Origin of the sequence: Paenibacillus faecis (genome assembly GCF_008084145.1) — a bacterium.
Taxonomy (GTDB): domain Bacteria; phylum Bacillota; class Bacilli; order Paenibacillales; family Paenibacillaceae; genus Fontibacillus; species Fontibacillus faecis.
The window spans coordinates 685,571-738,465 of the sequence record NZ_VSDO01000005.1 but is presented as its reverse complement, the minus strand read 5'-3'; the positions used below and the strand labels follow the sequence as shown (position 1 = coordinate 738,465).

The following is a 52,895-nucleotide window of genomic DNA, read 5'->3' as shown; positions in this document are numbered from 1 at the left end:
GGAGCAAGCTCCCGATTAACTCCGCTCGACTTGCATGTATTAGGCACGCCGCCAGCGTTCGTCCTGAGCCAGGATCAAACTCTCCAATAAAGGTTCGGAAGGAGGCTCATACCCGAAGGTAATGAGGTGTTCCATCCGAGTGATGCTTTATTCGAAAGAGCCTTAGCTCAATCAGTTGCTGACGAGAAAATTAATTCTCATAGGATGGATTTTCAAACGACACAAGGTCGATTTAAATCCCATCATTTTAATACTCACTCGTTGTTCAGTTTTCAAAGATCAACTTCGTTCATTTCGTTATCGCCGTGTTTCAGCGGCGACTTAAATAATATATCATATCGTTTCGTAGAAAGCAAGCACTTTTTCGAGAAAACTTTTAAGTTCTAAAAGCGAGCTTTCTATCCGACAAGTCTGTCCGCTCATCGGGATAATTAATATACCATAAAACAACTTCGGGCTCAAGCAATTAAATGCTAGTATTTATTGGATTTTTTCAAAAATCATTAAAAAAAGCGGAGGGCTTACCTCCGCTTTTAAACATCTATTCTTCTATCACCCGTTAATCCAAGGGTTTCGCAGCTCGGATTTTGCACCGCGAATCTCTGAGTTTGATTTCTTTTTGATAGAACCGGATGCTCTTCTTTTACTTCCATTGGTTTTCCCCGGAATCGTTCTTCCCGATATTTTGGCGTCTTTTTTGGTTTTGGATTTTTCTCTTGTTCGAGTTTTAGCCGTCTCAGAAGAGTCGTTGGCCTGGCTTGTTGTCGCATTAGCCTCCCACGCATGGTCCGTCACCGGATCCGAAGGAGCATTTGCCTCACGATCAAAGTAACCGGGCACCGTTGCGCCAAAGCCTCCAAGAGGAGCTACGGGAACATGCGGCTGATTGGGGATCTCCGGCATACCGTGCAGCCCCGTCATCCCTTTCATCCCGTGCATGTCGTAATTTCCGTGCATTCCTTGGCCCGGCATTTCAGAAATTCCGTAAGGGGGTACCGGATAGTGCGGCTCCGGCATCGGCATCATATGCGGATAGTTCTCTCCAGTGGGGTAATACGCTTGATGGTAAATAGGCTGAGGACCGCAGCACGACGATGGAATGTAAGGAGCCGGCCAACTATAGGGTTGAATCCCTCCGGGCGCTTCATGGGTGAATGGAGCGTTTACCGGCGTAGGATATCCCGACCACGGCTGCTGCCAAGCCGGTTCATGGGTATGGTGCATATTAGGGTGATACATATTATCGTGATGCATATTATTTTCCCATGGTTTCTCCATATTGTCGCCCACAGCGTAACTTCCCACTTCCGGCCCGATATTGTCGGGTGCCATATACATGGGTGCATTGGAAATCCCCGGATATTCCCCACTGTAAACATGCTGGGAAGGCATCAAATGTTCCATGGAATGAGGATAGTCGTAATTTGCAAAAGCTTTTTCCGTTTCCATAGGATATTGATGGAATAAGTGTTCATTTTCATGTTTAGGTACGGAACCGTGACAGCCGCAAGGCGAGCTTGGATAAACTTGAGCCGGAGCTGTGAATGTGGGTTGCTCCAATTGGTAATTGTACGGGGACGGCAGGACGGGATACTCCGGCTTGGGCGGACATGGCGTCTCTTTGGACTGGACGGGCTGGATATTGATATTTTCGTAAAAAATCGGCTCATAAGAGATATGCTCCACGCCAATCTCTACTTGAACGGGTGTCGGCATCGGAACAGGCGGCTTGGGTGGTTCCGCATTGATCGGAGGAGCCGGCACCGTTTCGGAGAGGGCGGAAGGAGCCGGAGCTGGGGCCGGTTCTACATTTGGAGCCGGAGCGGGAATCGGCTTCGTTTCCTCCGCCTTCTGCACGTTTTCAACCTTTTCCTCTTTCTTGACCTCCTTGATGGGAGCGGTGTTTTTCTTACCTGCAGCCCCGGACACAACTGGCGGTTTATTCGAGTTGTCTTGACCCGCGGGCGAAGACGACTGCGAACCGCCGGACGGAATGTTGATAACGTCCCCCACTTTTAAATCATTGGGATCGCCGAGCTGAGGATTAGCCCCGATTAAAGTTTGCAGAGACAGTCCCCAGGCTTTCGCAAGCTTCCACAAACTGTCGCCCGACTTCACCACATGTTTGTATACGTTGAAGCCTTCCCCTTCGACCGGAACCGCGGCCGCCGGAATTTTCACCTTGTCGCCCAGATTCAATTGTTCCGGGTTAACGATTTGCGGATTGGCTTCAATCAGCTTTTGAAGGGGCACATTATACTTCTTGGATAGCTCGAATAAAGTGTCTCCCTTTTTTACAATGTGAATTTTCACGCGCTAAAGACCTCCTAAATATCTTCTCCGGTACGTGATTCTACCGCCCGGGGCCCAATTAATACATCCTATGCAGATGCCCAGGTTTTTGACTCCGGGAAAATAAAAAAATCCTATCCGTCTCTTCCGAGATAGAATAGGATTTCTTCTAAGGTTCAGCGGCTTACCATACTTTAACGCCGTCTTTATCGACGATGCTGCGGAACTCCTCCAGCAACGCCAAGGTAATCGGTCCGGCATGTCCTTCGCCGATGATCCGGCCGTCGACTTCCCGAACCGCAATGACTTCAGCCGCCGTCCCCGTCAGGAACACTTCGTCGGCGACATACACATCATGCAGCGTAAAAGGCTCCTCTTTAATTTTGTAGCCTTTTTGATGACAGATTTCAATGATCGCCTGGCGGGTGATCCCGTCCAGCGCGCCAAGATAGCAAGGCGGCGTTGTGATGACGCCGTTCTTGATAATAAAGATATTGTCCCCGGAGCCTTCCGTAACATACCCTTGGGCATTCAGCATAATGGCTTCGCCCGCACCCGAAAGATTGGATTGGATTTTCACCAGGATATTGTTCAGATAATTCAGCGATTTGATCTTCGGATTGAGCGCATCGGGAACGTTGCGTCTCGTGGACACGGAAACGGTCTTCAGGCCTGTTTTGTAGGCCTCCTCCGAATAAATCGCCAGCTGTTCCACGATAATAATGACCGATGCCTTCGGACAACGGTTCGGGTCGAGTCCCAAGTTGCCCGGCCCGCGCGAAACCACCAAGCGAATGTAACCGTCGCGAAGTTCATTCCGCTTCAGCGTCTCAACAAGAGCCTCTTCCATCTCCTGATAAGTAAGCGGAATATTCAGCATGATCGATTTGGCCGAGTCGTACAGCCGGTCCAGATGCTCCTTACATTTAAAGATATTGCCGTTGTAAATGCGAATTCCCTCAAAGATCCCGTCACCATACAAAAAACCGTGGTCGTATACGGAGACTTTTGCATTTTCCTTTGTCACGAATTGTCCGTCTAGATAGATCCATTGTTCTGCCATGATTGCTGCACCTCCGATTTTAGTCCTTCATAAGTGTAACTGGGATAGCTGCCCAGAATACGCACCTGACAACCAAGCGCCTCAATTTCCCCGATGGCGGAAGGGAGCAGTACCGAGTCCATCGGAGCCAGTACGTCCATATAAAAATAGTAGCTCCCCAACCGTTTCTTGGTGGGCCGCGATTCAATCCGGGACAAGTTCAGCTTGCGCCAGGCAAAAGCCGACAACACCTGGTGAAGCGCCCCCGGAAAATCTTCCGGCAAGGTCACGAGAATGCTCGTTTTTTGCTCGAAGCGGTTTGAGCCGACCTGCAAGCTCTCGGGCCCGATCAGCACGAAACGCGTGTAGTTGTTGTTATGGTCGGTTACCCGGTCGGCCAGAATGTCCAATCGATGCCGCTTCGCTCCCAAGGTGGTCCCGATTGCGGCCCATCCCGCCCCCGGATGCCGGCTGACGATCTCCACCGCCTCGGACGTGCTGCCCACATGCTCCAACTCGGCATACGGCATATGCGAGCGGATAAACTGCATACATTGAGCCATCGCCACCGGGTGCGAGAGCACTTTTTTGACTTTGGAATAATCCATCGTCCCCTCCGCGCCCGTTTGGAATTCTTCCCTTCTTCCGATCAAGTTCTGAATGGAGGGATAGACCCATTCGACTTGCATCGGGATGTCCACTTCATGAACTAGCCAATCCATATGCAGACTTACGGAACCTTCGATCGTGTTCTCGATAGGTATGACACTGTACTGGGTTTTTCCGGCGGCCGTCGCCAAGAACACATCCGAGATTTGCTTAAAATGGTGCAATTGTACGGGCTCATCACCGAACAGATGGAGCACCGCCTCATGTGAAACCGAGCCCTCCGGCAGCAAAGCGATTTGTTTCATGCTGTTACTTCCCCTTTAACGATGTCCAGAAATGAACGTTCTTGTTCCATAGTAATCTCGGCGGCTCCATGCGTGCAAGGTTTTAGCCAAAGAGTTGTGGCGGAAATCCCCTCGCTTTGGAGAACTTCGAGCAGAAAATTCCGCAGTTCCTCCCCCTGCCGGTTGTTGCGGTTCGTCAATGCCAGAATCGTGGGTCCGGCTCCGCTTAACGCCGCTCCAATCGCCCCGTGGCGGGGAGCCTCCTCCAGAATTCTCGCCATGCCGGGAACAAGAGCCGCCCGGTAAGGCTGGTGCAGACGATCGCGCATCGCTTCCGCGACCAGATCCAGCCTTCCGGAAGCCAAAGCGCCCGTCAGCAGCGAGGCTCGGCTGACGTTGTAGACCGCGTCGCCCAGGCTCACTTGCTTGGGCAGCGCCTCTCTCGCCGCGGTAGTCGACAGCTGAAAATCGGGAATCGCGACGAGCACATCCAGCTCCTCCGGCGGTTCAATCCGCAACGCCGTGGCGCGCACACCGTCCCAAACGGCGGTGATGATCCCGCCGTACAATGAGGCGCCTACATTGTCGGGGTGGTGCTCAAGGGCGGTGGCCATGTCGAAAAGTTGTTCGCGCGTCAACGGCGAGCCGATAAGCAGATTGGCGGCATAGAGAGCGCCCACGATGGCCGAGGCGCTGCTCCCCAATCCCCGCGTCAGGGGGATGTCCGAGTACATCGAAATTTCCAGCTCCGGCACGGCGATCCCGGCCGCCGTAAATACGGACTGGGCTACCTTGTAGATCAGATTGCTTTTGTCCTTGGGCAGTCCGTCCAAATTGTCGCCGTATAAATGAAACACCGTAGCGTCCGCCGGTTTGACTTCCAGCCAGGCATAAAGATTAAGCGCCATGCCCAGCGTGTCGAAACCCGGTCCGAGATTGGCGGTGCTGGCCGGCACCTTGACCCGCACCCCTTCCCGCCGGATCATAACCAACCTCGACTATATTCTTTACAAATATGCTGCGTTATAAAGGTATTCAAGGCATTCATGATTGCGAAGCTCCTTTAACATTTGGAATTCCGGGTCCTGAGTCGTCCTCGGCAAGTTACCCTTCCACCCGGTATACGCTTTTGACCCGGCGTATCACTTCCAGTGTTTCAAAATGCTGCAGCACCTGATTCATACTTGCTTTGCTGGCATTATGGGTAACGATCATAATCTCGGCATCCGGCGTGTCCGCGTTAGGCGATTGAACGACCGATTCCAAGCTCACCTCGTACTCTGCGAAGGCCTGGGTGATCTGAGCAAGTACCCCGGCTTTGTCCGCAACCTGAAGCAAGAGGAAATTTTTGAACATAATCTGCTCATCGCTCTTCAGCTTTTTGGGTTTGTAAGGCACGATGGCCTTCAGACCGTTCACGCCCAGCTTTAAGTTCTTCACGACGGCGACCAGGTCGGCTACCACCGAAGTAGCCGTCGGCATCTCACCCGCGCCGGCCCCGTAGAACATCGTTTCGCCAACCGCTTCCCCGTAGACATATACCGCGTTGTAAACACCGTTTACGGCGGCGATCGGATGGCTCTTCTTCACCATGGTCGGCTGAACGCTGATGCTGAATTCGTCATCCTGACGATCCGCGATGCCAAGCAGCTTCATTTCATACCCCAGCCGCTTCGCGTATAAAATGTCTTCCTTGCTTACCGACGAAATTCCGCGGACTTGAACATCCTGCAGCTCCACATTGGTGCGGAAGCCGAGGGTACCGAGAATCGCCATTTTGCGCGCGGCGTCCAGCCCTTCCACATCGGAGGTCGGATCCGCTTCCGCGTAGCCAAGGGCCTGGGCTTCTTGAAGAACATCATCGTAGGAAGCCCCTTCCTCACTCATCTTGGACAAAATATAATTTGTCGTGCCGTTGACGATCCCCATGATTTTTGTGATCCGGTCCGAGGAAAATCCTTCGATCAACGTCCGGATAATCGGTATGCCCCCGGCTACGCTGGCTTCGTAGAACACGTCGCATTGCTTCTCCATAGCTTTGGCCAGAATTTCCGATCCGTATAGCGCCATAAGGTCTTTATTGGCGGTTACGATATGCTTTCCGCGGTCCAACGCCTCAAGAATATATTCCTTCGTCCCGTTGACCCCGCCCATAACCTCGACGATGACATCGATCTCGGGATCGCGGATGACTTCCCATGGATCCTCCGTTAACTTGCTGCGGTCGATTTCGATGCTCCGCTTTTTGTCCATACTTTTGACAGCGACCTTCTCGATGACGATCGGGGAACCGACCTGACTGCTCAAATCCTCCTGGTGTCCCTCCACAATGCGAACCACCCCGGTACCGACCGTACCTAATCCAAGAAGTCCTACTTTAACGGGTTTCACGATATGCCCCCTCCTGTGCTTCATCATATTGTCCGGCAGGAACCTAGCCCCTGTGCCGGTTGTATTTATCCGCCATTAACCCTGTCCGACGATTTGCGTTTTTTTGACTCCCGGAATGCCTTGAAGCATTTCCATCATCGTATCCAAATCCTCGGTCATCCGGGAGGTCTCCACGGAAATGACTACGTTCGCTCTGCCCTGCAGCGGAATGCTCTGATTAATCGTGAGTACGTTTCCGCCCGCTCCGGCAATTTGGGCCAGAACTTTGGATAGAATCCCCGAGCGATGCTCCAGATCGAACGAAATGGTAACGATACTCTCGCGTTCGATCTGATTCAGCAAATGAATTCCATCTTTGTATTTGTAAAAAGCGCTGCGGCTCAGCCCTACCTGCGCCACCGCCTCATGGACCGTCTTCGCGTCCCCCACGGCCAACAACTGCTTGACCTGCAACGTTTTGATGACCGCTTCGGGCAAAATATCCTCACGGACCAAATAATAGCGTTCTTTCACAAACGTCCTCTCCTTAGAGACTCTTGTTTACGTATAGTGGACATTATAACGAAATCACCGGTCCGAGGCAATCCTTATTTGTAAAATTCCGCGCCGATTTATATGTAGCGGCGATTCCCCCGTTTTACCCCGTATGGATGATCGCGGTTTCCGCCGAAATAGGCAGAAACGGCTACAGCATCCCTCTGGGGACGGTACCCGTTTCGTTTCATTCACCTTATATCAACTTTTTAGTAGTAGTAGCTGCTTCCTTCCACAAATTCGAACTCAAAGTCCCCGATGCGAACCAGAGTCCCATCTTTGGCCCCTCGGTTACGCAGCTCATCGTCAACGCCCATATGGCGCAAAGTCCGGGCCAGCTTAAGAATCGCATCATGCGTGTTCAACTGCATCCGCTTCATCATCCGTTCGATTTTCGGGCTCTCGACGATGAACGTTTCGTTCTCCCTGCGGATCGTAAAGCTGTTGTCGTCGGTTTTCTCGAGCTTATAGATCTTTCTTTCCGAAAGTTCGGTCACTTCTTCAATCGCCGGCGCTTCCGGAATTTGATCCAGCATGTCCGCCGCCTTGTACATCAATTCCTGCACCCCTTGGCGGGTTAACGAGGAAATCGGCAGGATCTCCAGATCCGGTCGAACTTCCCGAATTTGCGCCGTGAACCGCTCCAGGTTTTCTTCCGCTTCCGGCATGTCCATTTTATTGGCGGCCACGATTTGCGGGCGGTTCTCCAGGTCGGCATTGTACAGCTTCACTTCATCGTTGATTTTCAGCCAGTCCTCGAAAGGATCGCGGCCTTCCGAACCCGCCATATCCACGACATGGATAATCAGCCGCGTTCGTTCCACATGCCGCAAAAACTCATGGCCCAAGCCGACGCCTTCATGCGCGCCCTCGATCAATCCCGGTAGGTCGGCCATGACGAAGCTGCGTCCTTCGCCCACGTCCACTACCCCGAGGTTCGGCGTAATGGTCGTAAAATGATAGGCCCCGATTTTCGGTTTGGCTGCGGATACTACGGACAGTAAGGTGGATTTTCCGACGCTCGGAAAACCGACCAGCCCCACATCGGCCATCACCTTCAGCTCCAGCACGATCCAGCGCTCTTCCCCTTCCTCCCCGTGTTCGGCCAGCTCGGGAGCGGGATTGTTCGGCGTCGCGAAGCGGATATTGCCGCGGCCGCCGCGGCCCCCGCGGGCGACAACGACCTGCTGCCCGTGCCGGGTCAAGTCCGCCAGCACTTCCTGCGTATCATCGTCGATGATGACGGTTCCCGGAGGAATCCGGACGATCATATTCTCCGCGTTGGCCCCATGCTGGCTTTTGTTCCGCCCCTTCTCTCCGCGCTCAGCCTTGAAATGCCGCTGATAGCGGAAGTCCATCAACGTCCGCAGACCTTCGTCCACGCGAAAAATCACGTCTCCGCCCTTGCCGCCGTCCCCGCCGGCCGGCCCTCCTTCAGGTACGTATTTTTCCCTGCGGAAAGCCACGAGGCCGTCGCCGCCGTCGCCACCTTTAACATATATTTTCGCTTTATCTACAAACATGCCTTCACCTCATTCTAGTTTGCGCAAGCCACCCTCAGTCTTAAAGAGATCAGCTTGGGATCAACCTGCTCGGCCAGCACTCTTTTCCCGGAATTCCACAAATCCAGATGCCTTTTCAAAATATCCGCATTCTCCGCGGAGCCGCCGTCTCTCTCGAAAATCGCGAGCACTTCACCGCCCTCCCGGCACAGGGACAGTTTCAAATGCAAAACCTCTCCCCAGGAAGAGCGCCCGCTAAATTGGTAGGCCCGGATTGTCTCGATAATCGCTTCCGTGAATTCCTCGGCGTCTTCGGCGGTGAGCAGATCGCCAAGCTGCAAATCGTCCGCGATGGAAACTTCAAGCTGGACCGACCGGTTCAGCTCGCGGAACGAATGGAGGAAGAATACGAGCGAGGGAATCCCCAATCTGGAGATCTTGCTGTCCGCAACCATCCGTTCTTTTATTCTGTCCACACATCCGGCCAGTTTATCATACTTGCCCAACTGAATATAACCATACAAAATCTGCAGATCGTTCATCCAATCATGGCGGTGATGTCCCAGCGTGGCCGCCGCCGTTCTCTGCACGGATTCCAGCAATTGTTTGCGCTCGGCTTCCGCCTTCTTGCTTATATACTTTACATACCCGTAAAAAACGCCGAGAAGACATACGCTAAGAAGAAGATAAGCCGCCGGTGAGTGGAGGTAATACATTAGAATCAGACAAGCAATGGATAGCCCGGCAGCCAAAGCCGGTGCCATTAGCCGATGTTTCATGCGTTTCCCCGTTCCTCTAAACAGATTGGGTGTACCTTCCACCCTGACATCAATACCCAGTATATCATAAACCTTGTCAGAAAAATGCACATCCGTATAAGCTTTTGTCGCGGGGCTTTGGAATAAAAAAGCCCCTGGCATCCATATGCCAAGGGCTTCTACACCTCGCTAGTCAGCAAAGCTCTTAAGCTTCTACCGCAGCCGCTACAGGAGCGGTTTCCACTGGGTAGACGCTCACTTTTTTACGGTCGCGACCCCAACGTTCGAATTTCACGACGCCGTCCACTTTGGCAAACAGCGTGTCGTCTTTACCGATTCCCACGTTGGTACCCGGATGAATTTTCGTGCCGCGTTGGCGAACGAGAATGCTTCCGCCGGTAACCGTTTGGCCGTCAGCACGCTTAACGCCCAGGCGTTTCGCGATGCTGTCGCGTCCGTTCTTCGTGGAACCTACGCCCTTCTTCGAAGCGAACAACTGAAGATCCAATTTCAACATTGTCCATCTACCTCCTTCTTCAAGTAATCACGTCTTTTATTTGAATATACTTTCCGTATGATCCTTCGATACTCCGCAGCATAACGACCATGGATGAGAGCAGCAGTTGTACTTGCTGTGCCTGATCCGGACGAACTTCGCGGGGAAGCTTCGCGTTCAGAAAACCGTTCTTCATCTCGGCTTCCATCACGGTTCCCGCAAGCGCCTCAATGGAGTTCACCGTACCTACGGTAACGGCGGAGACACCGGCGCACACAATGTCCTGTCCCGGCTTGGCATAGCCCGCATGACCGGATACTTCAAACCCAGCGATGTCGTTATCCTTGCCACGCAGAATGGAGACGATAATCACCTATCGCACCTTCTTACGCTTGGATTTTCTCGATGGTCACTTTTGTGTAAGGTTGACGATGACCTTGCTTCTTGTGGTAGTTCTTTTTCGGCTTGTATTTGTAAACGATGACCTTTTGGCCTTTGCCGTGCTTCTCGACTTTCGCCGTAACACTCGCGCCGGATACCAATGGAGCTCCCGTTACCAAACCTTCGCCTTTCGATACTGCCAACACGCGGTCGAACGTCACGCTAGCGCCATCCTCAGCGTTCAATTTCTCGATGTAAAGAACATCGCCCTCTTGAACACGGTATTGTTTACCGCCGGTTTCGATAATTGCGTACATTTGCTTGCACCTCCTCATGTCTCAGACTCGCCTGATTCAGGTGCCGCCGTCGACGAAGACAACGGACTTTCCGACCCGATCGGAGCGGTTGCAGCATGTGTACAAGACCAACTCATAACACATACCCTAATATACTATCATGCGATACCTCAAAAATCAATCATTACTTGAAAATTGCGACTGCTCCCTGATCCGCTTGCGCGTCATTTCCAACAAACCCAGCTTGGTCCAGCCCAAAATATGGTGCTGCGTACGGTCTCCGTTCATCGACTTCTCCAACATATCCAGCACGGCGGTGCGGTGACTTTCGCTGCTCATGTCGATAAAGTCGACGATGATGATCCCGCCGGTATCCCGAAGCCGCACCAAGCGGGCAATTTCCCGGGCCGCCTCCAGATTCGTCCGGTAAACGGTATCCTCCAGATTGTCCCCTCCGGTGAATTTTCCCGTATTGACGTCGATCACCGTTAAAGCCTCGGTGGTATCCCACACGAGATAACCGCCTCCCGGCAGCCAAATTTTGCGCTGAAAGTCCTTGTCCAACCGCTGCCTGATGCCATAATGCTCAAAGATCGGGACATCGCCTTTATACACTCGGATGTTCGGCTTCTTCCCCTGCAGCATGGCGGCCAAAAATGCGGAGGCTTCCCCCGCCTGCTCGGAACAGTCCATGACGAGCTCGTCGGTTTCCGGGCTGTATACGTCCCGCAGCAGCCGCTGCACCATACTGAGATCATGATGCAGCACGGAAGGCGCGGGAGCATGCTCCCCTTTTTCGAGAATCTCCTCCCACTGCGTCCGAAGCTGGCTCAAGTCTTCAAGCACCTCCTCCTCGCCGGCATGTTCCGCCACGGTCCGGAGAATAAGCCCTTCCTCGGAGCGGCGAAGCGTCTCCCCGATTTCCTTCAGGCGGTTGCGCTCCTCCTCCCGGCTGATCTTCTTCGATACCGCCACGTAACCGGCCGACGGCATGTATACCAACCACCGTCCCGGGAGCGAATAGTGCGTCGTCACCCTCGCGCCCTTGTTGCCGATCGCCTCTCTGACAACCTGGACGACGAGTTCTTGACCCGGACGAACCAGATCGGTGATCGGCGGTTTCGTCTTCGGCTGCTTTTCCAAGTGGGGATGCAGCAGATCATCAATATAAAGAAACGCGTTTTTCTTATGGCCGATGTCGACAAAAGCCGCCTGCATGCCCGGAACCACGTTCATTACTTTTCCCTTAAAAAAACTGCCCATGAGCCCTCTCTTTTGAGATCGCTCAGCTGCGTATTCCACCAGCTTATCCTCTTCCAGCAGCGCCATCTGGGTGGAATCAGGACCGCAGTGAATCATCAACTGTTTCATTGATTTCACCCTCATTCGTACGTTCTGACCAAAACGCTTTTTTATATTATACCACGGCTTTTACGCATCAGGCGCCCGGGTCCCCCCGCAAATAGGAGGAGATGACCCGTTGTTCCGGCACTACCGCCACAATCCGCCCCTGTGGATTCATGATGTATACGAAATGATACTTCTCTCTCCTGAACAGACGCAAAAGCTGGTCTAAAGGTTTCGATCTATCGGCGATAATGGGCTGGGCCAAACTGCCGTTCATAAGGTGGCGGGTGAAGGCCCCCTCCCGGTTGACGAGAAAACGCACAAACCGATAAGGAATATTCCGGTAATCCACATAGTTGGAATAGAGCAGAAAAACGCCGACGAGCAGCAGATTAAAGTGAAGCGGTCCGGACCCAAGGAGAAGCGGGGTCGCCGAAAATAAAACGACGAGCGCGCTAAAGAACAGACTGATTCGAATCGACCAAACCAGGGTAGGATGAAACGGAAGCACGGTCCCGCAAAGGGTCTGACATATTTTACCTCCATCGAGCGGCAAAATCGGCAGCAAATTGAACAGCGCGATGAGCAAATTACACTCCACAAAATAAGCGTAAAAAGGACCGTCCCAGATTCCGACGGCGTGAAGCAGCCAGGAAATACCGATCAACAGCACATTTTGGAGCGGCCCCGCCAAAGCGATGGCCATTTCGCGGGCCGCACTGAGGCGGCCGGTATCTTCCATGACGGCTACGCCGCCAAAGGGAAGTAACTGGACCGAAATGACGGGGATCCCGAACATTCGGGCCGCCGCGACATGACCCAATTCATGGACGAATACAATAGAAAACAGGGCCGCAAGCTCAATAAAATGCCCGGTAAAAACGGAAGCGAGCATCACCAGCACAAACAAAGGATGAAAGGAAATCCGCATGCCGCCCCATTTATTCAAACGGAATCACATCCGCGGGATCGATATACCGGTTTTGCTTTTTCAGGGCGAAATACAAGGTAGGATGTACACCGTCCGAAGTCGGCGGCAAGGCTCCAAGCGGGTCGCCCCCTTCCAACCAGTCTCCTTTGCTCACGGCAAGTTTCCCTAAATGCCCATACACCGAAACATACCCCTCGCCATGCTGCACCGTTACTGTCGTTCCGGTTAACGCATCGTTCGTTACACTAAGGACACGCCCCGTTTCTATGCTTTTAACCTCGGCTCCGGTAACCGAATCCGCATTCGGGATCACTTCCACCCCCTTGAGATTAAGCACAAAAGGCTCGGCGAGCGTACCCTGAATCGGCGGGACAAATCCGTGCGGCGCATCGACTTTAAGTCCTTGTTCTTCATGATGCTTGAATATCGGAATAAAGCTGGGCGAACCCCCAAAAATTTGCTCGTACCAAGCCTCCATGGCCCCAAAATCCATTTCCTGCGTCAAGGATTGAGCTACAAAAACCCGGACCGGCAAAGCCCAGTCCGGCTGAAAACGTTGAATCCCCCATATTCCCGCGAACAGAGCCGCGCTAAGGATCACACGGATTCCGAGAGACGACCAAAAAGAACGGCGCTTCTTCCCGGGGTCCCCCCGATCGCCTCCGGAAGAAAATAACTCCGTATCGTTCCACCGTCCCTTCCCTCGCTTCCATAGAAGTTCCGGGTCGGGATCCTGTTCTCGGTCCGTATCCGCTATGGCGGGCGACGGATTACCGACCGAAGGGGGTTGCTCCGCTTTCCCCTTTCCGCCGCGGCCCATCCCGTCCGCCAAGGCTTCGTCATAAGCGGAAATCCGGCCGGAATCGGCCAAATCTCCAGCGGTCAATTGCCGGATACGTTCCTCGCGCCGCTTTCGAACATTCGATTTTACGTCCATTACCGCACCCTCCCGGTCGCATCTAGTGCTATATATGTATGAGGAGCTTGACCGAAATATGAACAAGCTGTCGATGCAGGCAGGAAATCGAAAACGCCATAAGAAAAACCGGAACCTCCCGGTTCCGGTTTTTAATCCACTTTATATTTCTCCTGATGCAACTGAATGCTGAACACCAGACCGATACAAAGCATATTGATCAGCAGGGAAGTCCCCCCGTAGCTGATAAACGGCAGGGTGATCCCGGTAATCGGCATCAGTCCGATCATCATCCCGACATTTTCAAAAATTTGAAACAAAAACATCGCCACGATTCCCACGATGATATAAGCGCCCATCCGGTCAAAGCAATGCATCGCAATCAATATCATCCTGTAAATAAAGAGAAAATAGACGAGCAGCAGCGCGGAGGAGCCCAAAAAACCGAATTCCTCGCCGACCACGACAAAAATGGAATCGGAGTAAGGATACGGAACGAATTTTTTGTTCTTCAGTTCGCCCTTCATATAGCCGTCCCCCGTCAAGCCGCCGGAGCCGATCGCGATCTTCGCGTAATTGGACTGGTGCTTGTCGTCGTTGGAAGCCTGATCGGGATTAATAAACGTGTTGATTCGCTGATACCAGTGCAGTTTCTGATGCTTCTCCAGATAATCATGGATTTGGGTATTATAAACGTTGAACAGCGTTACGAATGCGATCAGCGCCGCAATGACCACGGTCAGACCGATCAGCACATGGCTGTATTTCGTATTTCCGATCCACAGCATCGCGATGAGAATAACGAGATATATTATCGCATTCCCCAAATCGGGCTGGATCAGAACGAGCAGGAACGGCAGCATCGTCATAGCCGTGATCGGAACGATATCGCGCCGAAAACGCAGAGGCTGCCCGTTTCGCTGTCCCAGCATATAGGCTACCGTCATAATCAGTATGATCTTCACTAGTTCCGCTGGCTGAAACTGCAGGCCCCCGGGCAGCTCGAACCAACTGCGGGCGCCATTGATTTCCGGAGCCAGCAAATAGACCGCAACGAGCGATACACAGCCCGCCCCGTAAATATACCAGCTGTATTTTAACAGCGTTCTGTAATCCACCAAGGCCATACCGAAAACAACAATAAACCCTGCCACATAAAATGCCAGGGTTTTCAGATCATAGGCCCTGAATTGGGTCTCATAAGGCGCGATTGCGCTGCGGACCAGCATCGTGCTGAATATCATAAACAGGAGCAGGATCCCCACCATGGGCCAGTCCACTTTTTTTAGTTTAAAGAACAACGAAAATCAACCCATTCCAAAAAACTTTTTAAAACGCGTAAACACGCCTTTCTTCTGATCCAGCAGCATCAGCGGGACCGTATCGCCCAGGATCCGGCGGGCGATGTTCCGATAGGCGATGGCGGCTCTGGAGTCCGGATTCATCACCGTGGGTTCGCCCGAATTGGCCGCTTTGATGACCAGTTCGTCATCCGGGACGATCCCGATCAGATCGATATTCAGCACTTGAAGGATATCCTCGATTTCCAGCATGTCCCCGGATTTGACCATATTAGGCCGTATCCGGTTTACGACCAATTTGGGCGAGGCAATATGCGAGCTTTCCAAAAGCCCGATGATCCGGTCCGCATCGCGAACGGCCGCATGCTCCGGCGTGGTCACGACGATGGCCTGATCCGCTCCGGCGACCGCGTTCCTGAATCCCTGTTCGATCCCGGCCGGGCAGTCGATAATTACGTATTCGTGTTCCTTTTTTAACTCCAGGACAATATCCTTGACCTGTTCCGGCGTAATGGCGTTCTTATCCTTCGTTTGCGCCGCTGGCAGCATGTACAGTTCGTCGAAACGCTTGTCTTTTACCAGCGCCTGATTTAACCGGCACCGGCCCTCGGCCACATCGATCAGATCGTAAATAATGCGATTTTCGAGTCCCATCACGACATCGAGGTTGCGCAAACCGATATCCGTATCCACCAGGCATACTTTTTTGCCGAGCAGCGCAAGCGCGGTACCGATATTGGCCGACGTCGTCGTTTTGCCGACGCCTCCTTTTCCCGATGTGACCACAATAGCTTCTCCCATAGATTACACCCCTTTAAACACGTTAAAATCCGGCCGAATCCGAAATAGGTTCCCAATCTTATCGATCTGCATCTTTCCGTCACGCAGAAAGGCAAACTCCATACTTGTCTCCCGGTTCTCCCACTCATCCGGAGGGCGGCTGATCACCTCGGCAATCCGCAACTGAGTCGGCGCCAAAAAAGAGGCCGCAATGACCGCCTCCACATTGCCCTTCAGTCCGGCGTGCGCCATTCCTCTCAAAGCCCCGAGTATATAAATATCCCCCGTGCAAGCCACGGTCCCCCCGGGGTTGACGTCCCCCAGAAACAACAGGTTCCCTTCATGATGAAGCACCTGCCCCGAACGAACGATCCCCGTCAGGGTCGTCAACGTCTTCAGCGGATCTACCGCCGGCATCAGCTCGGGCATCTCGATGGAGCGAACCAGCAGGTTTCCTTTGCGGCTCAATATATCAAGGATCATTTCTTTCTGATCATCGTTCACGATCCGGGTTCCCAATTTCACGTCAACATGTATAATCGGCCCCGTCAATATGTTCTGATGGCTATGTTCCAGTTTATAACGCAATTCCTCCAGCAAAGTTCCGAAGTCACACTTGTCGTCCAGCAGGAAAACCAGGCCATCCTTGATGCCTTTGATTGTAACATGATTCGACTTTACCGTCATAAGCCTGTCCCTCCCCCCTATTCATTTCGTGCAGGAGGCGGAAAGTTCCTGCTAGTTTCGTTGGATGTGACGAAAAGTCAAGCCTTCTCCTCCGGGGAACGGCGCTTCGTAATAATCTCCAACTGCTTCCGCAGCGGTACATAGATCAGCAAAGCAAATAAAAACTGAACGAACACATTGGGAATGATATGATGCATCACGGCCCAGGAGTACGGCTCGTGCACCACGCCGAACAGTGAATAAGTACCGAAAATAATCGAATCGAAGAGCAGGCTCCCGGTGATGACAAAAATCAGCATCAAAGGCAGCGGAGTTTGCTTGCTCCGCGACAACAAGCCGATCAAATAGCCGCAAAGGCCCATAGCAAACGAATAAGTGCCGACCATCGCGCCGTAAAACACAACATCATGCAAAAGGCCGAAACAAAGTCCCAAAATGAGCCCGGTATGACGATCTTCATAGATGGAGAAAAACAAGATAGCGATATACACCAAATGCGGATTAATCCGGGTTTCCCACGCTTCCGGAATGAGCCAGGGGAGGAGGGTGCCCTCCAGAATGAAGAGGACGAACAGGAGCAAAATCAGGATCGTTCTGCGCTTATTCACTGCTCTCAGCCTCCGGGAACACGATAAACAGCTCCTTCCAATCCGTAAAGCTGGCCGCAGGCGTAATCGTCGCCGTATAGGTTAACCCGAATTCGCCCACTTTGACCTCCTTGACCTTACCGATAATCATTCCTCTAGGGAATACGCCGCCGACACCTGAAGATACGATTAGATCCTCCTTGGCCAACGGCTTTGGATCTTCAATCCGGCTCATCAGAAAAGTTCCGCTCTTCTTATCGTAGGACTCGATCACGCCGAACACCGAGTTTTCCTTGCCTTGCGCCGTAACGGCAATGCCGTTGGAATTCGGGTCGCGCGCATCCATCGTCGTAATCAGCTTCACCGTCGACGTCAGCGTACTGACACGGCTGACAATGCCGACCAGACCTTTGGACGAGTGGACCGCCATCCCCTCTTTCACGCCCTCCCGGCTGCCGAGATTGACGACGATGGTCTGATTGACCGGATCATCATTCACGCTGATAACCTGTGCAATCTTCCAATCGTATTTATACAGTTTCTTCTGCTCCTCCGTAAAATGAAGATCGTTTTGCAGCCGGGTATATTCCTGCTCAATCCAGTTAAACCGGGCTTTGTCGCGCGTATAGTGGGAGAGCGCAATTTTGAGCTCCTCGTTCTCTTCCTGCAGGGCATGCAGCTCAGAAATATCTTTAATCAAGCCCGCCACATAGCTGGTGGGCTTGTAAAATACGTATTGCACGAACCCGACCGTGTCCTTGACAAATTTCTCCGGCCAGGACAAGCCGGCTCTCGATCCCAGGGTGAAGCCCATGATCGCAATAAAAAGGATAAGTCCCATCAACAAAATAAACAGTCTTTTGTTGCCCAGCAGCTTAAACAGTTTCAGCACCCTCCAACCTTACTAAATTCTCCCATTTCAAGTTACTCACTATAAAAACAGAGAAAAACGGCTTGGCCGTCCGGGTCGGACGGCGCCGCTTTATCCAAGGGGCATATGCGACCTATCGTCTGGAGCGAAGGGCCGAACTGCTTTTTGACTTAAACAAATGAATGTTGTCCAAGGCTCTGCCCGTTCCGATCGCCACGCAGTCCAGCGGGTTCTCCGCGACGATAACCGGCATACCCGTTTCGCGGGCCAACAGTTTGTCGAGATTGCGGAGAAGCGCGCCTCCGCCGGTCAACACGATCCCGCGATCCATAATATCCGCGGCCAACTCGGGAGGACATTTCTCTAAGGTGACTTTTACCGCTTCAACGATCGCGTTCACCGTATCGCTAAGCGCTTCGGAAATTTCATCCGACGTGATGGTGATCGTCTTAGGCAGGCCGCTCACAAGATCCCGGCCCCGGATTTCCATCGTCTCCACCTTTTCCAAAGCAAGCGCGGAGCCGATATCCATCTTGAGCTGTTCTGCGGTTCTTTCTCCGATCATTAGATTATATTGCCGTTTGATGTATTGGATGATCGATTCATCCATTTCATCCCCGGCCACGCGCACCGATTTGCTGGTAACGATGCCGCCCAGCGAAATCACGGCGACCTCGGTCGTACCGCCGCCGATATCGACGACCATACTGCCCGTCGGTTCCCAGACCGGCAGATCCGCACCGATTGCCGCAGCAAACGGCTCCTCGATCGTATAGGCCTCGCGGGCCCCGGCCTGCTTGGTCGCGTCCTCCACGGCGCGCTGCTCCACGGCCGTAATGCCCGACGGAACACAAACCATCACGTTAGGATGGCGTTGAAACAGGGAACGCTGCTTCTGCGCCTGGCGAATGAAATATTTGATCATCGTAGCCGTCGTGTCGAAATCCGCGATTACGCCGTCCTTCATCGGACGAATCGCCCGGATGTTGCCCGGCGTTCTCCCGATCATTTTCTTGGCCGACTCGCCGACCGCCACGATGTTCTTCGTATCGGTATGAATGGCGACTACCGAAGGTTCCCTTACGATAATGCCTTTTCCACGCGTATAAACCAAAGTATTTGCCGTTCCCAAATCGATTCCCAAATCTTTCGTAAAGCCACCCAACATGCTGTATCTCCCTTTCCTTCTATATCTTATCGATTATATTACATCAAGCCCTGCTCCTTCAAACTGACGAACTTTCCGTCTCCGATCACAATATGGTCCAGCACGTCGATGCCTACGATTTCGCCAGCTTCCAATAACCGCCGGGTCATCCGGATGTCTTCCGGACTTGGCGTCGGATCGCCGCTGGGATGATTATGGGCACAGACGAGGGAGGCGCTGCTGCATTTGATAGCGGCGCGGAACACCTCCCGCGGGTGAACGATCGAGGCGTTAAGACTTCCGATCGACAGTGTTTCTTGAGCAATGATATGATTTTTTGTATTTAAAAACAAACAGACAAAGTGCTCCTTCTGCAAAAAACGGAGCTCTTCCATGAGTAGGTCTGCGGCGTCCCGCGGGCTGCGGATGACCCGCGCCTCGGGCAGCCGGGCTTTGGCAAGCCGCTGACCCAACTCGATGCCGGCTTTAATCTGGACGGCCTTGGCGGGGCCGATCCCTTTCATATTCGTTAATTCCTCCAGACTCAGGTCCATCATGCCGCGAATGCCGCCGATTTCCCCGAGCAGCCGCTGCGCCATATGAAGCGCCGATTCACGATGGGTCCCCGTCCGCAGCAAAATAGCCAGCAGCTCCGTCTGGCTTAAAGCTCCCGCCCCGTAACGCAGCATGCGTTCTCTGGGGCGTTCCTCATCGGGAATGTCACGCAGCATATAGGTTGTTGCATTATCCAATGCGATCCCTCGCTTCCGAATGTATTTGCAAAGCCAAAAGGCCTTACGACAAAGTTACGATTCGGAAGGATATGCTTTATCTCTTCCCTTACAAGTTAAAACACTTGGATTCCGAACGATGCCAGCATTTCCGCAAGCAAGGACAAGGGTAATCCGACTACGTTAAAGTAACATCCTTCAATGCCGGTGACGATCGTCGCGCCCAGGCCTTGAATCGCATAAGCGCCCGCCTTGTCGAGTCCTTCACCCCTCGCGGCATAAGCTTCAATCTCTTCTTCGTGCAAAGCTCTCATCGTCACCACGGTCCTGCGGTAATCCACTTTACTGGCGCCGGTGCGGCTATCGATACAGGCTACACCGGTGTAAACCTCATGGCTTCTGCCCTGCAGAGAACGAAGCATCGAGGCCGCCTCCCGTTGGTCCGCCGGCTTCCCCAAAACGGTGCCGTCCCTGACGACGATCGTATCGCTGCCGACGATCACGCCTTGTCGGTCCCTGTCATCAAGTTGCCGGTATACGGCTTCGGCTTTCCGTTTGGCGAGCTCCGTCACGATTCTGTCCGGCGACCAGCCCTCCGGGGTCGACTCTTCGGCATGGCTGGGAACAATGTCGAACGGAATATGTAAAGAAGCGACAAGCTCGCGGCGTCGCGGGGATGTCGAAGCTAGGATAATGCGTCGAGTTATGGAAGCATCCAAGATGCACTTCTCTCCTTTGTTCGAAGCGGGCTTGTCCGAAGGAAGCCTCTCTTCCTTCTTGCTGCCGACCTCTAAACTCTCTTTGTTGGTGAAAAACGATTACACAGCTTTAAAAGCTGTCCGCTCGCCATTTTTTGACACTTCATTATTATAAGGTTTATTCAGCAGCAATACAAACACAAAAACGGCAGGGGAAGGTATTACCATTCCTGCCGTTTTATATACCCGGAGGTCCTGTACTAAGCTTGACCCCCTACCATTTTTTGTTCCCCCAAAATAAAGCTCATGATTTCATCCTGCACTTCCCAAAGCAGCGTTTTTGCCCCTTTTTTCTGGTACTCGGCCATCGCCTCGACCGCGCTGTTCATCGCTTTCTCCAGATTTCCGGCCTCCAGCGCGAAAGCTTCGGGCTGGTTGGCGCGGACCGCCGCCGCGCTTTCCGTCCATCGCTGATGGCGCTCGCCCAGCTCCGATTGTTCCTCCGCCGACAAAAGCTGAGGCTTGACCTCCACAAGACGGGACGCGGACAATGTACTGAGCCAATCGATCAACTCCGCGCTCCGGGCAAAATATCGTTCCAAGGCGGTTACATCCCCGTTATATAGAATCTCGGCGGAAGAGGGAAGCGCGATTTCGTGAAGAATCAGATGTACTCCCGCTGTTTTGAGTTGGCCGCTCAGCAACTTGGCTTGTTCCCGGTCCGAAGAAACCCCGGCATAAACCCGCTTCTCGTCGACGGTGTCGCGGGCTGCGGCAATCCCCGACGCCTCCAGTTCCCGTTGAGCCAGTTCGACTCCCTCCGCCGTAGAAAATACGCCGTACTGCAAAAAGTGATAGGTCTGTCCCGGCAGCGCGATGTTTACCGGCATCCCCGCATTCCCTTCATCCCCCGGGTCCCCGCCGATTTCCCCAAAAACCGGAACATCCGCAGACTGGCCGGCTGAGGAACGATCGGGCACGGAAACCCCCGGGATGGGAACGCTCACGTCCCCGTTAAACATGGACAAGACCACGAAACCGAACAGAGCGCCCGTAACGATGGCGCCGGTCAAGGAACCCGCCACCTTCCACCACGATGTCCTTGGCTTACGGGTGGTATACGACGGGAGGATCGCCCCCCCGGTCCCGGTATAATCCGTAAACGGGTCGTTCCAGTCGTCGACGATTTCCACCGGGCGGTAGACGGTCTCTCCACCGGACGGCGACTCCCCGCGATGCCGCGGTTCTCCGTCGGATATGGAGGCAACCGGTTCTTCAACCGGCGGCAGCGCCTCCGGCTTCATTTCGGCTGCCGGAACCACACGCGGCGCGCTCTCCTCCATGCCGCGCCGCCGCTGCTGCCCATCGTCAAAACGGAATGTCATTTTGGCCTTATCCACTGTCCGCACGCTCCTTGTCCATTCTTCTAAAGATACCATATGAGCGGGCGGTTCTTTATATGCCAAACCGCAAGAAAAACCTCGCAGTTCAAGTCCGCGAGGTTTTTTCTTTTACATTCGTTTTTTCTCCATATCGTCCTGATCGGTTAAGATCGGGCGGATCCGTTAATCGGTCAAAGTTTTGGCCAGCGTATCTCCGACCTTCCAAATATCGCCGGCGCCCATCGTAAGAACCAGGTCCCCCGGCTGAAGCCGGCCCTGCAAGTCCGCGATGACGTCCTGCTTCGTCGGAAGGTACCGAGCTCCGGCATTGCTGTTCTCCTTGATAAGTTCAACCAGCTTGGAGGAATGGACCCCTTCGATTTGCTGTTCGCCGGCTGGGGAGTATATGTCCGTGATGATCACCTCATCCGCCTCGCCAAAGGCCCGGCTGAACGCATCCAGCAGGAAAAACGTGCGCGTATACCGCTGCGGCTGGAACACGGCGATAATCCGTTTGCCCGTCGCTTTGGCCGCGGCGATCGTCGCCTCGATTTCCGTCGGATGATGGGCGTAATCGTCAATCACAAGAACGCCGCCCTTCTCTCCCAGCACCTGGAACCGGCGCTTTGCACCATGGAAACCGATGATCGCCGACGCGATATCCGCGAAAGGGATGCCCGCCTCCAGACAGACGATGACCGTAGCCATAGCGTTATATACGTTGTGTTTACCCGGTACGGAAAGCTCGATCGTCCCCAATTCCTGCTGTCCCTTTTTCATGAGGAACGTGACATGCCGATCCCCCAGCTTGATGCTGTCGGCCGAATAATCACAGTCCGGTCCCATGCCGTAAGTGATGACGCGGCAGTTGAGATCGGGAAGAAGCTCCTTAATATTAGCGTCGTCTCCGCAAACAACGGCTACTCCATCCGGTTTGATCTGGTTCAGAAACTGGACATAAGCTTCTTTCAGCCGTCCGAAGTCCCCGCCATAATTCTCGAGATGGTCCGCCTCAATGTTGGTGACCACACCCATGGAAGGATGGTATTGGAGGAAAGACCCGTCGCTCTCGTCCGCTTCGGCGACGACAAAACGTCCTTGTCCCGCCTTCGCGTTAGTCCCGATCCCCATAATTTCTCCGCCGATAATGTAAGTCGGATCCGTGCCGCACTGCTCCATGACCAGCGCGATCATCGACGAAGTCGTCGTTTTGCCGTGCGCGCCGGCAACCGCAACGCCCTGCCGTTCATTCAGCAAGCGGGCCAACATCTGCGAACGGTGCAAGATCGGAATTCCTTGCTCCTCCGCTTCAAGCCGTTCCACATTATCCTTCGGAAGGGCCGTGGAATAAACTACAAGGTCCGCACCGTGCACATGCTCCGCGGTATGCCCGATATAAATTTTTGCCCCTTTGGCGGCCAACTTCTCGGTCAGTTCCTGGGAAGCGACATCCGATCCGGTCACGGTATACCCCATCTCCAGCATCACTCGGGCAATAGCGCTCATGCCATAGCCACCGATACCGATAAAATGCACATGTTGTTCAGTTGTATTTAGCAATTTCCATTCACCAGCCTTTTTCAGAATCGGTTTGATGCAAAAGGGTTGCCCGCACATCCGAGATCATATACAACGTGCCGGTGACCACCCCAAGATCCTCCCGTTCCGTCCGTGACTCCAAAAGCGCAAGCGCCTTTTTCCAATCACGCTCCACAACGATTTCCAGATCGGGCTTCGCCACTGAATCCTTCAGCTCAAGTACCAGATCGTATAACGCGCCCGCATCCAGTTTTCGGCGGAAATCGGGCTCGGTCAGTATAAGCGTATCCACTATAGGTAATATATGCTCGAGGTAGGCGCGATGATGCTTATTCGCCAGCATCCCCATCATCAAAATCAGACGCCGATAGCGGAACGTTTCCCGCAAGCTTTTGGCCAGCGACTCCGCTCCTTCGGGATTATGGGCTCCGTCGAGCACGATGCGCGGATTCCCGGACACCTGCTCCAGCCTTCCCGCCCACGTCGTGTTCCGGAACCCGCGAAGAACATCCGCGTCCTCCAAACAGAAGGCCATATACTGCCGCAAAATTTCGAGAACCATCATTACGCCGGCCGCATTTTTGCATTGATGCTCTCCCAACATGGAGAGGTTCAACGAAAAGTCGCGAAACGGTCCACGGAACTGCATATCCTGCCCTTGCTCGCTAATTTGAGAACGTTCATAAAAAAACTGCTCACCAAGCAAGTAAAGGGTGCTCTTTTGCCCGGCGGCCGTCTCCTTTAGTACCGCGATCGCCTCGGGCTGCTCGACACAGCTCACTACCGGAATCCCGGGTTTGATAATCCCCGCTTTCTCCTTGGCGATTTGCTCGATCGTGTCCCCGAGGATGTCCGTATGATCATAACCGATATTCGTGATTAAAGAAACGACAGGCGTTACAATATTTGTAACATCCATCCTTCCCCCAAGCCCGGTCTCCCATACTACCACATCCGGATAACATTCCTCGGCAAAATAAAGGATAGCGATCGCCGTACTGACCTCGAACATCGTCGGTGAGCCCAACTCGCTTTCCGCGATATCTTTGACAAAAGGCAGTACCCGATTGCTTAGTTTAAGCAGCGTCTCCTCGGGAATGTCTTGCCCGTTATACTGAAACCGGTTCGTAAACTTGGTAATGTACGGCGAAGTGAACGTCCCTACGCTATAACCGCATTCCAGGAGGGTACGGGTTAAAAAGGCACAGGAAGAGCCTTTCCCGTTCGTCCCGGCCACATGAATAAATTTCAGGCGTCGATGCGGATTCCCCAGCCGCTCCATCAACTGATGAATCCGATCAAGTCCCGGACGTATTCCAAACGGAATCAAACCGTTGATCCAATCGACGGCCTCGCCGTAGCTTTCGAGCGCTTCGCCGTTATCTCCTTCTATATGAACCCCCATTTGCATTCACCTTCACATCTTTAATGGAATGAACCTGCTTATATCAGCAGATAGCAAGCATCCGGCTGAGCCTCTCCCGATGCCGGGAAGAATTCAGCCGGATTGTCTGCATCCTTTTAGCTTAAGCTTTCAATTCGCTGATCCGTGCCAGAACCTTATCCCGCTTTTCCGCGTAATCCGCCATCTTGGCCTTTTCTTCCTCGATGACCTTGGCCGGGGCTTTGGAAACAAACCCTTCATTCCCCAGCTTTTTCTCCACGCGTTCGACTTCTTTGTTCAAGTGGTCCAGCTCTTTTTCAAGCCGCGCGATCTCCTGGCTGATATCGATGAGCCCGGAAAGAGGAAGATACAGTTCGGCTCCGGTAACGACCGCGGTCATCGCCTTATCCGGCACCGCCGCCTCAATGGACAGGTCCAACCGCGAGGTGTTGCAGAAACGGCTGATGTAATGGGCGTTCCGGTTAGCGATGTCAAGCAGTTCCGAATTCGCCGGTTTGACAAGCAGCTCGATTTTCTTGCTCATCGGCACATTCACTTCGGCCCGAATGTTCCGGACGGAGCGGATCATATCAACCAGCAGGTTCATTTCTTGAACGGCGTCCGGCGCTTCCAGCGCAGGATCGTATTTCGGCCATTCCGCCAACGTAATCGTTTCGCCGTCATGCGGCAGGTGCTGCCATATTTCCTCGGAAATAAACGGCATGAACGGGTGGATCAACCGCAGCGTCCGGTCCAATACGTAAGCAAGAACCGATTGGGTCTTCCGCTTCGCCGCGGCGTCTTCCCCGTATAGAGACAACTTGGCGAACTCAATGTACCAGTCGCAAAGATCATCCCAAATAAAGTTATACAACTGACGTCCGGTTTCCCCGAACTCATAAGCGTCGATCAATCGGGTAACTTCCCGCGTCGTTTCGTTAAAGCGATGCAAAATCCAGCGATCCGCCGTGCTCAGCTCCCCGCTGATGTCGATGTCCTCGAATTTGACGCCCTCCAGGTTCATCAAGGCAAACCGCGAAGCATTCCAGATCTTGTTCGCAAAATTCCGCGCCTGCTCTACGCGTTCCCAATGGAAGCGAAGGTCCTGCCCCGGAGTGCTGCTCGTGGAAAGCATATAACGCATGGCATCCGCGCCGTACTTCTCGATAACCTCCAGCGGGTCGACCCCGTTGCCGAGCGATTTGGACATTTTACGTCCTTCACTGTCCCGAATCAATCCGTGAATCAGCGTATCGCGGAACGGAATCGTTTGAGTGAACTCCAGACCGGTGAAGATCATGCGGGAAACCCAGAACGGGATAATATCGTATCCCGTCACGAGCACACTCGTCGGGAAATAACGTTTCAGATCCTCGCTGGCTCCGTCCGGCCAACCGAGCGTCGAGAACGGCCACAACGCGGAGCTGAACCAGGTATCCAATACATCCTCATCCTGCTTGAGGTCGTCCCGTCCCAGCTTGGCCCGCGCCTCCGCTTCATCGTAAGCCACAACCATCTCGCCGGTTTCCTCGGAATACCAGGCCGGAATCCGGTGTCCCCACCACAATTGGCGCGAAATACACCAGTCGCGGACATTTTCGATCCAATGAAGATAGGTCTTTTCAAAACGATCCGGTACAAAATTCACGCCGTTTCCGGATTTTTGGGCGGCGATGGCCGTTTCCGCCAACGGCTTCATTTTGACGAACCATTGTGTGGACAAATAAGGCTCGATTACGGCGCCGGTACGTTCGCTATGTCCGACTTGATGCACATGGTCTTCAATTTTAATCAAAACGCCCAGCTCCTGCAGGTCCTTGACGATTTGTTTGCGGCACTCTGTGCGGTCCATCCCTTGGTACTTGCCCGCGTCCTTATTCATTTTGCCGCCTTCGTCCATGACGGTGATCTGAGGCAATTGATGACGTAAGCCGACCTCAAAGTCATTCGGATCATGGGCCGGTGTAATTTTCACGGCGCCGCTGCCGAATTCTTTGTCGACATACTCGTCGGCAATAACGGGAATCTCGCGGCCGATAATCGGTAGGATCAGCGTTTTGCCGATCAAGTCCTTGTATCGCTCGTCCTTCGGGTGAACGGCAACCGCCGTATCGCCGAGCATCGTCTCCGGACGCGTCGTAGCCACGGTGATCGAACCGCTGCCGTCCTTCAACGGATACTGCAAATGATAGAGGTGTCCATTGACTTCTTTGTACTCCACTTCGATATCGGAAAGGGCGGTACGCGCTACCGGGTCCCAGTTAATGATATATTTGCCCCGGTAAATCAAACCTTTTTCGTACAGTTTCACAAACACTTCGCGTACGGCCTTGGACAAGCCCTCGTCCAGCGTGAAACGCTCGCGGGAATAATCCAGGGAGAAGCCCATTTTCGCCCATTGCTCATGAATGGACTCGGCATATTTGTCCTTCCACTGCCATACCTGTTCCAGGAATTTTTCACGCCCGAGATCGTAGCGCGACAACCCTTCCTCCCGGAGTTTCTGCTCCACTTTCGTCTGCGTGGCGATCCCGGCATGGTCCGTGCCCGGCAGCCAAAGGGTGTCATACCCCTGCATGCGTTTGGTCCGAATCAAAATATCCTGCAGCGTACAGTCCAGCGCATGCCCCAAATGCAGCATTCCCGTCACGTTGGGAGGCGGGATTACGATCGTGAACGGCTCGGCGTCCTGTTTTTGCCCCGCCTTAAAAAATCCCCCCTCCAGCCAATAGCGGTACCATTTCTGTTCCGCCGCTTTCGGGTCGTATGTCGTCGGCATTTCCGCCGACAAAGGTTGCTGTGTTTGCTTTTCTGTCATTTGTACTTGACCTCCATTACATTTGAAATAACTTTGGCACAATTTAAGTTTGAGGTTTGATCATGATGGGCCAAGAAAACACAAAAAGCCCCTCGTCTCAAAGGACGAAAGGCTTTACTTTCGCGGTACCACCTTTGTTTCGCAGGCAGGCGGTCAAGGGACCCTGAATCTTCCCGGTTGACTCCGCAAGGCTTGCGACACTCATACAGATAACGGCTGCGGCCGGCCCGTTCTAGCATACCGGAACGATATGGATCAAACGGACGACTCCCGGGCGACTTCGGTCAGCTGTATCCTACGGAATTTTCCAGCGTATCAATTCCGCTCTCTGAAGGGTTCACTGCCTACTCTTCCCGTTCCTGGTCTTTGTAATGGGTTATACATGGCGTTTATCTTTTTCATAATAGCTTGATTATGTCCCGGAGTCAACCTGACGATACAAAAATGGACATTTGTCCTCCATGTAGAGACAAAACAAAAAAGCCGCACAATTCACTGTGCAGCTTTCCAAGGTACGCATCCGGTCGATTAGGGAATATACAGCACCTGTCCCTCATTCAAATGCTGTTCGCTCAGACGATTGTAAAGTTGAAGTTCCCGCGTACTGAGCTGATACCGCTCCGCGATCTCATCCAGTGTCTCTTCACGTTGGACGATAACCAGCTTGACTTTGCGGAAAGGTGTCTGCTCTTCGTTGTTGCCGATAAACAGGCTCTTCCACCGTACTTCCTCGCCGTCCCCCGAATCTTGGGCGGCAGCCTGAACGCTTTCTTGCTCCCCGGCTTCAAATGCAGGTTCGGCATCCTGACGTGGAGTGGACAGCAGCTTGCTGATTCCGAAATGGTCGTCACGCTGCCCTGCCTCGTTCTTTTTGCTGCCAAGGGCGATTTTCATCTCCTTTTTCTCTTCGGCGGGCTCCGGACGGATCTGGTCCTTATCTTCCAAGGTTTCCGATACGGCCTCTTCGAGTGGGTCCGCCTCGGCCAGGACAGGAAGCTCGTTCTCGTACTCCGCCAGCGGCGCGGATTCAGGAGCCGCCTCCATCCGGTCCCGTTCCTCCAGGTGCTGTACCGTTTCGGCGGCGGTTACGGGTAAAGCATGCTCCGGTTCCCTCTGGGCGTCATCCGGCTCCCGAGCCGCTTCCCGCCATCTCCCGTACCGTTCATCCGGCGCTTCGTCCGCATTTTCGGCCCATTCCTCGAAAACGGGTTCCCGAGGTCCCCCCGGGGTCTCGGTCCAATCCGCATCCCCCTTGTCCTCCAGCACGGCCTGAGCAAACAGCGGCGAATCTACATTGTTCCACTTCAGAACCTGCGGCTGCTCGTCCGCATCTTCCGAACCGGGCTGGGCTTCCTGCTCCCATGCACGGAACGGATCGGCGTAGTTCCGCTCGTTATTTCCGGTCTGGAATTCCCGCCCCCACGGGTTCGAACGATTCGTTTCCGCCTCGCCGCGAAAATCTGGAGCCGGTTCATGGGAAGTTACGAATTCACGGTCCTTCCACTCTTCCGGGTCCACGCTGACCGACGAGGTTTCGATTCCCTGAAGCGAAAGAACGCCCGTAATGTTCAAGCTTCTGGCGCTAAGCAGGTCCACGTCGAAATTCTCGATTTCGACCGCAATGTCCTCCAGCTTACCGACCCGGCTAAGCGGAATCGTAATCTCTACCGGGATCCAATGCTCCAATTCATGCGTGCCGCCTTCCCCCCGATACAGTCCCGACAACAGCAGATGCCCGCGGAGGGAAGCATACTCTTCGCCCGGAACGACCTGGATTCTCGGAAAAAGTTCGATTTCCTCCAATTCGTCGATTCCGGTTACCTGTTCCGACAAATGTACGCGTTCATAAATATCAAACCTTAAACCGTAGGATGAATCCGTCAAATAGGTTGCCTCCTTTCAGCATTACCAGACCTGATTGGGGTCCGCACAGGATGAAGGGCCCCATCATCGCTCGTTCTTATCTATATGCTTGAAAATAGAGTGCATGCCTGATTTTTGACGGAATTCCGGCTCATTAGCGGCGCAATGCCACGCATGTCCTTTTTAGGATTCTTTCCCCTGTCGCAACTGTTCACGGAGCCGGTTCCATTCTTCGGGCCAGGGGTCATCCACGCGGATAAGTTCCCCCGTCAATGGATGGGGAAAGGTCAGACTCTCCCCGTGCAGCGCTTGGTGCGGAAAAAGACGGGAACTCCCGCCGTAAAGGGCGTCCCCGACCAACGGGTGCCCCGCATGGCTCAGATGGACGCGGATTTGGTGGGTTCGCCCCGTATCCAGCGTCAGCCGCACCAGGCTCGCTTTCGGATACGTCTCGACCAGTTCCACCCGCGTCAGCGCGTCCTTCCCCGACGGGGAAACCCGCCGCCGGGAAGGGTGGTGCCGATCCCGGCCGATCGGCTCATGGATCACGCGGAGGGCCGGGGAGACCTGCCCCTCCACCAGCGCCGTATAAACCCGGCCGATCTCCTTCCGCGCCATGGCCGCGTCCAGTTTCAGCTGGGCCATGGCGTTCTTGGCGTAGAGCACCGGGCCGGACGTATACTCGTCCAGCCGGTGGATATGGCCCGGGGCAATGGGTTCGCCCCGCTGCGCAAACACCGCCGCCACAAGGTTCGCCAGCGTAGGGGGTGAACCGGCCCCGTCCGGATGCACCTTCAGGCCGGCCGGTTTATGGACGACGAGGCAAAAATCGTCCTCGTACAATAGGTCGATCGGCCGCTCCACCGGGGCATACTGTGATGTCCTCGGCGGAAACAGGCGCAGCCGCAGGCGATCCCCGGCCAGTTTAATCTCGCCGGCCGCATCCAGCTCCCGGAGCAGTTTGTCCGGGAAGCCCAGCTCCCGCGTAAGCCAAAGGAGGGCCGCTTCATAGCGGCCCCCCGGCTCCGAAGGATTCAGCTTCCCCGGCATCAGTTCGTACCATTCCCCCCGCCGGGTTCCCGAAACCCTGGCGCTCACAGCTTTTGCAGCGCACGGCGGTGCGCCTCGATCGTCGCGTCGATATCCGCCTCGGTGTGAACCCCCGAAACGAACATGCCCTCGAACTGCGACGGCGCGATATTGATGCCTTCCTCGATCATCGCGGCGAAATACCGCCGGAACATATCAAGGTCGCTGCTCTTCGCCGTATCGTAATTGACGACTTCCGCCTCCGTGAAGAACGGGCATACCATCGAGCCGACGCGGTTGATCCGGCACGGAATCCCCTTTTCCTTGGCGTTGGCGATAAATCCGGCCTCGAGCCGGGCCGACAACATTTCCAGCCGGTCGTACACTTCCGGTGTAAGCAGCGAAAGCGTCGTATATCCTGCCGTCATGGCCAGCGGGTTGCCGCTCAAAGTCCCGGCCTGATAAATCGGGCCGACCGGAGCGATTTGCTCCATAATTTCGCGCTTGCCGCCATAGGCCCCGACCGGCAATCCGCCGCCGATCACTTTGCCCAGACAGGTCAGATCCGGCGTTACCCCAAAGCGGCCCTGGGCGCAATGCCGGTCAACCCGGAACCCGGTCATCACCTCGTCAAAAATCAACAAGCTGCCGTGCTCCGTCGTCAGCTTCCGCAGGCCCTCCAGAAATCCGGGCTGCGGAGGCACAACGCCCATGTTGCCCGCCACCGGCTCCACGATCACCCCGGCGATCTCGCTGCCGAAGCGCTGAAACGCCAGCTCGACGGAAGCCAGATCGTTGTACGGCACCGCAATCGTATTGGAGGCCACGCCTTCCGGCACCCCGGGGCTGTCGGGCAATCCGAGTGTGGCCACACCCGAGCCGGCCTTGATCAGCAGGCTGTCCGCATGGCCGTGGTAAGAGCCCTCGAATTTCATGATCTTGTTTCTTCCCGTATAGCCGCGGGCCAGACGGATCGCGCTCATCGTCGCTTCCGTCCCGGAACTGACCATCCGGACGATGTCGATCGACGGAACCCGCTCGGCCACCAGCTTGGCCATCTCCGTTTCAAGCAGCGTCGGGGCGCCAAAGCTGGTGCCCTTGGCCGTCGCTTCCTGCAGCGCCCGCACGACTTCGGGATGGGCATGTCCCATAATCAGCGGTCCCCAGGAACCGACATAATCGATGTACTCGTTACCGTCGATGTCGTAAATGCGCGAACCGGCTCCGCGCTCTACATATACCGGGGTCAGACCGACGGATTTAAAAGCGCGAACAGGACTGTTCACGCCGCCCGGCATCACCGTTTTTGCTTCCTCAAACGCCTGGTGGGACCGCGTTTCGCTGCGCCGCCCGATCTTTTCACTCATGAGAACCTCTCCTCACCCGTTGATATAAGTTTTATTTCCCCTCGCGCAGCCAACGTGCGGCGTCTTTGGCGAAATAGGTGATAATGATATCCGCACCGGCCCGCTTCATGCCGAGCAGCATCTCCGTAACGATGGCCCGCTCGTTGATCCAGCCCCGCTCGGAAGCCGCTTTGACCATGGAATACTCCCCGCTGACGTTATATGCCACAAGCGGCAGATCGAACTGATCGCGGAGCAGGCGCAGCACGTCCATAAAGGCGAGCGCGGGCTTCACCATCAGCATGTCCGCCCCTTCCAGCACGTCCGATTCCGCTTCTCTTAGCGCTTCACGCACGTTGGCCGGGTCCATCTGATACGTCTTGCGGTCGCCGAACTGCGGTGCCGAATCGGCGGCTTCGCGGAATGGCCCGTAGAACGCGGACGCGTATTTCACCGAATAGGACATGATCGGAATATGGCTGAAGCCCGCCTCGTCCAACCCGGCGCGAATCGCCTGCACGAAGCCGTCCATCATATTGGATGGCGCGATGATATCCGCGCCGGCTTTGGCTTGGGAGACCGCGGTGCGTACGAGGAGGTCCAGCGATTCATCGTTCAGGACATCCCCGCAGACATGGCCGTCCCGTTCAAAAGTATGGACCATTCCGCAGTGCCCGTGATCGGTAAACTCGCACAGGCAGGTATCGGCCACGACCAGCAAATCCGGATACAGCGCTTTGATTTTGCGCGTAGCCTGCTGGACGATACCTTCCTCGTCAAACGCGGAGGAGCCTACGCTGTCCTTCGTTTCCGGAATGCCGAACAACAGCACCGCCGGAATCCCCAGGTCGACGATTTCCTTGACTTCCTCTTCAAGCGTATCCAAAGAAAAATGATAAACGCCGGGCATCGAAGAAATCTCGTTCTTGATCCCGCTGCCGTGGGCCACAAATATCGGTTGAATGAAGTCATCCACCGTCAAAACCGTTTCGCGCACCATGCCGCGAATAGCCGCGGATTGCCGCAGCCGGCGGTGTCTTACAATCGGAAAACTCATGAATACAATCCTCCCTTAAAAAATCAATCCAGCTTTCGGCGGCCGCCGGCTTGCTTCCAGCCAAGCAGGGCGGCCACCAAGCTGGCAATCGTCGCTTCTTCGGCAAGAATCTCTACCCGAAGCCCCGCCTCCTCGGCCGTCTTCGCCGTGACGGGGCCGATGCAGGCGATGGCCGCGCCTTGCAGCGCCGACGCCGGGTCTTCAAAGCCCATGCGTCGCAATGCACCGAGCAGATTCGTCACCGTCGAGGAACTGGTAAAGGTAACGGCATGAATCTTGCCCTCCCTGAGCAATTTAGCCAATTCCTCGTCCTCGTCCCCTAACGGAACGGTGGCGTACATCACCGCCTCCGTAACGTCAAGCCCCCGGTCCCGAAGCGCTGCGGGCAGCCAGGAACGCGCCAAGTCCCCGCGCGGGAGCAGCACCTTCTGTCCGGCCCGCAGCGACGTCCCGAAGGCCTCAAGCAGCCCTTCGGCCTGATAGCGTCCGGGGAGCTCCTCCGCCGCGATGCCGTAGCGTCTCAGCGCCTCTTTCGTAGCGGGTCCGACCGCCGCGATTCGGGCGTGGTGCAGCGCTCGGATGTCTTTACCCATTCTTTCCAAATGGTTAAAGAAAAACTCCACGCCATTCACGCTGGTAAAAAACGCCCAATCGTATTCCGGCAAACGTTCCAACGCCTTCTCCGCGGCGGCCAACGGTTCGCCCGAAGGCATTTCGAAGTCGATGACCGGAAATTCGTAAGGCTCGCCGCCAAGGTCCTCGATTTGGCGGACCAGCTCGCTCGCCTGGGAGCGGGAACGGGTCACCAGAATCCGCATGCCGAACAACGGCAAGGATTCGGCCCACATCAGCTGTTCCCGCTGCTTTACGACCTCGCCCACCACGATGACGGCCGGTGGCTTGAAATCCGCCGCCATTACTTTTTGTTCGATATCCGCGAGCGTGCCGGTCAGCGTCTCTTGTTCGGCGCGGGTTCCCCAGCGCACGAGCGCTACCGGGGTCTCGGGAAGCCGGCCGTGCTTGATCAACTGCCGGCTGATATATCCGATTTTGGCCACGCCCATCATAAACACCAGCGTACCCGTCGCGTTCGTAACTTTTTCCCAATGAATGGATAAGTCCAGCTTATCCGGGCTTTCATGCCCGGTGATGATCGACAGCGACGAGGCCATATCGCGGTGGGTCACCGGAATGCCGGCATAGGCCGGCACCGAAATCGCCGCGGTGATTCCGGGTACGATCTCATACGGAATTCCGTGCTTGCGCAGCAGCTCGGCTTCCTCCCCGACGCGCCCGAAAATGGTCGGATCCCCGCCCTTCAGGCGCACCACCGTTTTGCCCGTCAAAGCCAGGTCCACCAATAGCTGGTTGATGTCCTCCTGTTTCATCGTGTGCCGATCCGTTCGTTTGCCCACATAGATTTTCTCCGCACCGCGCTTCGCTTTACCGAGCAGGCTGGGATTCGCCAGCCGGTCGTAGACGATCACGTCCCCCTTCGCCAGGCATTCCAACCCCTTCACGGTAATCAGCCTGGCATCGCCGGGCCCCGCGCCAACCAGATATACTTTCCCCGTCATCTCCATCACTCCCTGGCTGCCGCCAAAATTTCGTCCGCTCCTTCGGAAATGAGCTTATCCGCCACGGCTTGCCCCAGCAGAGCCGGGTCATTCCCCGCCATCGTTTCTTTCAGGATCACACGCCCGTCCGGCGCTCCGACCATCCCGGTCAAAACGATCTCGGGGGCATGATCGCTCCCCCCTCCCGGAACGCTTTTGCCCAATACGGCATAAGCGCCCACAGGCACCTGACAGCTTCCTCCCAATACACCGAGAAACCGGCGTTCCGCGGCTACCGTCAGCGCGGTCTCGGGATCGTTGATCAGGGCCAGCAACTCCCGGACCTCCTTGTCGTTCTCCCGGCATTCAATGCCGAGCGCGCCTTGACCGACCGCGGGGAGGCACACCTCCGTCGGAAGATAGGCGGTGATTTTGTCTTCCCAGCCCATCCGGAACAGCCCCGCCGCCGCCAAAATAATCGCGTCGAACCCTTCCGTCTCCAGCTTGCGCAGCCGGGAATCGATATTGCCGCGAATCGGCTCCAGCACGAGATCCGGCCGGTAGGCGCTAAGCTGGCTCGATCTTCTCAGACTGCTCGTGCCCACCTTCGCTCCCTGCGGCAGCTCGTCGAGCGCGCGTCCCCCCTTGGAAATCAGCGCGTCCCGGGGATCCACCCGCTTAGGAACGGCGCCGTTGATCAACCCTTCGGGAAGCTCGGAGGGCATATCCTTCATGCTATGTACCGCCAGGTCGATCTCCCCGTCCAGCATCGCCTGCTCAATCTCTTTCACGAACAGACCTTTGCCTCCGACCTTCGACAGAGTCACGTCCAAAATCCGGTCGCCTTTCGTTATGATCTTCTTGATCTCGAAATCATAAGGGAGTCCCCGATCCCTGCAGATCGCCTTCAAGCCGTCGATTACCTGTCCCGTTTGCGTCAGGGCGAGTTGGCTCTGCCTAGTTCCTACCACAATGGTTCGTCTCATCCTTCATTCCTCCCGGTATTCATCCATCCAAGCGATCCATTTATTTTCATTCCAAGCCTGAAAACGGCCCTCACGGATCGATGCAAGCACATCCATCTCCGCCAAGGCTTTAAAAAGCACGGCTCTGCGATGCGCGTCCGGCTCCCGCTCTTTGATCATTTTTCGGGCCGTACTTAAAAATTCCACATACGTTTCATAATCCTCGCCGAAATGCGCATCCAGGTCCCGGCTTAACTTTTTCGCCACCAGCGGGCCCGCCCCGGAGGTTGAAACGCATAATACCAACCCACCCCGCCGGACGACGCTCGGCGAAATAAAGGAGCCCTTTCCGCCTTCCCCCGCATGATTTACGGGAATTCCCAGGGCATGGGCCTCCGCGGTCACGGCGTCGTTGACCTCCGCTTGATCGGTTGCCGCAAAGACGAGAAAAGCGCCTTTCAGATCGCCTTCGCGATAACCGCGCCGCTCCCAGGTCAATCGGCCTTCCGCGATCCATTGCTCCAGCGGGGAAGTCGCCTCAGGGCTAATCAGCACGAGCTCCGCGCCCGCATCGATCAGGGAAGCCGTTTTTCGTTCGGCGACTGAGCCGCCGCCCACGATGACGCATCGGCGGTTTTCCAGGTTTATCATCAGCGGAACGTAGTATGTCATAAGGTAACCCTTCCTGAAGTTTCCGTATTGTGTATAGCATACTGTACCCTTTTGCATTTTTCCAGCGAACGGGTCGAAATACAGCAAGAAACCCCGAACCCTCGCAACGTTCCGGCAAATCCAACCGAAAGTCAAACTGAAGGCTCGGGGCATATTTTTACACGGATGCTTGTACCAGGGAGAGGGGAGGTGCAGCCGGCGCGGCCTCGTCTTCGGATAGCTTCATGACTTCCTTGGAGGCTCCGCTTTCAAGGCTTGACTCGTCCAACATTTTGATGTGTTCTTCCAGCGCGAATATCTGAGTAAACCAGTCGAGCGCCTCGGCTCCCTTCTCCTCGCCCGCCAGTTCCTTAATCCGGTTGATCGGATCATGCATCATCTGATTCACAATGCTCTTGGTCAATCGGCGAATCACTTTCCGCTGACGCTCATCCAGCTCCGGCAGTTTGTTGAACATGCTCTCCAGCGTCGTCTCGTGAATGGCGGAAGACTTCTCCTGCAAGGCTCGGATGACCGGCTTAACCCCTAAAGTTTGCAGCCAGTTTCCGAACGCCTCGATTTCCGCCTCGATCATTTCTTCAATCTTAACGGCTTCGCCCCGCCGCATTTCCAGATTGCTCTCCACGATTCCTTCGAGGTCATCGATATCATACAGAAAGACATGATCCAGTTCGCCGATAGACGGATCGATATCCCGGGGAACCGCAATATCGATCATGAACAGCGGCCGCTCCGGACGCTGCTGCATGCTCTTGGCCACCTGGGATTGAGTAATGACATATCCTTCGGCCCCGGTCGAGCTGATCAAAATATCGACCTCGGTCAGCCGGTTCATCGCTTCCTGCATCGAGCAAGGCGTGCCGTTGAACTTGGCCGCCAGCTCTTGCGCCCGTCCAAACGTGCGATTCGCGACGATAACCTCTTCCGCTCCCGCACCGCTCAGGTGTTTGGCCGTCAATTCGCTCATTTTGCCGGCGCCGAGAATCAGCACACGCTTCCCGGTAAAGCTGCCGAAGATTCGCTTTCCAAGCTCCACGGCCGCATAACTGACGGAAACGGCGCTTTCGCCGATCGAGGTTTCCGAGTGCGCGCGTTTGCTCAGGGTAACGGCCTGCTTAAACAGCATGTTAAACCACTTTCCGGTACCTTTCTCCCTTTGGGACAGCAAAAAAGCGCTCCGTACCTGCCCCAGGATTTGCGTTTCTCCCAACACCATGGAATCCAGGCCGCATGCGACTCTAAACAGATGGCGGATAGCTTGCTCATCTTCATACATATATAAATGTTTGGTAAACTCCTCGCGCGGAATGCCAAACCATTTCTCCATGAAACTTCGGATAAAATACCCGCACATATGCAGCCTGTCTACGACCACATATATTTCCGTGCGGTTGCAGGTTGCGATTATGACGCCTTCCAATACACTCTTGGTGCGTTTCAACTCCTGCAGCGCTTGTGGCATATCCTTATCCGCAAACGCAAAGCGTTCCCTTACTTCCACAGGCGCCGTCCGATAGTTTAACCCGACTACGACAATGTGCATTGCAAGTTCACCTGCCTTTTAGAAAGTTGTGACTGCATTTCCCTTAAACAAACTATGTTAATTATATCACAGAGGTAAGCGCAAACTTGGGGTTTTCCATGAGTTTTTTATGAATTATTTATGAAATGTAAAATTTTAATAAAATAAATAACCATGGAAATTCTTCCATGGTTATAATATCTTTCCCATTTTCTAAGTAAATATATCGGTCTTAAACCAACTCCGCTTGATTAACGACCGGAGTCACGACCTCTAGCTCGCCCAAACCGCGAATCAGTTTCTTCGCGTAGCATTTTTCCGGCTTTAATACGGAAACCAGGTAATCGATTGCCAGCTGCGGGTCTACAGTTTCGCCGCAAGTGTAACAATCAATCGCAGCGAATCCTCTCTCAGGATACGTATGAATCGAGAGATGGCTCTCCGACAGTAAAACAAGCACCGTGGCTCCTTGTGGTTCGAACTGTTTGGATTGCACGGACAGCACCGTGGCTCCGCAAGATTCGGCAGCTTCCACCATATGAGCTTGCAGCAGCTCTGCGTTGTTCAGTACCTCAAAATCGACTCCCCAAGTATCAACAGCAACGTGTCTTCCGAAAGTTGAATATTCCATCTTTCGGTTCCCCCTTCCTAGGAATAAAATGTTTGAAAAAATTTCATCCGCTAGGACCTACGTCATTCACTTCCCGAGGGAAAAATCTCTCGCAACATCTCCATGTCCTGAGTGAATCCTGGTTCCTATATTCTTTTCAACGAGATTAAAAATACCATCTATCGGAGACAAATGCAACACTTTTTTGACCACAGATAAATATTATTCTCCCCCCGGGCATTTGGTGCGGAAAAAAAGCAACGAAAAACCCGCGATTCAAGGTCTCCCCTTGGATCGCGGGCTGCATAGAAATTCATTGATGGGATGTTTAGTAGTTGGTAAACAAGGCCATAGGATCAGGCTTCCAGAACGAACAGACGGCGTGTATATCCCCGCAGTTCATCGTCGATTGCGGTTACCGAAGCGGCCTCTTTGGCGACGATACGCTGATCGAGCAGTGCATTGATGCGGGAATGAATGTTTTCGATCTCCCGTTCCACATCATTGTTCCGGTAAATTCTTTGAAGCTCGCCCAATGTATCTTTAAATTCATACACCAATTTGTAGGAATCGCGGGAAAACTCCACGATCTTGCGTACCCGGCCTTCTTGATAATAATACATCATCATGAATCCGTTATAAATTCTGGTAACCATACCCGAGCCCTTGAAGGCGGCGAACAGGAGTCTCATTACATTGGTCAAATGGGGTTTTTCCAAGCGGAAAGACAATTCACAGACATAGTAACCGTCTCTGCGGTCAAAAGGCAGATGGACTTCCTCTCCGCTGTCATCCTCCAGCACCACCTCTTGACTTCCGTTATCCAGCACCTTAACCCGCTGGCGGACATGAGGATCATACACTTTGTGAATAAACTGCGACATCTGAACTTCCGACAAACGCAAACTGGCATTAACATACTCTGTGGCTAACCGCTGAGCCATAAAAATCTCCTCAATTCTTTTAACAATCCTTTAAAAATAATTATACACTACTCATTTAATCATTTGCTCAGCGATTAAAACGTGAAATCCTGCCATTTTTCAGAAAAAAACGGATTAAGCCGTTTTTAGCCGCAACAATCCCCCTGCATGCTCACTTTCCTGCCGATTGTTCTCCAAATCCCTTCTTGATCCATCGATTTAAGCAAATTTTACTAAATCATTTCTCGGGGGCGTCCAAGCTCTCCGGCATAGCAAACCGGGATATTTGGGACCACAGCTCGTCCCGGCCGATGCCTTCCTCGGAAGAAAACATGATGATCTGGTCGCCCGCGCGCATCACGAGCGCCTCCCGGATCACCTTCAGATGCTTCTGCCAGCGGGACTTTGGAATTTTATCGGCCTTCGTCGCCACCACGCAGACGGGCAGGTCATAATGTTTCAACCAGTCATACATCAGTTCGTCATCCTTGGACGGCGGGTGGCGCAAATCGATGACAAGCAGAACCAGCCGGAGCGTTTCCCGCTCCAGCAAATATTTTTCAATCATATTTCCCCAGACCTGACGCTGGGACTTGGACACCTTGGCATAGCCGTATCCGGGAAAATCGACAAAATACAGCTCGTTATTGATCCGGTAATAGTTCAAATGCTGGGTTTTCCCGGGAGTCGAGCTCGTCCGGGCCAGGTTCTTACGGTTGATCATTCGGTTGATCAGCGAGGACTTGCCCACGTTGGAACGCCCTGCCAGAGCGATCTCCGGCAAGGCGTCTTCAGGGTATTGCGCGGGTCCTACAGCGCTGATCACAAACTCTGCACTGGTTATTTTCATCGTTTCAATCCTCTCTAATGCACTTCCGGCTGCTCCACAAGCGCATGTTCCAGCACCTGGTCCATATGGGATACGGGTACGAATACCATGTCTTCCTTTACGCTGTCCGGGATGTCGCGCAAATCGCGCTCATTGTCCTTCGGCAGCAGGACCTTCTTGTACCCGGCGCGATGGGCGGCCAGCGATTTCTCCTTCAAACCGCCGATCGGCAATACGCGTCCGCGCAGCGTAATTTCTCCGGTCATCGCGATATCCTTCGATACATGCCGTCCCGTCAACGCAGAAATCAGCGCGGTTGCGATCGTAATGCCCGCGGACGGACCGTCTTTCGGGATCGCCCCTTCGGGAATGTGAATATGGATATCGTTCTTCTCATGGAAGTCGGGTGCGATCCCCAGCTCCGAAGCTTTGGAGCGCGTATAGCTGAAAGCCGCCTGGGCGGACTCTTTCATCACGTCGCCGAGCTTCCCGGTCAGCGTCAGTTTGCCGCTTCCGGGCACGACGGTCACCTCGATAACCAGCGTCTCGCCGCCAACTTCCGTCCAAGCGAGCCCAGTGACCGTACCGATTTGGTCTTCCAGCTCCGCTACGCCGTATCGGTATTTGGGCACGCCAAGATAGTCTTTAATCTCCTCGGGGCTGATCCGGATCTCCTGAAGCCCTTCGGATACGACTTTTTTCGCGGCTTTCCGGCATAATGCGGCAACCTGCTGCTCCAGATTCCGCACCCCCGATTCCCGGGTGTATTCCCGGATCGTGCGGAGAAGCGCCTCTTCCCCTATCTCCAGCTGTTCCTGCTCCAGACCATGCTCCCGTTTCTGCTTGGGCAGCAGGTAGCGGGTGGCGATCTGCAGCTTCTCCAATTCCGTATAGCCCGGAATATAGAGCATTTCCATCCGGTCCAGAAGCGGGCGCGGGATGTTATGGACCGCATTCGCGGTCGTTACGAACATGACGTTCGACAAATCGAAAGGAACCTCGATGAAATGATCGCTGAACGTGTTGTTCTGTTCGGGATCAAGCACCTCCAGCAGCGCCGACGAGGGATCTCCGCGGAAATCCGAGGCCATCTTGTCGATTTCGTCCAGCAAGAACACCGGATTCAACGTCCCGGCCGTCTTCATCCCCTGGATGATCCGTCCCGGCATCGCGCCCACGTAGGTCCGGCGGTGTCCGCGGATCTCCGCTTCATCGCGCACCCCGCCTAAAGAAATCCGCACGAATTCGCGTCCGAGCGATTTGGCGATCGAGCGGGCGAGCGAAGTCTTGCCCACCCCGGGCGGCCCCACGAGACAAAGGATCGGTCCCTTGAGCTTCTTCACCAGTTTCTGTACCGCCAAATACTCCAGAACGCGTTCTTTCGGTTTATCGAGCCCGTAATGATCTTCGTTCAGCACTTGCTCCGCCTTGGTCAAGTCCAGATCGTCCTCGGTCTTCTCGTTCCAAGGCAAACTCAGCAGCCAGTCCACATAATTGCGGATGACCCCGCCTTCAGCGGAACTGGCCGGCATTTTCTCGAGCCGGTCAATCTCCTTCTGCGTCTTCTCGCGGACTTTCTCCGGCAGGTTCTTCTCTTCGAGCAAAGCCCGCAATTCTTCGACTTCGCCGGCCCGTCCTTCCTTTTCGCCAAGTTCTTTCTGGATCGCCTTCATCTGTTCGCGCAGATAGTATTCCTTTTGGGTTTTCTCCATCTGCTTCTTGACGCGCTGGCTGATTTTGCGCTCCAGCTCCAATACTTCACGCTCGTTATTCAAAATGTCGAGCAATTTCTCCAGACGCTTTCGGACGTCGATCGTCTCCAAAATTTCCTGCTTATCTTTGATTTTGAGGGACAAGTGACTCGTAATGACGTCGGCCAGGCGGCCGGCTTCTTCAATGTCCGAAACCGCCGCAAGCGTCTCGGGGGTAACCTTCTTCGATAAATTGATATAATGTTCGAATTGGGTGAGTACCGTACGCATCAGCGCATCGACTTCCGGATCGGCCGTATCCTCTTCCGGCCGTTCCTTGGCCATCACCTCGTAATACTCTTCGTTATCCAAATATTCCACAATCTCGGCCCGTTCCATGCCTTCGACGAGCACCCGGATGGTGCCGTTCGGCAGTTTCAACATTTGCCGCACTTTCGCGACCGTGCCGATACGAAAAATGTCTTCCTGGGTCGGTTCTTCAATGTTCACTTCGGATTGAGAACAGAGGAGAATCAAATTGTCGTCGACCATCGCCTTCTCCAGCGCCTTCACCGACTTTTCCCGGCCTACGTCCAAATGAAGCACCATACTCGGGTAGACGAGAAGGCCGCGCAAAGGCAGCAAAGGAAAACGACGACCTCTGGATTTATGGGGTCCCATCGTTTTCGCACCTCCAAACGTTCTCGTTAAGATATCATTCCTATTTTAACAAATGTTACATGAAAACACCAATGAAGAGCGGCTGCCGTTTGGGCAGCCGCCAGGGAAACAACCTAGACCACACCGTTGGATGGCGGTGACTCGGCATGCAGAAACGGGGCCGGCGCCGGCAACGGCGCAAAAAGCTCTCCGCCCGACATAAAACCGAAATCCTTCTCCGCTTCGGGGCCGAAGACATGCCGGAACACTTCACCGACCGACTCGACGGGAATGACCCGCAACCCGTCCAGGCCTTCGAACAGAGTTTGCCAGTTATCTTTCGGAATAAGCACCGTGGTCGCCCCGGCCTGAAAAGCGGCCTCCACCTTGGCGACCACGCCGCCGACCGGCTTCACCTTGCCGTGGATGCCGATCTCCCCCGTCATGGCCACCCGGTGATCCACCGGGATCCGCTTGATCGCCGAAGCGATGGCCGTCGCGATCGCAAGCCCGGCGGAAGGCCCGTCAATCGGTGTCCCTCCGGGAAAGTTAATGTGCAAATCAAAGCCGGAAGGATCGATGCCGATCCGCTTCAGCACGGTCAGCACATTTTCGACCGAGCCTTTGGCCATGCTTTTGCGCCGAAGCGTGCGGCTGCCCCCGCCGATTTCTTCTTCGTCCACCACACCGGTGATGTTATAGGTACCTTTGCCGGGTTCAACCGGAACCGCCGTCGCTTCGATTTCCAGCAGCGTTCCCATATTGGCGCCGTAGACGGCAAGTCCGTTGACCACCCCGATTTCCGGCTGGGCCGGAATTTTCCGATCCGGACGCGGCACAAGCTGGCTGCTTGTAGCCACCCATTCCAGATCCGCGGCCAACAGATGATCCCTCTTCTCCGTCAAGGCCAGGCCAGCCGCCAATTGGACCATGTTCACCGCCTCACGGCCGTTGGTGGCGTATTTCTTGATCACCTCCACCGCTTCCGGACAAGGCTGAAACCCGATACGTTTGACGGCGTCGTCGGCGATCTGCGCGATCTCCTCCGGCAGCAGCGGCCGGAAATAGATCTCCATACATCGGGAACGCAGGGCGGGCGGAATCTCCTGAGGCGAACGCGTTGTCGCGCCCACGAGCCTGAAATCGGCCGGCAGGCCGTTTTGAAAAATATCATGAATATACGCGGGCGTCCCGGTATCCTCTGAGTTGTAATAGGCGCTCTCCAGGTAGACCTTACGGTCCTCCAGCACCTTCAGCAGCTTATTCATCTGAATCGAATGGAGTTCACCGATCTCATCGATGAACAGAATCCCTCCATGGGCTTTGGTGACGGCCCCGGGTTTCGGCTGGGGGATCCCGGCAACGCCCATCGCCCCGGCCCCTTGATAGATCGGATCATGCACCGATCCGATCAGCGGATCGGCAATCCCCCGTTCATCGAAGCGAGCAATCGTGGCGTCGATCTCCATAAATTTCGCGTCGGTTTTGAAAGGGGAAACCGGATTCTTCTTCGCCTCCTCCATGACGACGCGCGCCGCCGCGGTCTTGCCTACACCCGGTGGCCCGTAAATGATAACGTGCTGCGGATTAGCGCTGCACAGCGCCGCCTTCAAGGCGCGAAGACCATCCTTCTGGCCGACGATATCGTTCAGCGAGGCCGGACGCGTCCGCTCCGCCAGCGGCTTCGTCAACGAAATCGCCCGCAGCTTGCGCAGCTTTTCCATTTCCTTGCGCGATTCGCGGTCCACCGCCGTCCGGTTTCCCTTTTGACTGCGCAACTGGTTCCAGAAGTACAAGCCGATTACTACAGCAAAAAACATTTGAACGGACATCAGAATGACACTCAAATCCATGTCACAGAGCCTCCCCACTTTAACTGATACTTGGTAGTATAGCCCTTTCGCTCCATCATAAAACGACCATCACGGAAGAATCGTGTCTTTTTCGAAAAAAAAGCCGCGGGCTGTCGGTATGACAGCCCGCGGCTTCATGAAATCCAGACTTATTTCGCGCTAAGCGATCGATGTTCCTTGCGCCCCGGAATTTCACCGGTCGCCTCGTAAACCTCCACGATGTGGTCTATCTCTTTTTTCAGCTCGGACAGCAGATCGGCTTCAGGTACTTTGCGGATCATTTCTCCGTAACGGAACAACAATCCTTCCCCACGCGCGCCGGCGATGCCGATATCCGCCTCCCTGGCTTCGCCGGGACCATTCACCGCACACCCCAGTACCGAGACTTTGATCGGTACTTTCAGGTTCGCAATGTAGTCTTCCACCTCATTTGCGATCGAGAACAGATCGATGTCCAGCCGACCGCAGGTCGGGCAGGATACGAGCGTGGCCGCGTTGGTGATCAAGCCGAATGTTTTCAGCAATTCACGCGCCACCTTGACCTCTTCCACCGGGTCGGCGCTAAGCGAAATCCGCACGGTCGAGCCGATCCCCATCGAGAGCAGCGCCCCGATCCCAGCCGCACTCTTCACGGTACCGGAGAAGAGCGTGCCAGCTTCGGTAATGCCCAGATGGAGCGGATAAGGAATGACTTCCGCCGCCTTGGTATAAGCCGCGATCGCCATCGGCACGTCCGATGCCTTCAGCGAGACGATGATATCGTGAAAGTCCAGCTCTTCGAGAATTCCGATATGGAACAGGGCGCTTTCCACCATCGCTTCCGGCGTCGGGTACCCGTACTTCTCCAGAAGATGGTTCTCCAGAGAGCCTGCGTTTACGCCGATCCGAATCGGAATCCCCTTCTCCTTGCAGGCCTTAACGACGGCTTCGACCTTCTCTCGCCGGCCGATGTTCCCGGGATTGATCCGTACCTTGTCAATCCCGTTCTCGATCGCCAGCAAGGCCAGCTTGTAATTAAAATGGATATCGGCCACAAGCGGGATGTGAATCTGTTTCTTGATTTCCTTGATGGCCGCGGCCGCTTCTTCGTTATTCACCGTCACGCGAACCAGTTGGCAGCCGGCTTCCTCCAAACGGTGGATTTCGGCAACCGTCGCGGCGACGTCCGCCGTTTTGGTCGTACACATACTCTGAATAATGACTTCATTACTTCCGCCGATCGTCAGATTACCCACCTTCACCGGTCGCGTATCTTGTCTTAAGAACATATTCTGGCCTCCCCTCATAAAGCAAATCTCACTGTGCTTTGAATTCGATCACAGCTTTCGAAAAAAGTCCGTTAAAGGCAAAGAAGGCCCCAAAGGGCCATTCCTGCAGTTGTCGAACTACTTATCTATAACGGGCGCGATTTCGGCTAACGCCTTATGCGCTCTCTTCCTGTTTCTTGTTCTTGCTGCCTTCCAGTTCCGGCGAAGTTTTCTCGAGTACGACTTTCTCGGTGATGACGCAGTCGGTAATGTCGTCGCGGGACGGCACTTCATACATCACGTCCAGCATAATGCCTTCGATGATCGCGCGGAGTCCGCGAGCTCCCGTATTCCGCTTGATCGCTTCGCGCGCAATGGCTTCCAGCGCCTTCGGTTCAAACTGAAGGTTGACATTGTCAAGCTCAAGCAGTTTCTGGTATTGCTTCACGAGCGCATTCTTCGGCTCGGCCAGAATGCGGACCAATGTCTTCTCATCCAGCGGCTCTAAGGTCGAAATAACCGGCAAACGTCCTACGAATTCCGGAATCAAACCGAATTTCAAGAGATCCTCCGGCAAGACCATCGAAAGATATTCGCCCGGTTTCAGATCCTTTTGCCCGTCGTTGGCCGTGTTAAAGCCAATGACCTTCTTGCCGATCCGGCGTTTGATCATTTGCTCGAGACCGTCAAAGGCACCGCCGCAAATGAACAAAATGTTCGTCGTATCGATTTGAATGAACTCCTGATGCGGATGTTTACGGCCGCCTTGCGGCGGTACAGAAGCAACGGTGCCCTCAAGAATTTTCAAGAGCGCCTGCTGTACGCCTTCCCCGGAAACGTCGCGCGTAATGGACGGGTTCTCGGATTTGCGCGCCACTTTATCGATTTCGTCGATATAAATAATGCCGCGTTCCGCCTTCTCCACATCATAATCCGCCGCCTGGATCAGTTTAAGCAGAATGTTCTCCACATCCTCGCCCACGTACCCGGCTTCCGTAAGCGAAGTGGCATCGGCAATCGCAAACGGAACGTTAAGGATTTTCGCCATGGTTTGCGCGAGGAGCGTTTTGCCCGAACCGGTCGGCCCCAAGAGAAGGATATTACTCTTCTGCAGCTCGACATCATCGTTCTTGCTCTGCGAATTCACCCGCTTGTAATGGTTGTAAACCGCCACGGAGAGCGACTTCTTCGCCTGCTCTTGACCGATAACGTACTGATCCAAAATATCGCGGATTTCCATCGGTTTCGGAATTTCCTTCAGATCGAGCTCTTCCTCATGTCCGAGCTCTTCCTCCACAATCTCCGTGCACAATTCAATACATTCGTCACATATATAAACGCCCGGTCCGGCAACCAGCTTGCGGACCTGTTCCTGCGATTTGCCGCAGAACGAGCATTTTAGTTGGCCTTTTTCATCGTTGAATTTAAACATGTAAACACCCCTTTATGGTTTAATGGGCTTGTTGATGACCTGGTCGATGATCCCATAGGCCTTAGCCTCTTCCGCGCTCATAAAGAAATCACGGTCCGTGTCGCGCTGGATTTTCTCAAGGGGTTGACCCGTCCGATCCACATAGATTTGGTTCAGCTTCTCCCGTGTCTTGATAATCCATTCGGCATGGATTTTGATATCCGCCGCTTGCCCTTGAACTCCTCCGAGCGGTTGATGAATCATCACTTCGCTGTTCGGAAGCGCAAAGCGCTTGCCCGGAGCGCCTGCCGTCAGCAAAAGCGAGCCCATGCTGGCCGCCATGCCCACGCAGATCGTTGACACATCGGGTTTAATGTACTGCATCGTATCATATATACCCATCCCCGCAGTGACAGAACCACCCGGAGAGTTGATGTACAGATGGATGTCTTTATCGGGATCCTCGGCTGCCAAGAACAACAGTTGGGCTATCACGAGATTGGCTACGTCATCGTCAATCGCGTTGCTTAAGAAAATAATGCGATCCTTGAGCAGTCTAGAGTAAATATCGTAAGACCGTTCTCCCCGGTTTGTTTGTTCCACGACCATAGGTACCAGACTCATGTGACCAACCTCTTTTCTTTATCAAATTTCCTTCGCCCCAGACTATTTTATCACGTTCAAAGGCGCATGTCATTTTTCACCCAATACAGTTTATGTGCTTGAATTTACAATATATAACCGAAAGGGATTTCCTATTCCCCGGGTGGAAATAATTGTCTGGCTAAAAGATGAAAAATTAAGGCACGCATTAAGTTATACGTGCCTTAGCATTTGCCTTGTGGTGTATGATCATGTAGTTCCTTGCGGGCAAGGACTTATTATTCTTCGTTTTGTTCTTCCGCCGCGGAATCATCCGCCTTGGCCGCTTTCTTCGTTGACTTCTTAGCCGGCTTTTCGGCTTCCTCGGATTTCTCCGTTTTTTTCGCAAATTGCTCGGCAGGAACTTCCTTCGCGTTCTCGGTCAGGAACTCGATCGTCTTGCGAAGAAGAACTTCTTCTTTCAAGCCGCCCAGCGAACCGTTCGCAGCAAGGATGTTGCGGATTTCTTCAGGCGTGCGTTTGTAAGCGTCGGCCATATCCTGAAGTTCCTTATTGATTTCCTCTTCCGTCGCTTCGATCTTCTCGGCTTTAGCGATTTGCTCAAGAACCAGGTTGTTGCGAACGCGCTTCTCGGCATCGTTCTTCATTTGTTCTCTCAGATCTTCAACCGTTTGGCCGGAGAAACCGAGGAACATGTCCAAGTTCATGCCTTGCGCGCGAAGACGGTTGTCGAAATCGCGTACCATGTTCTCAACTTCGCTGTCGATCATAGCTTGCGGGATTTCCACTTCAGCATTCTCGCCGACTTGATCAACGAGAATTCTTTCGCGCTCGGCGGAGCCTTCTTTTTCCTTGCGGGATTCCAATTGTTTCTTCAGATCCGCTTTATACTCGTCCAAAGTATCGAATTCACTTACGTCTTTGGCAAACTCGTCGTCCAATTCAGGAAGCTGTTTGCGTTTGATTTCGTGAACTTTCACTTTAAATACCGCTTCTTTACCCGCCAATTCTTCGGCATGGTAAGTTTCAGGGAAGGTAACGGTTACGTCCTTAAAGTCGCCTGTAGCCAGCCCCACAACCTGATCTTCGAAGCCAGGGATGAAGGTATTGCTGCCCAGTTCAAGGGAATAGCGCTCGGCTTTGCCGCCTTCGAACGGAACGCCGTCCACGGAGCCGTCAAAGTCGATGACAACGGTATCACCGTTTTGTGCGGCTTCTTCGTCGATCACGACGAGCTCGGCATGGCGTTCTTGCATGCGGGTAAGCTCTTCATTCAACTCTTCTTCGCTAACTTCGATGTTCGCAGCAGGAACTTCGATACCTTTATATTCGCCAAGCTTCACTTCAGGCTTCACGGTTACTTTAGCTTTAAACTTGAAAGGTTGTCCCTTAGCAAATTGCTCAACGTCCACTTCCGGGCGGTCTACCGGGAAAATCTCCGTTTGATCAACCGCTTCAGTATAAACTTCAGGAAGCAAAATATCGATGGCGTCTTGGTACAAGCTTTCCACACCGAAACGGGCCTCAAAAATCGACCGAGGCACTTTACCTTTACGGAATCCAGGTACGTTTATTTTTTTGACTACTTTTTGAAAAGCTTTATCCAGTGCAGCGGCAACGCGTTCCGCTTCCACTTCGACCTCGAGAACGCCGAGGTTCTTCTCTATTTTTTCCCAAGTTGCTTTCATTTTATGCTTTCCCCTCCAAATTTCACTTATACTGAATACTGAAACCGAATCGCGCGATAAAGCAGCTATCTTGGTTCCAGTATAGCTGTCTTAGTCCACGTTCGAGAATAACCACTATATTATAAACAACAATACAGCTTTTTACAAGAGCCGTTAGTAGTTTCCCCTCACGTTCCCAGGTTTACCGGTATTTAGGCACTGCCTTGTATACATAACTTTTCAAAATAACTTCTTATTTTTGTCCCGCGTTTGCGAACTGTCGCATGGATCGGCAGGCTTGCTCGAAACGCAGCCGCAAACTATCGGTGATGCCGTACAAACTTCGAATTTCCTCTTCATGAATTCCGCCGGGCAAACTGTCCGCGACCATTTGATGGAGGGCGGCGGCCCAAATATCGATCATGCTGTCCTCATCGCTTAATAGCGACCTGTAATCCATCGTCCCGTAGATCGCCATAATAAACTGCGTCCAAAGCTCCTGGGCAAAATAAAACAGCGTCGGATCATGAACCTGGGTCTGATCGCCGACGCGTTCCAGAACCTGCTGAACCGGGGATGGAAATTCCTCCGGTTTGATCGGGACGGCTTCGATTTCGATCTCCACCTTCTCCCCAAAGCGAAAAAACGAAACGACCCCGTGAGTACCGCGGCGTTTTAAGATCTGCATTACCCGGTATTGAAGCAGCGGATGCAGTTCATTCCGGGTCAGCCAGTCGATCAGCGCCTCGTCCACTTCCGGCCGGTCCAGGTAAGCCAGCTGTTCCAGAGCAAGAAACGTCTGCTCCGACATCGGCTTTTCGGTAACGGCCCGCAGCAGCTTGTCGGCATATTCGTGATCCTCGGCCAACTTGGCCTCGACATGCCGTCGGGCAATAATATCCTCGCCCTCCTCCTCATCCTCCGGTAGCCCCGTATGATCCATCGCTTCGTTCTGCAGCATGGGAAACGCGTCCGTGAGCCAATTCAGCAGGTTGCTCCATTCCGCGTATTGCCTGTCGTCCTGGCCCTGGCACTGCAACAAAAAACGCAATAGCTCCGCCGCCTCGCCGTATCGCTCGGTCTCCAGCATTCTAGTCAGTTCAATCTGATAAAAATCCAGGGTTTTGGGAAACAAGACCACGTTGTCCTTCTTGTTGTTCGTGTTGCTGATATGGGCACCTCCTTTCATCCGGTCTAATTTATTGAGATTATAGCATAGAGATGAAAGAAGGCAAAAATCACCCTCCCTTTCGGCAATTTCAAATCACCCTATTGCGCAAACTAAGTCGCCATGATATAATCTTTTTTGCTTCTGTTTTTTATATTACCATGTCCCAGTAGCTCAGCTGGATAGAGCAACGGCCTTCTAAGCCGTCGGTCGGGGGTTCGAATCCCTCCTGGGACGTATAGGAAACCAGTCCATGACATGGACTGGTTTTTTTCGTCCTAAGGGGATGAGAACCCCCATTGGGGTTCGTCGGAGCGAGACGCCACGCGGTTTAGCGGGGATGGGCGAGCGGAGTCTCGCGCCGGAGCGCGAGTACCCCTCCTGGGACGAAAAAAACCAGCCCATATCGGCTGGTTTTTTTCGTCCCAAGGGGATGAGACCCCTTGGTGGGGGTTCGTCGGAGCAAGAACTTCTGCGGTTAGCGGGGATGGGCAGTAAGCCCATTTGGAAGAAATCGACGGCAGGGAATTGAGTAAAATTCATGCTCGTGAGCTTTCCGATCGTTTGGCAAACTGGGTCCGGCAATCGCGGCTTCTCTGACCGCCGGCCAACATAACGGTCATTTGGACCGCTATTTCGGCCTGATTTGGCTCCACGGGCAAAATAAAGGTCAAAAAGGAGCTTATTTACCTTTGCAGCCCCCCAAATCAGGGTTTAAGCTACTGGCGTTGCATTAAACCTAACATGGTGCTGCCGATCCGCAATCTTTCTTGCCGCCTGTTATGATAGCGGCGTTTTGGGCCGTTATTTTGACCCAATTTGCGTTTTCGGGAAAAATAGCGGCCAAAAAGGACCTTATTTCACTGATGCAGGTCCAAAAATCAGGTTTTGGTCCGCTTTTCCATAAAATAGGGCCCCAAATGACCGCTATTTCTCACCGAAGAGACAAATTCGACAAAATAACGCCGAAAATGACCGTTATCCTCTCGCCCGGCTTCAAAGGGAGGCGACTACAGCCATTAGACCCTTCGGGTTAATGCAACGCCAGTGGTGTAAAAGACGCTTATCAACCTCCCCTGTGCCAGGGCGACACGGAAAACACCGTCTTAATCACGCTCCTCGATCACATTCAGCAACTGACCGAGCGAGTTAAGGTTCTGTAACGGCAACTCGGTCAAAACAGCAGCGGAGCCGCCTTCGAGTGACGGGTTCCGCAAACCAACCAATCCTCGTCAACCCGGCTGGACGCATCGCGCCCCCCAAGGGACATCAAGGGCATACCTTGAAAATGAACTGAACATTCGGACGCAGTTCTAGTCCACACTCTTGAGACATGTTCAAACTGTAACGCCTCGCGGAGTAAGGTAGTAGCTCACGGTTACGTTCGCCGCGAGGTGTTCGATTTACCGTTACTCCAATAGGATTGTGACGGAATATCGGACCGAACAATAATATTGTCCGCATTGCCAAACACAAGGGCATGCCGGGCTCCCTGAACATGTCAGTGACCGGTACAGTACGGCTTAGTCGGCCCCCCCTTATCCGATCCCGTGAGTTCCCGTAACCGTTTCTCCGTTACCCGCTAAGGATTGCGGATGCCGATATCGCGAATCAACACGGTCCCCCGGGACGATTGATCGAAAACGAAGGAGATTTTGTTCAGACGTTCCGGTTGAAAATTCGGATTGGCCGCCCTCAAATCCGCCATCCCTATTGAAAAATTTTGAAAAACCGGTTCTTTGGTCGGCACAGCTTTCGCAAACGGCCGTTTAACGATGTTGCTCTCAAACATCGGCAGCAGGGTTCCGCCGCTGCTTAACGGGACGGATGCAACGTTCCCGTACCCGTCTTCAATCTGAACGCTCAGATCGGTTAATCCTGCGGAATCGGAGTCCTTTTTACCATCGTCCGCGTCAGCCATGGAAAAAACAAAGGCGCTGTCGCCATCCGCCGCCGGCCCGTGCTCCGGCAGCACGATCGTATAGGTCGGGACGCCGGATACCTCTGCGCTATCCCACTCAAGACGCAAGGCGCTATTATACAGGTCGGGGGCAAACTTCATTTTCACTTTTTCTTCTCTCCATGTTTTCAGATAAGCTCCGATCGCTTGCCCGCCGGGAAACGTCGTGGAACCGAGATCGAAATCTTCGCCGAAACCGGCAATGATCGTCGTATCGGCGTCCAGATAGTTGGCGATATACATCGTGTCCGGCAGCCAATTCAGGGCATAGCCGAGATCCTGGAATACAGCCCGGTACTCGCTTTTACCGTTCAATGTCGCTTCGAGGAATGCGGAGATCAGCGTTTTTCCGGCCTGAAGCTGTTCTTCTTGCGGCATTAGCTGGGCCGTATTGTACAGTTTGTTGCCGAGTCCCGGAGCGTCCTTTCTTCCCCAAACGGTGTTGAATTGCCCGTGATTGGCCCCGTATATATAAACCGATGCCTTGAAGTAGTCGCCGCTGCCCGTAAAACCGGTCCGGCTGTACTGACTCGCTCCGTCAAATGAGGAGACATCCATG

The 52,895-nt window shown here is 53.9% G+C and carries 45 protein-coding genes, 1 tRNA gene, 1 rRNA gene and 2 other annotated features (1 of these 49 cut by a window edge); of the genes, 1 reads left to right on the top strand and 46 read right to left on the bottom strand.

Annotated features, from left to right (window positions below; translation table 11 throughout):
- From FRY98_RS25205 to FRY98_RS24985, 45 genes are all read right to left on the bottom strand, one after another.
- Positions 1 to 90, bottom strand: a 16S ribosomal RNA gene (locus tag FRY98_RS25205); the annotation flags it as partial.
- A gap of 462 nt (positions 91 to 552) precedes the next feature.
- Positions 553 to 2,313, bottom strand: a complete 1,761-nt coding sequence (locus FRY98_RS28715; protein WP_211373358.1) for a LysM peptidoglycan-binding domain-containing protein — start codon at positions 2,311 to 2,313, stop codon at positions 553 to 555.
- Between the two features lie 163 nt (positions 2,314 to 2,476).
- The gene (gene ilvE, locus FRY98_RS25195) at positions 2,477 to 3,355 is read right to left on the bottom strand and encodes a branched-chain-amino-acid transaminase (RefSeq protein WP_148457332.1); all 879 of its coding nucleotides are present in this window, start codon (positions 3,353 to 3,355) and stop codon (positions 2,477 to 2,479) included.
- Complete coding sequence (gene pheA, locus FRY98_RS25190) at positions 3,331 to 4,248, bottom strand: prephenate dehydratase (protein ID WP_148457330.1); 918 nt, start codon at positions 4,246 to 4,248, stop codon at positions 3,331 to 3,333. The genes ilvE and pheA overlap by 25 nt, the downstream gene beginning before the upstream one ends.
- Entirely contained in the window at positions 4,245 to 5,213 is a 969-nt protein-coding gene (gene thrB, locus FRY98_RS25185; RefSeq protein ID WP_148457328.1) for a homoserine kinase, read from the bottom strand. Before thrB ends, pheA begins: the two co-directional genes overlap by 4 nt.
- Before the next feature lie 118 nt (positions 5,214 to 5,331).
- Positions 5,332 to 6,618 carry a homoserine dehydrogenase gene (locus FRY98_RS25180; protein ID WP_148457326.1) on the bottom strand — a complete coding sequence of 429 codons (1,287 nt, stop codon included), beginning with the start codon at positions 6,616 to 6,618 and terminating at the stop codon, positions 5,332 to 5,334.
- Between the two features lie 75 nt (positions 6,619 to 6,693).
- Positions 6,694 to 7,131, bottom strand: a complete 438-nt coding sequence (locus FRY98_RS25175; RefSeq protein ID WP_148457324.1) for an ACT domain-containing protein — start codon at positions 7,129 to 7,131, stop codon at positions 6,694 to 6,696.
- Positions 7,132 to 7,361: 230 nt separating this feature from the next.
- Entirely contained in the window at positions 7,362 to 8,675 is a 1,314-nt protein-coding gene (obgE, locus tag FRY98_RS25170; RefSeq protein WP_148457322.1) for a GTPase ObgE, read from the bottom strand.
- Positions 8,676 to 8,689: 14 nt separating this feature from the next.
- Positions 8,690 to 9,433 (bottom strand): Spo0B domain-containing protein, encoded by a 744-nt coding sequence (locus FRY98_RS25165; RefSeq protein ID WP_148457320.1) that lies wholly within the window; start codon positions 9,431 to 9,433, stop codon positions 8,690 to 8,692.
- Positions 9,434 to 9,617: 184 nt separating this feature from the next.
- Positions 9,618 to 9,929 carry a 50S ribosomal protein L27 gene (gene rpmA / locus FRY98_RS25160; RefSeq protein ID WP_044481732.1) on the bottom strand — a complete coding sequence of 104 codons (312 nt, stop codon included), beginning with the start codon at positions 9,927 to 9,929 and terminating at the stop codon, positions 9,618 to 9,620.
- A 19-nt stretch (positions 9,930 to 9,948) separates the two neighbouring features.
- Positions 9,949 to 10,281 carry a ribosomal-processing cysteine protease Prp gene (locus FRY98_RS25155; RefSeq protein WP_148457318.1) on the bottom strand — a complete coding sequence of 111 codons (333 nt, stop codon included), beginning with the start codon at positions 10,279 to 10,281 and terminating at the stop codon, positions 9,949 to 9,951.
- Between the two features lie 13 nt (positions 10,282 to 10,294).
- Positions 10,295 to 10,606, bottom strand: a complete 312-nt coding sequence (gene rplU, locus FRY98_RS25150; protein ID WP_059040908.1) for a 50S ribosomal protein L21 — start codon at positions 10,604 to 10,606, stop codon at positions 10,295 to 10,297.
- Positions 10,607 to 10,619: 13 nt separating this feature from the next.
- Positions 10,620 to 10,706: a sequence feature (ribosomal protein L21 leader region), on the bottom strand.
- Positions 10,707 to 10,762: 56 nt separating this feature from the next.
- On the bottom strand, positions 10,763 to 11,956 hold the full coding sequence (locus FRY98_RS25145) for an Rne/Rng family ribonuclease (protein ID WP_148457311.1): 1,194 nt from the start codon (positions 11,954 to 11,956) through the stop codon (positions 10,763 to 10,765).
- Between the two features lie 67 nt (positions 11,957 to 12,023).
- Positions 12,024 to 12,863, bottom strand: a complete 840-nt coding sequence (locus FRY98_RS25140) for a M50 family metallopeptidase (protein ID WP_211373366.1) — start codon at positions 12,861 to 12,863, stop codon at positions 12,024 to 12,026.
- 10 nt (positions 12,864 to 12,873) lie between these two features.
- On the bottom strand, positions 12,874 to 13,800 hold the full coding sequence (locus FRY98_RS25135) for a M23 family metallopeptidase (RefSeq protein WP_148457307.1): 927 nt from the start codon (positions 13,798 to 13,800) through the stop codon (positions 12,874 to 12,876).
- A 131-nt stretch (positions 13,801 to 13,931) separates the two neighbouring features.
- A complete protein-coding gene (locus FRY98_RS25130; RefSeq protein ID WP_148457305.1) occupies positions 13,932 to 15,080 on the bottom strand; it encodes an FtsW/RodA/SpoVE family cell cycle protein in 1,149 nt (382 codons plus the stop codon).
- 6 nt (positions 15,081 to 15,086) lie between these two features.
- Positions 15,087 to 15,881 (bottom strand): septum site-determining protein MinD, encoded by a 795-nt coding sequence (gene minD, locus FRY98_RS25125; protein WP_148457303.1) that lies wholly within the window; start codon positions 15,879 to 15,881, stop codon positions 15,087 to 15,089.
- A gap of 3 nt (positions 15,882 to 15,884) precedes the next feature.
- Positions 15,885 to 16,547, bottom strand: coding sequence for a septum site-determining protein MinC (gene minC / locus FRY98_RS25120; protein WP_148457300.1), 663 nt, complete (start codon positions 16,545 to 16,547; stop codon positions 15,885 to 15,887).
- Positions 16,548 to 16,624: 77 nt separating this feature from the next.
- Positions 16,625 to 17,155: a rod shape-determining protein MreD gene (gene mreD, locus FRY98_RS25115; RefSeq protein ID WP_148457298.1), complete on the bottom strand. Its 531-nt coding sequence runs from the start codon at positions 17,153 to 17,155 to the stop codon at positions 16,625 to 16,627.
- On the bottom strand, positions 17,148 to 18,026 hold the full coding sequence (gene mreC / locus FRY98_RS25110; protein WP_148457296.1) for a rod shape-determining protein MreC: 879 nt from the start codon (positions 18,024 to 18,026) through the stop codon (positions 17,148 to 17,150). The genes mreD and mreC overlap by 8 nt, the downstream gene beginning before the upstream one ends.
- Before the next feature lie 112 nt (positions 18,027 to 18,138).
- Positions 18,139 to 19,173, bottom strand: coding sequence for a rod shape-determining protein (locus FRY98_RS25105; protein ID WP_148457294.1), 1,035 nt, complete (start codon positions 19,171 to 19,173; stop codon positions 18,139 to 18,141).
- A 38-nt stretch (positions 19,174 to 19,211) separates the two neighbouring features.
- Positions 19,212 to 19,883, bottom strand: a complete 672-nt coding sequence (gene radC, locus FRY98_RS25100) for a RadC family protein (protein ID WP_148457416.1) — start codon at positions 19,881 to 19,883, stop codon at positions 19,212 to 19,214.
- Between the two features lie 116 nt (positions 19,884 to 19,999).
- Complete coding sequence (locus tag FRY98_RS25095) at positions 20,000 to 20,602, bottom strand: Maf family protein (RefSeq protein ID WP_148457292.1); 603 nt, start codon at positions 20,600 to 20,602, stop codon at positions 20,000 to 20,002.
- A 239-nt stretch (positions 20,603 to 20,841) separates the two neighbouring features.
- A complete protein-coding gene (locus tag FRY98_RS25090; protein WP_249043527.1) occupies positions 20,842 to 21,981 on the bottom strand; it encodes an SPOR domain-containing protein in 1,140 nt (379 codons plus the stop codon).
- Positions 21,982 to 22,146: 165 nt separating this feature from the next.
- Complete coding sequence (gene murC, locus FRY98_RS25085) at positions 22,147 to 23,580, bottom strand: UDP-N-acetylmuramate--L-alanine ligase (RefSeq protein WP_148457288.1); 1,434 nt, start codon at positions 23,578 to 23,580, stop codon at positions 22,147 to 22,149.
- Positions 23,531 to 24,907, bottom strand: a complete 1,377-nt coding sequence (locus FRY98_RS25080) for a bifunctional folylpolyglutamate synthase/dihydrofolate synthase (protein WP_148457286.1) — start codon at positions 24,905 to 24,907, stop codon at positions 23,531 to 23,533. Before FRY98_RS25080 ends, murC begins: the two co-directional genes overlap by 50 nt.
- 121 nt (positions 24,908 to 25,028) lie before the next feature.
- Entirely contained in the window at positions 25,029 to 27,704 is a 2,676-nt protein-coding gene (locus FRY98_RS25075; protein ID WP_148457284.1) for a valine--tRNA ligase, read from the bottom strand.
- 97 nt (positions 27,705 to 27,801) lie between these two features.
- Positions 27,802 to 28,074, bottom strand: a binding site (T-box leader).
- A 158-nt stretch (positions 28,075 to 28,232) separates the two neighbouring features.
- The gene (locus tag FRY98_RS25070) at positions 28,233 to 29,588 is read right to left on the bottom strand and encodes a LysM peptidoglycan-binding domain-containing protein (RefSeq protein ID WP_148457282.1); all 1,356 of its coding nucleotides are present in this window, start codon (positions 29,586 to 29,588) and stop codon (positions 28,233 to 28,235) included.
- A gap of 162 nt (positions 29,589 to 29,750) precedes the next feature.
- Complete coding sequence (locus tag FRY98_RS25065; protein WP_211373357.1) at positions 29,751 to 30,617, bottom strand: RluA family pseudouridine synthase; 867 nt, start codon at positions 30,615 to 30,617, stop codon at positions 29,751 to 29,753.
- Positions 30,618 to 30,661: 44 nt separating this feature from the next.
- A complete protein-coding gene (gene hemL, locus FRY98_RS25060; RefSeq protein ID WP_148457278.1) occupies positions 30,662 to 31,963 on the bottom strand; it encodes a glutamate-1-semialdehyde 2,1-aminomutase in 1,302 nt (433 codons plus the stop codon).
- Between the two features lie 31 nt (positions 31,964 to 31,994).
- Positions 31,995 to 32,999, bottom strand: a complete 1,005-nt coding sequence (hemB, locus tag FRY98_RS25055) for a porphobilinogen synthase (protein ID WP_148457276.1) — start codon at positions 32,997 to 32,999, stop codon at positions 31,995 to 31,997.
- 23 nt (positions 33,000 to 33,022) lie between these two features.
- Entirely contained in the window at positions 33,023 to 34,576 is a 1,554-nt protein-coding gene (gene cobA, locus FRY98_RS25050; protein ID WP_148457274.1) for a uroporphyrinogen-III C-methyltransferase, read from the bottom strand.
- A gap of 5 nt (positions 34,577 to 34,581) precedes the next feature.
- Positions 34,582 to 35,541 carry a hydroxymethylbilane synthase gene (gene hemC, locus FRY98_RS25045; protein WP_148457272.1) on the bottom strand — a complete coding sequence of 320 codons (960 nt, stop codon included), beginning with the start codon at positions 35,539 to 35,541 and terminating at the stop codon, positions 34,582 to 34,584.
- 3 nt (positions 35,542 to 35,544) lie between these two features.
- On the bottom strand, positions 35,545 to 36,192 hold the full coding sequence (locus tag FRY98_RS25040) for a precorrin-2 dehydrogenase/sirohydrochlorin ferrochelatase family protein (protein ID WP_148457270.1): 648 nt from the start codon (positions 36,190 to 36,192) through the stop codon (positions 35,545 to 35,547).
- 157 nt (positions 36,193 to 36,349) lie between these two features.
- Positions 36,350 to 37,735 carry a glutamyl-tRNA reductase gene (hemA, locus tag FRY98_RS25035; protein WP_148457267.1) on the bottom strand — a complete coding sequence of 462 codons (1,386 nt, stop codon included), beginning with the start codon at positions 37,733 to 37,735 and terminating at the stop codon, positions 36,350 to 36,352.
- A gap of 211 nt (positions 37,736 to 37,946) precedes the next feature.
- Positions 37,947 to 38,345 carry an adenosylmethionine decarboxylase gene (speD, locus tag FRY98_RS25030; RefSeq protein WP_148457265.1) on the bottom strand — a complete coding sequence of 133 codons (399 nt, stop codon included), beginning with the start codon at positions 38,343 to 38,345 and terminating at the stop codon, positions 37,947 to 37,949.
- 335 nt (positions 38,346 to 38,680) lie between these two features.
- A complete protein-coding gene (locus FRY98_RS25025; protein WP_148457263.1) occupies positions 38,681 to 39,268 on the bottom strand; it encodes a non-ribosomal peptide synthetase module in 588 nt (195 codons plus the stop codon).
- A gap of 217 nt (positions 39,269 to 39,485) precedes the next feature.
- Positions 39,486 to 40,097, bottom strand: a complete 612-nt coding sequence (gene yihA / locus FRY98_RS25020; RefSeq protein WP_148457261.1) for a ribosome biogenesis GTP-binding protein YihA/YsxC — start codon at positions 40,095 to 40,097, stop codon at positions 39,486 to 39,488.
- A 14-nt stretch (positions 40,098 to 40,111) separates the two neighbouring features.
- Positions 40,112 to 42,448, bottom strand: coding sequence for an endopeptidase La (lon, locus tag FRY98_RS25015; RefSeq protein ID WP_148457260.1), 2,337 nt, complete (start codon positions 42,446 to 42,448; stop codon positions 40,112 to 40,114).
- A gap of 113 nt (positions 42,449 to 42,561) precedes the next feature.
- Positions 42,562 to 44,280: an ATP-dependent protease LonB gene (gene lonB, locus FRY98_RS25010; protein ID WP_148457258.1), complete on the bottom strand. Its 1,719-nt coding sequence runs from the start codon at positions 44,278 to 44,280 to the stop codon at positions 42,562 to 42,564.
- 149 nt (positions 44,281 to 44,429) lie between these two features.
- Positions 44,430 to 45,548 carry a flavodoxin-dependent (E)-4-hydroxy-3-methylbut-2-enyl-diphosphate synthase gene (gene ispG / locus FRY98_RS25005; protein ID WP_148457256.1) on the bottom strand — a complete coding sequence of 373 codons (1,119 nt, stop codon included), beginning with the start codon at positions 45,546 to 45,548 and terminating at the stop codon, positions 44,430 to 44,432.
- A 154-nt stretch (positions 45,549 to 45,702) separates the two neighbouring features.
- Entirely contained in the window at positions 45,703 to 46,959 is a 1,257-nt protein-coding gene (clpX, locus tag FRY98_RS25000; RefSeq protein ID WP_148457254.1) for an ATP-dependent protease ATP-binding subunit ClpX, read from the bottom strand.
- A gap of 12 nt (positions 46,960 to 46,971) precedes the next feature.
- A complete protein-coding gene (gene clpP / locus FRY98_RS24995; RefSeq protein ID WP_148457252.1) occupies positions 46,972 to 47,562 on the bottom strand; it encodes an ATP-dependent Clp endopeptidase proteolytic subunit ClpP in 591 nt (196 codons plus the stop codon).
- Between the two features lie 257 nt (positions 47,563 to 47,819).
- Positions 47,820 to 49,229: a trigger factor gene (gene tig, locus FRY98_RS24990; RefSeq protein WP_148457250.1), complete on the bottom strand. Its 1,410-nt coding sequence runs from the start codon at positions 49,227 to 49,229 to the stop codon at positions 47,820 to 47,822.
- A gap of 232 nt (positions 49,230 to 49,461) precedes the next feature.
- Positions 49,462 to 50,397 (bottom strand): hypothetical protein, encoded by a 936-nt coding sequence (locus tag FRY98_RS24985; protein ID WP_148457248.1) that lies wholly within the window; start codon positions 50,395 to 50,397, stop codon positions 49,462 to 49,464.
- A gap of 142 nt (positions 50,398 to 50,539) precedes the next feature.
- Between FRY98_RS24985 and FRY98_RS24980 the strand changes: the two genes are divergently transcribed.
- Positions 50,540 to 50,613, top strand: a tRNA-Arg gene (locus tag FRY98_RS24980).
- A gap of 1,345 nt (positions 50,614 to 51,958) precedes the next feature.
- Here the strand turns inward: FRY98_RS24980 and FRY98_RS24975 are convergent.
- On the bottom strand, positions 51,959 to 52,895 hold the final stretch of the coding sequence (locus tag FRY98_RS24975) for an MFS transporter (protein ID WP_148457246.1). Its footprint extends 1,322 nt past the window's final position; only the last 937 of its 2,259 coding nucleotides appear in the window; the start codon falls outside the window, past its right edge; its stop codon occupies positions 51,959 to 51,961.

What these genes read in the sequence shown, in the direction of transcription:
- minC (WP_148457300.1), bottom strand. Translation starts at nt 16,547, where the DNA reads ATGACGGTAAAGTCGAATCATGTTACAATCAAAGGCATCAAGGATGGC.
- radC (WP_148457416.1), bottom strand. Translation starts at nt 19,883, where the DNA reads ATGCTGCGTGACATTCCCGATGAGGAACGCCCCAGAGAACGCATGCTG.
- speD (WP_148457265.1), bottom strand. Translation starts at nt 38,345, where the DNA reads ATGGAATATTCAACTTTCGGAAGACACGTTGCTGTTGATACTTGGGGA.
- clpP (WP_148457252.1), bottom strand. Translation starts at nt 47,562, where the DNA reads ATGAGTCTGGTACCTATGGTCGTGGAACAAACAAACCGGGGAGAACGG.
- FRY98_RS25135 (WP_148457307.1), bottom strand. Translation starts at nt 13,800, where the DNA reads ATGGACGTAAAATCGAATGTTCGAAAGCGGCGCGAGGAACGTATCCGG.
- hemL (WP_148457278.1), bottom strand. Translation starts at nt 31,963, where the DNA reads ATGAGTGAAAAGATCGGGCGGCGCAGCGAAACGCGGTCCCACCAGGCG.
- FRY98_RS25165 (WP_148457320.1), bottom strand. Translation starts at nt 9,433, where the DNA reads ATGAAACATCGGCTAATGGCACCGGCTTTGGCTGCCGGGCTATCCATT.
- cobA (WP_148457274.1), bottom strand. Translation starts at nt 34,576, where the DNA reads ATGACGGGGAAAGTATATCTGGTTGGCGCGGGGCCCGGCGATGCCAGG.
- hemC (WP_148457272.1), bottom strand. Translation starts at nt 35,541, where the DNA reads ATGAGACGAACCATTGTGGTAGGAACTAGGCAGAGCCAACTCGCCCTG.
- murC (WP_148457288.1), bottom strand. Translation starts at nt 23,580, where the DNA reads ATGTGCGGGCAACCCTTTTGCATCAAACCGATTCTGAAAAAGGCTGGT.
- minD (WP_148457303.1), bottom strand. Translation starts at nt 15,881, where the DNA reads ATGGGAGAAGCTATTGTGGTCACATCGGGAAAAGGAGGCGTCGGCAAA.
- FRY98_RS25025 (WP_148457263.1), bottom strand. Translation starts at nt 39,268, where the DNA reads ATGGCTCAGCGGTTAGCCACAGAGTATGTTAATGCCAGTTTGCGTTTG.
- ispG (WP_148457256.1), bottom strand. Translation starts at nt 45,548, where the DNA reads ATGTTCTTAAGACAAGATACGCGACCGGTGAAGGTGGGTAATCTGACG.
- FRY98_RS24985 (WP_148457248.1), bottom strand. Translation starts at nt 50,397, where the DNA reads ATGAAAGGAGGTGCCCATATCAGCAACACGAACAACAAGAAGGACAAC.
- FRY98_RS25080 (WP_148457286.1), bottom strand. Translation starts at nt 24,907, where the DNA reads ATGGGGGTTCATATAGAAGGAGATAACGGCGAAGCGCTCGAAAGCTAC.
- rpmA (WP_044481732.1), bottom strand. Translation starts at nt 9,929, where the DNA reads ATGTTGAAATTGGATCTTCAGTTGTTCGCTTCGAAGAAGGGCGTAGGT.
- FRY98_RS25075 (WP_148457284.1), bottom strand. Translation starts at nt 27,704, where the DNA reads ATGACAGAAAAGCAAACACAGCAACCTTTGTCGGCGGAAATGCCGACG.
- pheA (WP_148457330.1), bottom strand. Translation starts at nt 4,248, where the DNA reads ATGAAACAAATCGCTTTGCTGCCGGAGGGCTCGGTTTCACATGAGGCG.
- FRY98_RS25040 (WP_148457270.1), bottom strand. Translation starts at nt 36,192, where the DNA reads ATGACATACTACGTTCCGCTGATGATAAACCTGGAAAACCGCCGATGC.
- FRY98_RS25140 (WP_211373366.1), bottom strand. Translation starts at nt 12,863, where the DNA reads ATGCGGATTTCCTTTCATCCTTTGTTTGTGCTGGTGATGCTCGCTTCC.
- thrB (WP_148457328.1), bottom strand. Translation starts at nt 5,213, where the DNA reads ATGATCCGGCGGGAAGGGGTGCGGGTCAAGGTGCCGGCCAGCACCGCC.
- hemB (WP_148457276.1), bottom strand. Translation starts at nt 32,999, where the DNA reads ATGAGTTTTCCGATTGTAAGACACCGCCGGCTGCGGCAATCCGCGGCT.
- yihA (WP_148457261.1), bottom strand. Translation starts at nt 40,097, where the DNA reads ATGAAAATAACCAGTGCAGAGTTTGTGATCAGCGCTGTAGGACCCGCG.
- obgE (WP_148457322.1), bottom strand. Translation starts at nt 8,675, where the DNA reads ATGTTTGTAGATAAAGCGAAAATATATGTTAAAGGTGGCGACGGCGGC.
- FRY98_RS25065 (WP_211373357.1), bottom strand. Translation starts at nt 30,617, where the DNA reads ATGCCGGGGAAGCTGAATCCTTCGGAGCCGGGGGGCCGCTATGAAGCG.
- lonB (WP_148457258.1), bottom strand. Translation starts at nt 44,280, where the DNA reads ATGGATTTGAGTGTCATTCTGATGTCCGTTCAAATGTTTTTTGCTGTA.
- clpX (WP_148457254.1), bottom strand. Translation starts at nt 46,959, where the DNA reads ATGTTTAAATTCAACGATGAAAAAGGCCAACTAAAATGCTCGTTCTGC.
- FRY98_RS25145 (WP_148457311.1), bottom strand. Translation starts at nt 11,956, where the DNA reads ATGAAACAGTTGATGATTCACTGCGGTCCTGATTCCACCCAGATGGCG.
- hemA (WP_148457267.1), bottom strand. Translation starts at nt 37,735, where the DNA reads ATGCACATTGTCGTAGTCGGGTTAAACTATCGGACGGCGCCTGTGGAA.
- lon (WP_148457260.1), bottom strand. Translation starts at nt 42,448, where the DNA reads ATGGGACCCCATAAATCCAGAGGTCGTCGTTTTCCTTTGCTGCCTTTG.
- rplU (WP_059040908.1), bottom strand. Translation starts at nt 10,606, where the DNA reads ATGTACGCAATTATCGAAACCGGCGGTAAACAATACCGTGTTCAAGAG.
- tig (WP_148457250.1), bottom strand. Translation starts at nt 49,229, where the DNA reads ATGAAAGCAACTTGGGAAAAAATAGAGAAGAACCTCGGCGTTCTCGAG.
- FRY98_RS25105 (WP_148457294.1), bottom strand. Translation starts at nt 19,173, where the DNA reads ATGTTGGGTGGCTTTACGAAAGATTTGGGAATCGATTTGGGAACGGCA.
- ilvE (WP_148457332.1), bottom strand. Translation starts at nt 3,355, where the DNA reads ATGGCAGAACAATGGATCTATCTAGACGGACAATTCGTGACAAAGGAA.